The sequence below is a fragment of the Pseudanabaena sp. CCNP1317 genome (assembly GCF_034931345.1).
Classification (GTDB): Bacteria; Cyanobacteriota; Cyanobacteriia; order Pseudanabaenales; family Pseudanabaenaceae; genus Pseudanabaena; species Pseudanabaena galeata.
The window spans coordinates 1-42,495 of sequence record NZ_JAYGIF010000154.1 but is presented as its reverse complement, the minus strand read 5'-3'; the positions used below and the strand labels follow the sequence as shown (position 1 = coordinate 42,495).

The 42,495-nt window shown below is 43.2% G+C and carries 39 protein-coding genes and 1 pseudogene; 14 read left to right on the top strand and 26 right to left on the bottom strand.

The annotated features are described in order from the left end of the window. Positions 1-121: 121 nt before the first annotated feature. Together VB775_RS24095 and hisD are read right to left on the bottom strand one after the other, a co-directional pair. Positions 122-613, bottom strand: a pseudogene (locus VB775_RS24095) (Uma2 family endonuclease); the annotation flags it as partial. A gap of 5 nt (positions 614-618) precedes the next feature. After that, positions 619-1,917 carry a histidinol dehydrogenase gene (gene hisD / locus VB775_RS24090; RefSeq protein ID WP_281009303.1) on the bottom strand — a complete coding sequence of 433 codons (1,299 nt, stop codon included), beginning with the start codon at positions 1,915-1,917 and terminating at the stop codon, positions 619-621. A gap of 209 nt (positions 1,918-2,126) precedes the next feature. Between hisD and cobD the strand changes: the two genes are divergently transcribed. Continuing rightward, a complete protein-coding gene (gene cobD / locus VB775_RS24085) occupies positions 2,127-3,221 on the top strand; it encodes a threonine-phosphate decarboxylase CobD (RefSeq protein ID WP_281009302.1) in 1,095 nt (364 codons plus the stop codon). A gap of 191 nt (positions 3,222-3,412) precedes the next feature. Here cobD and VB775_RS24080 read toward each other — a convergent pair whose 3' ends face one another. The 4 genes from VB775_RS24080 to VB775_RS24065 all read right to left on the bottom strand — a co-directional run bounded on the left by VB775_RS24080 (position 3,413) and on the right by VB775_RS24065 (position 7,068). Continuing rightward, positions 3,413-4,105 carry a cysteine hydrolase family protein gene (locus VB775_RS24080; protein ID WP_281009301.1) on the bottom strand — a complete coding sequence of 231 codons (693 nt, stop codon included), beginning with the start codon at positions 4,103-4,105 and terminating at the stop codon, positions 3,413-3,415. Positions 4,106-4,355: 250 nt separating this feature from the next. Beyond that, the gene (locus VB775_RS24075) at positions 4,356-4,709 is read right to left on the bottom strand and encodes a cupin domain-containing protein (RefSeq protein WP_281009300.1); all 354 of its coding nucleotides are present in this window, start codon (positions 4,707-4,709) and stop codon (positions 4,356-4,358) included. Positions 4,710-4,711: 2 nt separating this feature from the next. Next, complete coding sequence (locus tag VB775_RS24070; protein ID WP_323216989.1) at positions 4,712-6,337, bottom strand: ABC transporter ATP-binding protein; 1,626 nt, start codon at positions 6,335-6,337, stop codon at positions 4,712-4,714. A 47-nt stretch (positions 6,338-6,384) separates the two neighbouring features. After that, positions 6,385-7,068, bottom strand: coding sequence for a cysteine hydrolase family protein (locus VB775_RS24065; protein ID WP_281009298.1), 684 nt, complete (start codon positions 7,066-7,068; stop codon positions 6,385-6,387). A 124-nt stretch (positions 7,069-7,192) separates the two neighbouring features. On the opposite strand from VB775_RS24065, the gene VB775_RS24060 reads away from it, so the two are divergent. The 6 genes from VB775_RS24060 to VB775_RS24040 all read left to right on the top strand — a co-directional run bounded on the left by VB775_RS24060 (position 7,193) and on the right by VB775_RS24040 (position 13,847). Next, entirely contained in the window at positions 7,193-7,318 is a 126-nt protein-coding gene (locus tag VB775_RS24060) for a hypothetical protein (protein ID WP_281009297.1), read from the top strand. Positions 7,319-7,341: 23 nt separating this feature from the next. Continuing rightward, complete coding sequence (locus VB775_RS26640; RefSeq protein WP_407072951.1) at positions 7,342-7,650, top strand: YdeI/OmpD-associated family protein; 309 nt, start codon at positions 7,342-7,344, stop codon at positions 7,648-7,650. Between the two features lie 269 nt (positions 7,651-7,919). Beyond that, entirely contained in the window at positions 7,920-8,639 is a 720-nt protein-coding gene (locus VB775_RS24055; RefSeq protein ID WP_281009296.1) for a PhnD/SsuA/transferrin family substrate-binding protein, read from the top strand. 18 nt (positions 8,640-8,657) lie between these two features. Then, complete coding sequence (locus VB775_RS24050) at positions 8,658-8,828, top strand: hypothetical protein (RefSeq protein WP_281009295.1); 171 nt, start codon at positions 8,658-8,660, stop codon at positions 8,826-8,828. A 116-nt stretch (positions 8,829-8,944) separates the two neighbouring features. After that, positions 8,945-12,709: a tetratricopeptide repeat protein gene (locus VB775_RS24045; protein ID WP_281009294.1), complete on the top strand. Its 3,765-nt coding sequence runs from the start codon at positions 8,945-8,947 to the stop codon at positions 12,707-12,709. Between the two features lie 775 nt (positions 12,710-13,484). Continuing rightward, positions 13,485-13,847, top strand: coding sequence for an endonuclease domain-containing protein (locus VB775_RS24040; protein ID WP_281009293.1), 363 nt, complete (start codon positions 13,485-13,487; stop codon positions 13,845-13,847). Between the two features lie 211 nt (positions 13,848-14,058). Here the strand turns inward: VB775_RS24040 and VB775_RS24035 are convergent, their stop codons facing one another. Then, positions 14,059-14,685, bottom strand: coding sequence for a lysozyme inhibitor LprI family protein (locus VB775_RS24035; RefSeq protein WP_281009292.1), 627 nt, complete (start codon positions 14,683-14,685; stop codon positions 14,059-14,061). A 113-nt stretch (positions 14,686-14,798) separates the two neighbouring features. Between VB775_RS24035 and VB775_RS24030 the strand changes: the two genes are divergently transcribed. After that, positions 14,799-15,236, top strand: coding sequence for a hypothetical protein (locus VB775_RS24030; protein WP_281009291.1), 438 nt, complete (start codon positions 14,799-14,801; stop codon positions 15,234-15,236). A gap of 2 nt (positions 15,237-15,238) precedes the next feature. Here the strand turns inward: VB775_RS24030 and VB775_RS24025 are convergent, their stop codons facing one another. From VB775_RS24025 to VB775_RS23990, 8 genes are all read right to left on the bottom strand, one after another. Continuing rightward, entirely contained in the window at positions 15,239-15,985 is a 747-nt protein-coding gene (locus VB775_RS24025) for a cytochrome c biogenesis protein CcdA (protein WP_281009290.1), read from the bottom strand. 95 nt (positions 15,986-16,080) lie between these two features. Beyond that, the gene (locus VB775_RS24020) at positions 16,081-16,812 is read right to left on the bottom strand and encodes a methyltransferase domain-containing protein (RefSeq protein ID WP_281009289.1); all 732 of its coding nucleotides are present in this window, start codon (positions 16,810-16,812) and stop codon (positions 16,081-16,083) included. A gap of 200 nt (positions 16,813-17,012) precedes the next feature. Then, positions 17,013-18,125, bottom strand: coding sequence for a type III polyketide synthase (locus VB775_RS24015; protein ID WP_281009288.1), 1,113 nt, complete (start codon positions 18,123-18,125; stop codon positions 17,013-17,015). A 493-nt stretch (positions 18,126-18,618) separates the two neighbouring features. Further along, positions 18,619-20,430, bottom strand: coding sequence for an ATP-binding protein (locus tag VB775_RS24010; RefSeq protein ID WP_281009287.1), 1,812 nt, complete (start codon positions 20,428-20,430; stop codon positions 18,619-18,621). A gap of 251 nt (positions 20,431-20,681) precedes the next feature. Further along, positions 20,682-22,424 (bottom strand): R3H domain-containing nucleic acid-binding protein, encoded by a 1,743-nt coding sequence (locus VB775_RS24005; RefSeq protein ID WP_281009286.1) that lies wholly within the window; start codon positions 22,422-22,424, stop codon positions 20,682-20,684. Positions 22,425-22,733: 309 nt separating this feature from the next. Next, the gene (locus VB775_RS24000; RefSeq protein WP_323216988.1) at positions 22,734-23,594 is read right to left on the bottom strand and encodes a hypothetical protein; all 861 of its coding nucleotides are present in this window, start codon (positions 23,592-23,594) and stop codon (positions 22,734-22,736) included. Positions 23,595-23,629: 35 nt separating this feature from the next. After that, entirely contained in the window at positions 23,630-24,346 is a 717-nt protein-coding gene (locus VB775_RS23995) for a DUF3386 domain-containing protein (RefSeq protein ID WP_281009284.1), read from the bottom strand. A gap of 288 nt (positions 24,347-24,634) precedes the next feature. Continuing rightward, the gene (locus VB775_RS23990; protein ID WP_281009283.1) at positions 24,635-26,353 is read right to left on the bottom strand and encodes a DUF3352 domain-containing protein; all 1,719 of its coding nucleotides are present in this window, start codon (positions 26,351-26,353) and stop codon (positions 24,635-24,637) included. Positions 26,354-27,459: 1,106 nt separating this feature from the next. Here VB775_RS23990 and VB775_RS23985 point away from each other — a divergent pair. Continuing rightward, the gene (locus tag VB775_RS23985) at positions 27,460-28,701 is read left to right on the top strand and encodes a response regulator (protein WP_281009282.1); all 1,242 of its coding nucleotides are present in this window, start codon (positions 27,460-27,462) and stop codon (positions 28,699-28,701) included. A gap of 400 nt (positions 28,702-29,101) precedes the next feature. Further along, a complete protein-coding gene (locus VB775_RS23980) occupies positions 29,102-30,004 on the top strand; it encodes a bifunctional helix-turn-helix domain-containing protein/methylated-DNA--[protein]-cysteine S-methyltransferase (RefSeq protein WP_407072982.1) in 903 nt (300 codons plus the stop codon). Between the two features lie 253 nt (positions 30,005-30,257). On the opposite strand, the gene VB775_RS23975 is transcribed toward VB775_RS23980, so the two are convergent. Further along, entirely contained in the window at positions 30,258-31,553 is a 1,296-nt protein-coding gene (locus VB775_RS23975; RefSeq protein WP_281009280.1) for a hypothetical protein, read from the bottom strand. Between the two features lie 83 nt (positions 31,554-31,636). Between VB775_RS23975 and VB775_RS23970 the strand changes: the two genes are divergently transcribed. Both VB775_RS23970 and VB775_RS23965 read left to right on the top strand, forming a co-directional pair. After that, positions 31,637-32,443: a DUF1997 domain-containing protein gene (locus VB775_RS23970; RefSeq protein WP_281009279.1), complete on the top strand. Its 807-nt coding sequence runs from the start codon at positions 31,637-31,639 to the stop codon at positions 32,441-32,443. 46 nt (positions 32,444-32,489) lie between these two features. After that, on the top strand, positions 32,490-33,185 hold the full coding sequence (locus VB775_RS23965; RefSeq protein WP_281009278.1) for a GvpL/GvpF family gas vesicle protein: 696 nt from the start codon (positions 32,490-32,492) through the stop codon (positions 33,183-33,185). A 522-nt stretch (positions 33,186-33,707) separates the two neighbouring features. Here VB775_RS23965 and VB775_RS23960 read toward each other — a convergent pair. From VB775_RS23960 to VB775_RS23940, 5 genes are all read right to left on the bottom strand, one after another. After that, complete coding sequence (locus VB775_RS23960) at positions 33,708-35,030, bottom strand: PrsW family glutamic-type intramembrane protease (protein WP_281009277.1); 1,323 nt, start codon at positions 35,028-35,030, stop codon at positions 33,708-33,710. Between the two features lie 49 nt (positions 35,031-35,079). Then, a complete protein-coding gene (gene bioD, locus VB775_RS23955; protein WP_281009276.1) occupies positions 35,080-35,784 on the bottom strand; it encodes a dethiobiotin synthase in 705 nt (234 codons plus the stop codon). Between the two features lie 104 nt (positions 35,785-35,888). Further along, positions 35,889-36,113, bottom strand: a complete 225-nt coding sequence (locus VB775_RS23950) for a type II toxin-antitoxin system HicB family antitoxin (protein ID WP_103667913.1) — start codon at positions 36,111-36,113, stop codon at positions 35,889-35,891. Positions 36,114-36,119: 6 nt separating this feature from the next. Continuing rightward, on the bottom strand, positions 36,120-36,530 hold the full coding sequence (locus VB775_RS23945; RefSeq protein ID WP_281009275.1) for a type II toxin-antitoxin system VapC family toxin: 411 nt from the start codon (positions 36,528-36,530) through the stop codon (positions 36,120-36,122). Continuing rightward, positions 36,524-36,784, bottom strand: a complete 261-nt coding sequence (locus tag VB775_RS23940) for a hypothetical protein (protein ID WP_281009274.1) — start codon at positions 36,782-36,784, stop codon at positions 36,524-36,526. The genes VB775_RS23945 and VB775_RS23940 overlap by 7 nt, the downstream gene beginning before the upstream one ends. A 186-nt stretch (positions 36,785-36,970) precedes the next feature. Between VB775_RS23940 and VB775_RS23935 the strand changes: the two genes are divergently transcribed. Then, positions 36,971-38,251 (top strand): hypothetical protein, encoded by a 1,281-nt coding sequence (locus tag VB775_RS23935; RefSeq protein WP_281009273.1) that lies wholly within the window; start codon positions 36,971-36,973, stop codon positions 38,249-38,251. Positions 38,252-38,534: 283 nt separating this feature from the next. Here the strand turns inward: VB775_RS23935 and trpE are convergent, their stop codons facing one another. Further along, the gene (gene trpE / locus VB775_RS23930; protein WP_281009272.1) at positions 38,535-40,034 is read right to left on the bottom strand and encodes an anthranilate synthase component I; all 1,500 of its coding nucleotides are present in this window, start codon (positions 40,032-40,034) and stop codon (positions 38,535-38,537) included. Between the two features lie 398 nt (positions 40,035-40,432). Here trpE and VB775_RS23925 point away from each other — a divergent pair, with 398 nt between their 5' ends. Then, positions 40,433-40,753 (top strand): hypothetical protein, encoded by a 321-nt coding sequence (locus tag VB775_RS23925; RefSeq protein ID WP_281009271.1) that lies wholly within the window; start codon positions 40,433-40,435, stop codon positions 40,751-40,753. On the opposite strand, the gene VB775_RS23920 is transcribed toward VB775_RS23925, so the two are convergent. From VB775_RS23920 to VB775_RS23905, 4 genes are all read right to left on the bottom strand, one after another. Continuing rightward, the gene (locus tag VB775_RS23920) at positions 40,750-41,283 is read right to left on the bottom strand and encodes a TIR domain-containing protein (RefSeq protein WP_281009270.1); all 534 of its coding nucleotides are present in this window, start codon (positions 41,281-41,283) and stop codon (positions 40,750-40,752) included. The genes VB775_RS23925 and VB775_RS23920 overlap by 4 nt on opposite strands. Then, on the bottom strand, positions 41,283-41,696 hold the full coding sequence (locus VB775_RS23915) for a hypothetical protein (RefSeq protein WP_281009269.1): 414 nt from the start codon (positions 41,694-41,696) through the stop codon (positions 41,283-41,285). The genes VB775_RS23920 and VB775_RS23915 overlap by 1 nt, the downstream gene beginning before the upstream one ends. Positions 41,697-41,780: 84 nt before the next feature. Continuing rightward, complete coding sequence (locus tag VB775_RS23910) at positions 41,781-42,197, bottom strand: hypothetical protein (RefSeq protein ID WP_281009268.1); 417 nt, start codon at positions 42,195-42,197, stop codon at positions 41,781-41,783. A 19-nt stretch (positions 42,198-42,216) separates the two neighbouring features. Continuing rightward, on the bottom strand, positions 42,217-42,384 hold the full coding sequence (locus tag VB775_RS23905; protein ID WP_281009267.1) for a hypothetical protein: 168 nt from the start codon (positions 42,382-42,384) through the stop codon (positions 42,217-42,219). Positions 42,385-42,495: the final 111 nt, after the last annotated feature.

The window sequence follows — 42,495 nt, the reverse complement described above, 5'->3', positions numbered from 1 at the left end:
TTGTAAGTTCGATTTTTACTTTTGTGCCTTCTACACTTATTAACTTTGCCGACATTTTCTTTCTTGATCTCCTTCGTTATTCTTTCATTGTTCTACAATCTTCGTATTATGTCAAGGTCGCACCCTTCTCTAAAACAAACCAATCAATTTGTTGATCCAATGTCCGCCAAACAATGTATTCCTTTACCCCATTACGTTCATAGGCGCGTTTTTTAGCGTGCAAATCATAGGAAACAGTACTCGCGGCAATTTCGACAATTAATTCAGGTGAGCCTGTAATATAGCCATCCTCATCAACTTGAGCATTACCACCTAGCCGAAATAAGACTGCATCTGGTTGCGGTTCGTTATCAGCATCCAGTCGGACTGTTGGCTCAATGCCAACTTTTAAACCACTTGCCATAGCTTGATATGCAATTAGCCATCCAATGATGCGACCGTGAGGTTCGGCATGGGGTGTAAAACGCAAGGGAGATGCCGCGTATACAAGTCCTTCGATGAGTTCCGCTTTTTTGATATTTGAGGCTGTATAACGCCGCTCAAATTCAAAGCGATTCAGGCGATCGCCGTTTTCCAGAATTGTTAATGTTGGCAGGGAATTGGCTATAACCATAGCGATTACAGATCTTGTAGGCGTAATCTTACTGAATCACCGTGTGAGGGTAAGCCTTCGGCTTCGGTTAATAAAGCGATCGCTCCTGACACTTCTTTTAGGGCTTCGGGGCTGTACTGAATCAAACTGGAATGTTTGAGGAAAGTTTCGACACCTAGCGCCGAGGAATAACGCGCTCCGCCACAGGTAGGTAAAGTATGATTTGGTCCCGCTAAATAATCCCCAACGGCTTCAGGCGTAGAATGTCCGATAAAAATAGCCCCCGCATGACGGATTTGATCGACTAACTGCCAAGGTTCTTCGACTTCAAGTTCTAGATGTTCGGGTGCAAATTGATTTGAGAGTTCGGCGGCAGTTTTCAGAGTATCGACAACGACGATTAAGCCATAATGGGCGATCGCTTTCTCGGTCATTAAGCGGCGTGGATGAGTTTCCAGCATCCGATTGACTTCTTCACAGACACGATTAGCAAGGCGCGAATCATTGGTGAGCAGGATCGATGCGGCCATCTGGTCATGCTCGGCTTGGGCAAGCATATCAGCAGCAACATAGGTGGGATTTGCACTCGCATCGGCAATGATTAAAACTTCTGATGGTCCCGCGATCGAGTCAATACCAACTCGCCCAAACACTTGTTTCTTCGCAAGGGTGACATAGATGTTGCCTGGCCCTGTGATTACATCAACCTTGGGAATAGTTTCTGTTCCATAGGCTAAGGCAGCGATCGCCTGCGCTCCACCCACACGATAAATTTCTTCTACACCTGCTACTTGAGCAGCTACTAAAATTGCAGGATTGATCGTGCGTTCTTGCCCAGGAGGCGTAACCATCACAATCTTCTTTACCCCTGCGACTCTTGCGGGGACAGCATTCATCAAAACAGTACTTGGATAGGCGGCTTTCCCCCCAGGGATATAAATACCAGCCGAGTCAACAGGCGTGTAGCGTTTGCCCAACACGACATCTTTATCGCCAAAATGTACCCAGCTTTTCGGCACACGCATTTTATGAAATTCTTCGATACGCTGATGCGCTAATTCGATCGCTTTGAGCAGCCCACCTTTGACTTGCTGATAAGCAGCATCAAGTTCCGATCCACTGACGCGCAGTTCCGCCGATGTAAAGTCCTGACCATCAAACTCAGAGGTATAGTGCAAGAGGGCTGTATCACCTTTGCGTTTGACAGTTTGAATGATCTCGGTGACAGTGGCTTCCTTGTGGATCATCTGATCATCATAGATGCGATCGCAAATCCGCTTGATTTCGGATTCTGCTTCAGTTCTCTGGGTGACAATTCGTAGCATAGATTGTGACGTAAGAAGCGATGATTAATCCTAGCTTAACCTGTATTCCCATAAGTTGTGTGACCGAACATTGAAAAACCAGAAAGTGAGTAGCGGCGCTTCGCGCCGCTACTCACTTTCTGGTTCGGCGACAGCTATAAATGAAAATCTTGCAATAGCAAGCATTTAAAGTAAGTAATGTACCTGAACTAAAATCTAAACAAAAAACTATGCAATCGTCTGATTACTTACGCCCAATACTACGCCCAATTCATGGGGGAAATCGTCAATGGGCGGCGAGTATGGCTGGTATATCACCAGAGCAAATCTTAGATTTTTCGGCGAGTATTAATCCTCTTGGTGTACCTAAATCAGCGATCGCCGCGATTCAGTCCCATTTAACTGATTTGAGTCATTATCCTGACCCTGAATATACATTGCTCAGAGAAGCTTTAGGCAAGTTTCATCAACTGTCATCAGAGTGGATTTTAGCTGGTAACGGTGTGGCTGAGCTATTAACTTGGGTAGGACGTGATCTTTCACAGTTATCCTCAACTGTTCTGTTTACACCTGCTTTTACAGATTACTTTCGCGCTCTAAAAACCTTTGATTGTGAAGTGGAAAGATATCCATTTCTATTTGGAAATCAAGAAGTAAATTTTAATGCGGAACTGCCAGAAATCACTGATTCTCATGCTAAAGGAATCTTAATCAATAATCCCCATAATCCGACAGGCTACTTATTTACGAGAGAAAGTATTCTGCCTTATCTAGAGAGGTTTGCTTTGGTGGTGATTGATGAGGCTTTTATGGATTTTCTCACACTAGAGCAGCAACAAAGTCTAATCGATTTAGTTCCCTCTCATCCTAATTTAGTGATTTTGCGATCGCTGACTAAGTTCTACAGTTTGCCAGCATTGAGACTTGGCTACGCGATCGCCCATCCCGACCGCTTGCAACGTTGGCAAGCATGGCGCGATCCTTGGTGTGTCAATAGTCTAGCCGTAGCAGCAGGTATTGCCGTATTAGAAGATGTGGAATTTCAGCAACAAACATGGGATTGGTTAAAAGGTGCTAAATCGCAACTATTTACAGGTTTGTCACAAATATCAGGTTTAAATCCCTTACCAAATGCTGCAAATTATCTATTAGTTCAAACAGAAATTGCAGGTTCTCTTTTACAAAAGGAATTACTAGAAAAAGATAAGATTCTCATTCGTGATTGTCTGAGTTTCCCTGAATTAGGCGATCGCTATTTCCGAGTGGCTGTACGTCTAGAACGCGAAAATCAGCGATTGATAAAAGCTTTATCAGAATTGATGTAGGACTTTACAAGATTATACCAATTCACGAAAGTGTTGCCACACTTTTGTGAATTAAAAACCAAACACAGCAAGGATTTTACTGTGCTCTGCGCTCAAACCCAAACCCAGAAAAAAAGCGTTGCGAAGCAACGCTTTTTTTCTGGGTTTGGGTTTGAGCGACAATTGCTGTATGCCTAGTACTTAGAAGATGTTTATACTAACGCAGCCATTGCTTTAGGTGCTAAGGCAGAAATTACCGCTTCAGAGCTAGCCGTCCAGCCAATAATGCCACCTTGAGCGCGAAGCATTTCAATGGTTGATTGCTTAAATTCAGGAAAATAACTAGCAGTTCCGTCCTCGATCAGTAGGCATTCATAACCGCGATCGTTGGCTTCGCGCATGGTTGTCTGTACGCAAACTTCCGTAGTTACACCTGTAAATAGAAGATGGGTAATATTTTCCTTTTGTAAAATCTCTTCTAAATTTGTCCGACAAAAAGCACCTTTTCCAGGCTTAATGATTACAATTTCATTCTCTAAAGGTGTAAGTTCAGGGATAGGGTTATTCCCATCTTCACCAGCAATTAAGATTCTGCCCATTGAGCCTTGATCACCAATTTTGAGATGATCGCCTTGACCACGATTGAGCTTAGAGGGAGGACAATCGGATAGATCAGGTGAGTGCGCCTCAATTGTGTGAATGACTGGAAAATTTAGCGATCGGAATGTTTCTAAAAGTTGTTTGACAGTTGGCACAATGCTTTGCAGTTGGGTAACATCATTCCCAAGCGCTTCACCAAATCCACCATGTTCTAAAAAATCTCGTTGCATATCGATAATCACAAGAGCAACCTTGCTATCAGTTGGTAGCTCGTATTCATAGGGCTGAGCAGCGATCGCAGGCATAGGTTTCTCCTCAATAATTTGAGTACAGGGCTTGCAGCGCGTTGCCTGTACTAATGGATAAATACAAAAACACAAATAAGTTGTTTTGTGAATTACCGATGTTACGTGGAACCCTCACCCCCCAGCCCCCTCTCCCCTTTTGGGAGAGGGGGAGTAAGACTAATTTCTTGTTCCCCTCTCCCCTTTTGGGAGAGGAGCTAGGGGTGAGGGGCTTGGAATCTTCCACGTAATATCAGTGAGTTGGTATAAATTACTCGTGAATAATTACAGGCTTTTCCCAGACAATGAGAACTACACATCCTTCTTCACTAGAGACTTGATGGCTAGTATCAGGAGGATTGATGATTACGGAACCCTTGGTATATTTGCCATTGGCATCGGCTTGCGAACCCGACAATACAAATATATGTTCGTAACCAGAATGGGAATGATGGGGAACCTTGGCTCCAGCTTCATAGCGCAGTAGAGCCGCACTTGCTCCCGTATCACTCTTATATAGAGGATAGATTTCGACTCCTTGGCGAAATGGCTCCCACAATAGATCATCATAGCTAGGACGAGTAAGCAATTCGGGAAAGACCCGAACTTGTTGATTAATGATCATCGTTAATGTCCTGCCATTTTCTGTCCAATCTCAGCGAGATTAGCTTCAGCACTGGTGCTTTCATAAACGAATTGACCATCACTCATCACCAAAATGCGATCGCTTAGTGTCAAAATCTCATCGAGATCTTCACTGACTAGGAGGACAGCAACACCACGATTTCGCGCTTCGACAATTTGATTGTGAATATATTCAACCGCCGCAAAGTCCAAGCCGAAGACAGGATTTGCCACAATCAATAATTTGATCTGCTCAGCAGATAGCTCTCTAGCAAGAACGGTACGCTGCACATTACCACCTGAGAGGTTACCCACAGGCGTTTCAGGCGATGGCGTTTTAATGGAGAAGACCTTGATCAAATTCTTAGCAGTTTCGCGAATTGCTTTGAACAGTAGCAAAACTCCTTTAGCTTGCGGAGGACGATCAAAGGTGCGTAAAGCCAAATTTTCGGCGACGCTCATATGTGGCACACAGGCGTTTCGCAGAGGTTCTTCAGGTAGTGAAAACACTTGATGGCTATACATTTCCTTGCGGGTAGCCGTATAGCGATCGCCATTAACAAAAATCTCACCAGATGTGAGGATGCGCTGACCAGATAGAACTTCTACTAACTCCTTCTGACCGTTGCCTGAGACACCAGCGACACCAACAATTTCGCCACTCTTGATTTTTAAATTGACACCAGAGACAGCTTCTAAACCATTGTCGCGATCGGCATGGAGATTACGCGCATCGAGCACCAGATTATCTGTAGCAACTTCTGTTTTGACAACTTGACGAGCTTCTTTCGCTTCACCTAACATCATCGCAGCCATATCAGAGACTGATAGTTCCTTTGTAGAACCTGTTCCTGCGAATTTGCCTTTACGTAGCACTGTGACATTATCGGCAAAGGCTGTAATCTCGCGAAACTTGTGACTGATCATCAGTACGCTCAATCTACCTGCGGTCACTTCTTCCCGCAATAGCCCTAATACTTCATCAGCTTCTTGGGGCGTTAACACCGATGTGGGTTCATCAAGAATGAGAATGCGACTTTTAAGATAAAGCTGTTTGAGAATTTCTAACTTTTGCTTTTGTCCAGCCGCCAGTTGTGAGATGGGGGTATTGAGATCAATTTTGAAAGGAGCCGAAGCCATAAATGCTTCCAGCTTTTCTAATTCATCTTTCCAATTGATAATCGTTGGTGTGTCAGGTCGCACCAGCAAAAGGTTTTCTGCAACTGTCATTGCAGGCACAACAGTAAAATGCTGATAAACCATGCCAATACCATAGTTATAGGCATCACGAGGACTATGGATATCGCGGGACTGTTTGTTAATTAAAATATCGCCATGACTCGCACTATGGAAGCCCATAATGCACTTGACCAAAGTACTTTTGCCTGCGCCATTTTCACCAAGTAAGGCGTGAAAAGTTCCGGGGGCAAGCTTAAGTGACACGTTGTCAACTGCCACGAAAGAACCAAATCTCTTAGAGATATTTACTAGTTCTAGTTCGGGCGGTAGGTGCGATCGCAAAGCATCAGCAGAGACACTAGATGGAATAGTCAAGGATGGTATCGACTCTTTCATAGATTCTTCTTCGACCAGATTAGCAGCAAGATCGCTTTCAAGATCGTCAGGCATCGGTTTTTCCATAGCGACGTATACTTTTATGCATTTTTATGATTTAACTAGAAATTTTTGGCGATCGCTGTAGTCAATGTTTCAGAATCACTGACTGCACCAAATACGCCGCCTTGCATTTCGATCATTTTTAGCGCTGCAAGGTGGTTGCCATAGTCCGTAGCACCTGTGCAATCTGACAACATCAGGCATTCATAGCCGCGATCGTTGGCATCACGCATGGTCGTATGCACGCAAACATCGGTGGTGATCCCTGACAAAATAATATTTTTAATACCATTACGATTCAAAATCAGATCGAGATCGGTGGCATAAAATGAGCCTTTCCCCGGTTTGTCGATAATCGGTTCACCTGCGATCGGGTAAAGCTCTGGAATGATGTCCCAACCCTTTTCACCGCGTACTAAGATTTTGCCGCAGGGACCTTCATCACCAATTCCTGCGCCAATTCTTTGCGATCGCCAGCGCTTGTTTTCAGGTAAATCTGATAAGTCGGGGCGATGCCCTTCGCGAGTATGGATGATCAAAAAACCTTTTTCACGAAACAGGGTCAGGACTTTTTTGATTGGCTCGATGGGGGCGCGGGTGAGTGAGAGGTCATAGCCCATTTTGTCCACATAGCCGCCGACACCGCAAAAGTCTGTCTGCATATCGATGATGATCAGAGCCGTATTCTCTGGTCTGAGGTCGCCGTTGTAGGGGTAAGGATAGGGCGTAGAGTTAATATGCATAAGCGATTTTTTTAAGATTAATACAAATTGCATTGTAGATTTATATTAATTGTTGAGGATCTGGTTAGCCCAGACTGTTACTCAGAAACTTATAGCGATCGCAGCTTTCATCTGCCAAACAAAAATGAACACTTTTTATCCCGAAAATCGACAACAGTGGCGAGAGTGGTTAGATAAAAATCATGATATTGAAAGTTCTGTTTGGGTAATCTATTACAAAAAAGGTAGTGGCAAACCTTCCATAACTTAGAAACCATTTAAGAATTACTTTCTATGGCTAAAAGCCCAAAGAGATCCCCCTCTATCCCCCTTAAAAAGGGGAAAAAATTTAATTCTCCCCCCTTTTTAAGGGGGGCTGGGGGGGATCTAAAGCAATTCTTAAATAGGTTCTTAATCATTCCCGATGACTTGATGACAGCATTATCTTCCAATCTAGCGGCAAAGGAATTTTTTTTGAATTTAAGTCGAACTGACAAGTGCAATCTTTTGCAATGGATAACTTTAGCGAAAAGGGAAGAGACGAGGCAAAAACGCATTAGAGAAATTGTATTTTCCGCAGAAAATCAAAGAAAACCTATCTGACCTTCAACTCAATTCTCAAGACTTTTTAACGCCCTTAAACTTTTGTCCTGTATTTAGAATAAAATCAATAAACTTATGTTGCATTTGTAATGATTTATATTCTATAGCGTTTACAGTTTAGCTACTCCTTTCCCAGTCAAGAAATAGCGGTGCGTGGCTTTGCCACGCACCGCTATTTCTTGGTTTTATATGTCTATTTATTTGGTGGGAAGGGAGTATGGGTTAAATAGTATTAAAATTAAATAGTATTGAAATCTAGGTGAGTAGCTATGAGTAAACTGAATCTGATGATTTGCCCTCACGACACAGCAAAAAAACCCGAAAAATGGTTTCGATTTGTGCAGTATCTCAACCTTAATCTTGATTTCACCGTTCACTTTACAATTTCTCTGGATTTCAAAGAATTCCACGATCAACTATCCACAGCGGATATAGTCTATGCAAACCCTGCGGATGGTGTAAATCTCGTAACCAAAGAGCAGTTTATCCCCATCGTTCGTTCCACAAACCTATTTGACGAAGTAGTATTTATTGCTAATCCTAATCTCAATAATCCTTCATTGCAGTCCTATCAAGGCTCTAAAGTAGTCACCGTTAACAGTATGGTTACTAAGCTTGCGACTTCAATTCTCCAACGTCAAGATATCATGCCAACAGAAGTAGTCAATAAAGAGTCTTGGCTGGGCGTGGTTAATGCTGTTGCTAAGGATGAAGCAAGCCTAGGATTTGTCTACAAAGACACCTACGATGAACTTTCTCTCAAAACTAAGGAGATGGTTATAGCGATCGCTACTTCTACAGAACACAAAGCATTTCACGCGTTGTACCTCAACCCCAAAGCTAGGGATCACGCTCAAGCTATATCATCGGTTCTCCAACAGATGCACCTTAATCCATCGGGTCTGGATGTCTTGCAAGAGCTAAAAGTTGAAGCTTGGGAATTAGTACCCGCAGACGCACTGCAATCTCTTTTCGCAATGGCTGAATAAAAATGCAAGCTATGCAGAATGAAGTTTCCTGTAAAAATTAAATTGCAAGAGCAAATCAGAGATGATAGGGAACTTGCGAAAAAAATGATGCCAGAGACCATAGAAATGGGGATACAAGCTTCTTGTTTTCAATTTGTACAGGAACAGGAATTGACAACCGATTTTATTCCCTTCTCACCACAAGAATAGTTATTTGTAGGGTGCTGTTAGGCGAAGCCGTAACGCACCCATGAGCAAGGTTTAGATGCGTTACGCTGGCGCTAACGCATCCTACGAAAAATTTGTAATCAACTTAGGAATAGTTTGTGCAGATCCTGTATATCGAGTTACATCCGCGCAATGAAGCATCGGTTGAGTTGCGGTATCAAAAGCTGAATGGTCAGGGCTATGAAAAGCAGATCTTGCAGATTAGCGAGATCGCAGATTTGATCGCTTTAGCAGAACGGGATATTTATGTGTCTATGTCCGATCCTGTGGCGATGGGGAAGCAATTATTTGGCTGGTTGGATGGGGAGGGGCGCTGGTTGAGTCGCGCCTTGGCGGATTGTCAGGGGGAGTTGTTGGTATTAGCGATCGCTAATCTTGCTAAACTGCCACATTTGCCTTGGGAGGTGCTGCACGATCGCGAGGGATTTTTGATCGATCGCACTTATCCTAAAGTTGTACCTGTGCGCTGGACTAAGGGAGAGGTGGTAGCAAGTGAGCCAGCCGATCGCCCTTTGCGGGTGATGTTTATGGCGACTGATCCTGAAGGGGTGGAGCCGCGCTTGAATTTTGAGGGGGAAGAGGGGCGGATTTTGGATGCGACTCGTGGGGCGGCGCTGACCTTGCGGGTGGAGGAGAGTGGCTGCGTGAGTGAGTTAAAAAAGACTTGGCGGCGCTATGGGGACAATCATTTTGATGTGTTTCATTTGACGGGTCATGCTTCGATCGCTGATGATGGTCAGCCGTTTTTTATTACGGAAACAGAGACGGGCGATCGCTATGATGCGAAGGCGGGTGAAATTGTTGATGCGTTGCGGTTTCGGTTGCCGCGTTTAGTATTTTTGTCGGGCTGTCGCACGGGTCAGGCGGGAGAGCAGGGAGCTACGCCTTCGATGGCGGAGGCTTTGTTAAATTTGGGATTGACGGCGGTGTTGGGTTGGGGTCGTCCGATTGGGGATGATGTGGCGACTCTGGCGGCGGCTTGTTTGTATGAGTCTTTGGCTTCGGCTAATAGTTTGGTAGAGGCGATCGCGGCGACCTATCAGAAATTGCGAGAGGAGAATATTCCTAATTGGTATTTGTTGCGGTTGTATGGGCGCGGCAAGTTGGATGTGAGTTTGGCGGCGTTGGTGTTGCCGTTGGGCGATCGCCTGTTGCCTTTGAGTTCGGAGATCGAGCAGTTATTTCTCGATCCTGATGATGCGACTACGCCGAGGGTGGTGCGGCGTGAGGATTTTGTGGGACGGCGGCGGATCTTGCAATCAAGTTTGCGGCGATTGCAGGGGAGTGATCTGGGTGTGTTGTTGCATGGGATGGGTGGTTTGGGTAAGACGACGGTGGCGAAGCGGTTGTTGGAACGAATTGCCGATCCGCAAAACTCGAACTATGACACGATTTTTAATTTCAAGCAGTTTGATGAAGGGAAGCTGTTGCAGGATTTGGCGAGAAATTGCACTTCTGAGGCGGGGCATGAGATTCTCAATGGCAGGTTGCCGCTAATGCAGAAGCTGACGAAGTTTCTCAAGGAGGGCATGAACGATAAGGATCGCTGTTTGATGTTTGTGTTGGATGATTTTGAGGAGAATCTGGAAGAGAATGTGAATGGGGTATGGGTGCTGAAGTTTGAGGTGGTGGAGCCTTTGATGGCTTTGGTGAGTGCGATCGCCCGTTCTGGTTTGCGTCATCGGTTGATTGTGACCTGTCGCTATGATTTTAATTTGCCAGACGTAGCGCTAAATGCAAGGCTGTTTCGCGTGCCGTTGTTTTCGTTGCGGGGTGTGGATCTCAAGAAGAAGTGCGATCGCCTTGCGGGGTTTCAGTTGCCGATGTTGTCGCGTGAGGAGGCGGAGCCTTTGGTGGCGTTGCAAAAACAGGCGATCGCGGTGGCGGATGGGAATCCGAGGTTGTTGGAGTGGTTGGCGGCGATTTTGCCGAACGATCTGTTGACGGAGGCACAAAAGCAGGAAGTTTTGGATCGGATGATGGCGAAGCAAATTGAGTTTCGCGAAAATATTCTCGCGGAGACGTTAATGGCTCAGCAAAGTCCAGATTTGCGGGAAATGTTAAAGCTGGGTTTGGTGTTCGATTTGCCTGTGCCTGAGTTGGTGTTTGCGAAGGTATGTGAGGGGGTTGAGAATCTCAAGTCGCATCAAGTTCGGGCAAAGGCGATCAGTTTGTTAGAAGTGAATGGCGATCTTTATCGTGTGCCGAAGATTTTGGTGGAGTTGTTAAGTCCTGAGTTTACGCAGGAGATTTATGCAACAGCATCAAGGGAACTCTATCGAGTTTGGTTTCAAGAATCTGAGTCTTCTACTGAGGAGCAGAAGCTAGAAATTCATCGGTTGGCTTTGTTGGGTGATGAGAAAGAGATTGCGGTTAAGATTGGAGTAATCTTAACAAGCCAATGGAAAAATAAAAGTCGATTTCGAGAAGCAATTCATTTATGCGAATCCACATTAAAAATCACAGACGACTATCGAATTTTGCATCAACTCGCTAGATCGCAAAAAGTTTTAGGTGAAGTCGAACTTGCAAAAAATAACTATCAAAAAGCCTTAGATGCTTCTCCTTCTGAAACCACAGATGAGCAATCAGAAAAAGCCGCAATTATTCACAACTTGGCAGTAATCTATGCCCAACAGGGACAGGTAGACCAAGCGATCGACCTCTATCAGCAGTCCTTAGAAATCAAAGAACGTATCGGTGACGTGCAGGGCAGAGCCGCGACATTGAGTCAAATGGGTATACTCTTGCAAAATCAAGGAAAGGTTGAAGAGGCTCTTGCATTACATCAACAATCTTTGGAGCTAAAAGAATCCATTGGTAACTTACAGGGAAAAGCGACTTCTTTGAGTCAAATAGCAATGATCTATAACCAACAGGGACAGGTAGAGCAAGCGATCGCCCTCTATCAGCAGTCCTTGGAAATCTGGGATCGCATCGGTGACGTGCAGGGCAAAGCCGCCACATTGCATCAAATGGCAGGTATCTATAACCGACAGGGACAGGTAGACCAAGCGATCGCCCTCTATCAGCAGTCTATAGATATAGAAGAACGCATCGGTAACGTGCAGGGCAAAGCCGCCACATTGCATCAAATGGCTGGTATCTATGCCGATCAGGGACAGGTAGACCAAGCGATCGCCCTCTATCAGCAGTCCGTAGATATCGAAGAAAGCATCGGTGACGTGCAGGGCAAAGCCGCCACATTGCATCAAATGGCAATGATCTATGCCCAACAGGGACAGGTAGAGCAAGCGATCGACCTCTATCAGCAGTCCTTGGAAATCACAGATCGCATCGGTGACGTGCAGGGCAAAGCCGCCACATTAGCGCAAATGGCAAATATTTATCAATCTCAAGGCTTAGTCGATAAAGCATTTGAACAATATCATCAAGTTTTAGAAATTGCGCGTCAAATTGGTGCTGTTGAATTAGAAGCAACAATGTCACACCAAATAGCATTAATTTATGCAAATCAAGGTCAGGTTGATGAAGCGCTTAAACGTTATCAAAAGGCTACAGAAATTTACGAAAGCATTGGAAATATTGGGTATAAAGCCGCCACTTTGCATCAAATGGCAGGTATCTATGCCCAACAGGGACAGGTAGACCAAGCGATCGCCCTCTATCAGCAGTCCTTGGAAATCAAAGAACGCATCGGTGACGTGCAGGGCAAAGCCGCCACACTCGCGATGATGGGAGTTTTATCAGCGAACAATGGTGATTTTCAAACGGCGATTTCCTATCTCCAAGAATCTCTCACTATCCTGCAACACCTCAAATCCCCCGACGCAGCCACAGTTCAGAGTTGGTTAGAACAAGTCCAACAAATACAAAAAAGCCCCCCTTTACAAGGGGGGTAGGGGGGATCAAACCCTCAAATGCAGCAAGAAAGTCCTTCCCCAATTGAACATATGGCAGAATTCCATAAGATAAACAACTGATGAAAGCGAAAAGTTTAGATCCCCCCTACCCCCCTTAGAAAGGGGGGCTTTTAAGAATCCATGATCCAAACCGACAACCACCTATTCAACAAAGAATAACAAAAAGCCCCCCTTTGCAAGGGGGGTAGGGGGGATCAAACCTCCAAACGCAGCAAGAAAGTCATTCTCCCAATTTGAACATATGGCAGAATTCCATAAGATAAACAACTGACGAAAGCGAAAAGTTTAGATCCCCCCTACCCCCCTTAGAAAGGGGGGCTTTTAAGAATCTATGCTCCAAACCGACAACCACCTATTCAACAAAGATTAACAAAAAGCCCCCTTTGCAAGGGGGGCAGGGGGGATCAAACCCTCAAACGTAGCAAGAAAGTCATTCTCGAACATATGGCAGAATTCCATAAGATAAACAACTGATGAAAGCAAAAAGTTTAGATCCCCCCTACCCCCCTTAGAAAGGGGGGCTTTTAAGAATCCGTGATCCAAACCGACAACCACCTATTCAACAAAGAATAACAAAAAGCCCCCCTTTGCAAGGGGGGTAGGGGGGATCAAACCCTCAAATGTAGCAAGAAAGTCATTCTCGAACATATGGCAGAATTCCATAAGATAAACAACTGATGAAAGCAAAAAGTTTAGATCCCCCCTACCCCCCTTAGAAAGGGGGGCTTTAGACAACTTCACAAAATGAGAATCTATGCTCCAAACCGACAACCATCTGCCTTACAACCCAAAACTAGGCGATCGCGCTAAAGAACTTCGCAAAAATATGACCAAAGCAGAGCGAAAACTTTGGTATGACTATCTTCGCCACCTTTCCACCAGATTTTATCGACAAAGACCCATCGATAACTTCATCGTAGACTTCTATTGCCCAGCCTTAAAGCTAGTGATTGAAATTGATGGCGACACGCACAACAGTCAAGATGCGAGAGATTATGACTTGGAGCGATCGCAGAGATTAGAAGGTTATGGATTGCAAGTAGTAAGGTTTACAAATGAAGAAGTTTTAGCTGACTTTGAAGGGGTTTGTTTGAGAATTGAAAATTTCACTCTATAGAATGTCTAATATTCTCGCCGATCGCGTAGAGTGCGTTAATGCAATGTGCGATAAATTAATCGATAATTGGTTAATCTATTACAAAAAACGTAGTGGCAAACTTTCCATAACATATAGCGATGCGGTAGACGAAACGCTTTGTTTTGGATGGATAGATAGTAAGATAAAATCTATTGATACATTAGCACAAGCTTCAGTCCATCTCTATCCGTTATCGAGTACCAAGCATTGCTTCTAACTGCCGAAGCCGACCTTCGGCTAGGCGATCGCGACATTGCTTGACCGATCGCGAGTTATCCAGAGAAATTAATGATTCAATCTGACAGTGCTGTGCTTGGTAGAGCAACCATTGACGCTGCCCCGCAGAATTTTGTATATTGTCCCGCTTCAGAATTTTAGCTAGCCTTTGGGTGGTGACATCTGACGTAAGCTGAGAATTACCCGTCCCTTGTAAATCAGCAATGCGATCATTAGTCAGTCTCGCTCGACAACTGAAATACAAGAGAGGATAAATGGAGCCTTTACGGAATGGTTCACTCAACTCCTTACAATGAATATCTCGATAGGAATTCCAAGTTTTTTCGACTGCTTTGAGTTGGGACTGTCTAGCTTTAGGGATCTGACTATAAACTTCGTCATAAATTAGCGATCGCAAGAAATCAGCAGTTTTTGCCCAACGAGAAGCGCAAATGTTTAGGTAAAGCTGGGCTTCTTTCTCGCAGGCTGGCGGAGCAACTCCAAACTGTTGAGATTTCGAGATCGTTTGTGATGCTACAGGAGCGATCGCGATACAGGATAGTCCTAGGGCGATCGTTAAAGAATATAAAAAAATTTTCATATTATGTGGATTATTGGGAATTGCTATATGTAGGATTAGTATATTTGCTTAAAAGATGACATCTCATAATCCTATAATCTTTATATCTTTTTAACTAATTGCCTAATACGACCATGTCCGATTCGCTATCACCTCGCGCCGCAATGCTCTCGTCCATGCTTTTAGAATTAATCGAGATTTTGCGCGATCGCCAAGGTGACACATGGGCAGCGATTGTGCGCGTTGCTTCTGGGAAATCGGCAACGATCGCGATCGATGAAACTCGCATCCATGTGCAGGTCGAAGGAGGACAGGAATTGCAAATCACAATTTCCGAGGCTGAGCCTGACGCAGTCAATGACTTTGAAAGCACTGGGCTAGCTTTACGCAACATCATGTTTGGTAAATCTACACTCGAAAAGTCTGTCGCTTCTGGCAAAATTTTCATTCGGGCTAGTTTTGGCGATCTGTTAAAAATACGTTCAATCGTTACCGCTGTTCTACTTGACACAGAGATCGATCCGAGATTGCTCAGTCTTTGGGGAAAATTTGATCAGGAGTGGCGGCAATAGATTTAGGCAATCTTGCTCAAAATGGAAAGTGTGCCGAACCCAATCAAAATAAGCCCACTTCCCCAATTGAGCCAACTTGACCAACGGCGCAATTCTAAAAACTGTTTAATTAGCCCTGTAAATGTCCCTGCGATCGCTAATGGCAATACAGAGCCGATCGCATAGGCAAGTAGAAATTCTGTACCCACCAGCAAATTTCCTGAGCCTGACACCCAAGCTAAAAGGGTGACTAATACGGGGGTGCTGCAAGGCGAAGCCACAAACCCAAAAGATAATCCGATTAATAGCGATCGTAATCCCTGTGGCAAATTTTGAGATACTTCCCAATTCCCAAAGCTGGGTAAACGGAAAGAAATCACTTCCAATAGTTGCAATCCCATCGCGATCGCGATTATTCCCATCACCACCGACCACCCCCAAGCCGTTTGTCCATAAATTTTACCGAGAAGCGCGGCGGTCAGTCCAAAACCCGTGAGGGCGATCGCAAAGCCGAGACAAAACCATGCTGATTGCAGCGCCGATGTCCATGTACTTTTAGATTCATAGCCGCCAATATAGCCAATCGTGAGTGGCAACATTGACAAGGTGCAAGGGGTCAGACTGGTGACCAGTCCTGCTAAAAACACTACGCCAATGCTTGTCCATGAGGCTTGATTGAGTTGGCTATTCACCAAAGCATCAGTCCATTGTTCAAGTTGATAAAACCAGTTTGGTAGACCACCCAAGAAAGTATCAATAAATTGCAGCATCGTGATTATTATTAAACTATTTTTATTCTATAGCTGTCGTCAGTCTTGAAGTGAGGGGCGGCGCTTCGCGCCGCCCCTCACTTCTTGGGTTTGAGCTAAATTGTATGCAGCACCCAACGAAAGGCATAGCGCCATTTGAGAGAGAAATCAACTAATCCTGCGGACTCGGCAATATTTTTTAACTCAGGGGATTTAAATCCACGCAAAACCGACAGAGGGGCATCATTGCGAACCATTTGCACCGCAGGTAATAGCCTTGTGAGGGCATAGATTCCATAATAGGCAAGGGGATGTCGATGCAAATCATTAATCAGAATACCTTGCTTCGAGATACGCTGCATCGATCGCACAATTTGTACAGCATTCTCATGGGCAAAGTGATGCAAAAACATCGCTGCGATCGCCACATCAAACTCGTCATCTGCATAGGGTAGCGCTAAAGCATCAGCAACTTCTACTTTGATTTTTGCTTGTAGATCTGGTGGTAATCGCTTTTTGAGAGCTTCGCGGGCATAATCAACGGTTACAGGATTAGCATCGATCGCCACAATTTCGACATTGATTGCAGGGGACTGAGCCGCAGCCCAACGCACGATATATTCAGGGAAATCGCCAATACCAGTGCCGATATCAAGAATGCGCGTAGTTTGATTTGATCGCGCTCTCTTTTTGAGAAAAGGCGCGAGAACTTCCATTGTGGTGGCATATCCGCCTAGAAGTTGGTTAATGGGGCGCAGTTGTTCTAAGGCATCGGTGAGACGTTCATCCTGAATGGAGAAATCATCCATCAATTCATCTTGATTGGTGCGGATTTGAAATGAAGGCATATATGCTCCTAATTTTTATAAATCACTGATGTTACGTGGAACCCTCACCCCCCAGCCCTCTCTTCCAAAAGGGGAGAGAGGGAGCATTTCTTGTTCCCCTCTCCCCTTTTGGGAGAGGGGCTAGGGGGGAGGGTCTTAGAACTTCCACATAACATCAGTTAATCAATATTTGTAGCGCCAAGCGCTACAAATATTGGCAGTTAAACTTTTTGAAATAAACAACCTTCAATCGATAGTCCAGGACCAAAGGCTAAGGCAATCCCATTTTGAAATGGACTTGCGCCTACTTGATGCTTGGTTAAAATCTCTTTAAGAATAAATAGAATCGTTGGCGAACTCATATTCCCATAACGTCGCAAAATCTCATAGGAATCGGCAACCATGCGATCGCTAAGCTCACAAGCAGATTGAATCTTTTCAATAATTCGTCTCCCCCCTGGATGAATCGCCCAAAAATCTAGATCCTCTGAGGTGAGATGATGTTGACTTAAAAAAGTTTGTAGATAATTAGGTAAATGTCCTACCACTACATCAGGAACTTTCGGAGATAGACCCATCAAAAAGCCCGTATCACCAATTGTCCAATTCATTAGTTCTTCAGTGTTTTCTATGAGTAGACTCGATCCATCGGTATAGGCAAGCTTTCCTTCAGCTTCAGAGAATGGGCGAGAAGTTAAAATAGCGGCGGCGGCTCCATCGGAAAAGATAGCATTAATAATCGTATTCTCTAGAGTGTCAGCCACTTGAAAATGCAATGAACATAACTCCACACAAACTAAAAGAACTTTGGCATGGCGATCGCTTTGACAAATCGCATGGGCAGTTCTAAGTCCATTAAAGGCGGCATGACAGCCCATAAATCCAATCATCGTCCGAGAAATTGTATAGGAAAGCCCTAGTTGCTTGATCAGGTGAATATCAATACCAGGAGCCGAAAAGCCCGTACAACTGACGACTATTAAATGGGTAATGTCTTGAGCGCGAAGATTTTCTGTTTCAGCGATCGCTTGTTGTGCTGCTTGCAGCGCAAGTTTAGGTGCATGGATTTCATATTTTTGATTGCGACTAAAGGTGGTTGGTGTGGGTGTGAGTTCCCAATTATCAGGATAGAGTTCAAATTTTTGGAGATCGCCGCCATAGTCTGGAATGCAACTAAAGCGATAATCAATTCCTGAATTTGCATAAATTGATGGAATTCTTTTTCTAATAGAAGCCGATAAACTTTCTGTCTTTAACATAAAGTCGGCGGCTTCGGATTGCGTGAGCTTATAAGCAGGATTGCTAGTAGCGATCGCTTCTAAAACTGTATACATTTGGTTAATCCCAATAAACGAATATCACATCAAACTTCTTTATCTTAATCACAGGCAAAGCGACTTATAGCACTTTGCCATCAATTCTGAACCCATAGATTTTTTAAATGTATTACTTCGCAAGGGATAAATATACAAATCAAACGTTAGTCACAATAAGATGAACCTAAAGATGAACCTACATTGTATAGTAATGTAAGTTTTGATTAGGATGTACAGCGCTTTGCGCTCAAACCCAAACCAAGAAAATTTTTAAAAGCGTTGCAAAGCAACGCTTTTAAAAATTTTCTTGTGGTTCGTTAGATCGGTAATTGCTGTAAGACCCAAAAGATGAGTGGCGGCGCGAAGCTGAGTTCGACGAAAGCGAAAAATGGTAAGAATCGCTAAGCGATTCTTACCATTTTTCGCCATTTGCGGCGTGCTTTGCACGCCGCGAATGGCTATATCGAAATCACGTTAGATTATCTCTTTCTAGAATGGTGCAAGATCTCAGCTATTCTTGGGAAGGGGGTAATAAAGGTAAAGTAAACGAAAATGTACTGCCTTTACCGAGAATACTTTCAGCCCAAATTTTACCTTCATGTTGTTCAATGATCTTGCGACAGATGGTTAGTCCTAGTCCCGTTCCCCCCTTACGCCTTGAATCCGATGAGTCTACTTGCTGAAATCTTTCAAAAATACTTTCTAATTTGTCCGACGGAATTCCTTGTCCTTCATCTTGAACTGAAAATAATACTTCGTTATCAGATTTGCGATCAGCAGTTAACCAAACAGTACCATCAGTTGACGAGAATTTGATCGCATTACTGAGTAGATTGGTAAGGGCTTGAACAATATAATCAGAATCAACTAAAATCTCGATGTCGATAGGCTTCGCCGCCAAAATTACACCCTGCTGTTGAGCCATTGGTTGCATAGATTCCGTAGCTTGAATCATTAAAGCAGAAACATTACAGATCTGCTTTTCCATTTGCACTTCCCCTGACTCAATTCGCTGCAAATCAAGGACATTATTAACTAAGCGCACCAATCGTTCTGTATTGTCATCAGCGATTTCTAGCATTTGCTTGCCATCTCTAGACAAGTTGCCTAAGCGTCCAGTTGCCAAAATTTTTAAAGCACTATGTAGAGATGTTAAGGGTGTGCGTAATTCATGACTGACTACGGCAATAAATTCATCTTTCATGCGTTCGATCGCTTTGCGATCGCTAATATCACTAGTTAGCGCAAAGAACCCAATAACTTTGTTTTGTTCATCAAGGTGAGGGATATAGGTAACATTCACCGAGCAGGGTAGTCCATCCTTTAAGGTGATTTCATTTTCGTAGGTAACTGCTTGTCCTAATAATGCTAACTTCACATGGATTTGCATTCGTTCATAACATTCAGAACCCCAAACAGTTTGGATGTTGCTACCATAAATATCAGATGGTGACTGTCCTAGCCAATCTTCATAAGCTTTGTTGTTAAAGCGATAGCGCTGATGTTCATCGACATAGGCAATCAGAACTGGCAACGCATTGGTGATTAGTCGCAACTGTTCTTCACTACGCCTCAAAGCCGCCTCAGCTAACATCCGATCGTTGATTTCTTGCTGAAGACTACGGTTGACTTCTTGTAACTCCGCAGTGCGTACTTCCACAATTTCTTCGAGATGTTCCAATAATTGAGCTTGTGCTAGGGCAATGCTGATCTGATCGGCAAGTTGTTGCATTAGTTCCAGTTCAAAATCAACCCAATGATGAGGGAGATCGCAGTGGTGGGCAATCACCAGCCCCCATAGCTGATTGGGAGCAATAGCTTCATTTTGTTGATGGGAATTGAGATTTTGCAGAATCGGGACGATTAACTTAGCTTTGATATTGAACTGATTGGTAAATTCAATTAAGCATTGAGATAAGCCAGCTTTAGGATCATGGACATCGGCGATCGCCCTCACTCGTCCCTTAGCATATAGGTTTTGGTATTCCGTAGGAAAAACTTCTTCAGGAAATGCCAAATCGAGAAGGGCTGGATAATCGGGGAGAACGGCTTCACTAATAGCTCTTCCAGTGCCATCGGGTAAAACTTGGTAAATTAGGACGCGATCAGCCTGTAAGATTCGCTGGACTTCCGTTACGGTTGCTCGTAAGATCTCCTTAAACTGCAAGGATTGGCGAATTTTCAGCGTAACTTCCGCAAACAACTTCACCCATTGCCTTTGTCGCCATAACGCATCTTGCTCGTGATTTGCAGAGATCGGATGCTCTTTAGTAATAGGTTGCTGTTTTGCTGGGCTAGATTTGGAATGTTTGCGTTTAGCCATATTTAAAAGTCAAATTGATGGTTAGAAAGCCCAGTTAGAAAGCCCATCACTCAAGTGCTGGATAAGAGCTAAGACCTGTTGAAACAGGTTGACTTGATTTAGATCTTTTATATAGCGCTCCTAAATGAGTTGTAAGATTTTGAGTTTTGTGAGAGTGCGCCCCTTCGGGGCGCACTCTCACAACCTATTTAGGATTGCTATAGATGGATTGAGCTTTTAGCCAAGAACATGATCTTAGCTATTTATGAGGACTAATTAGGGAAAATGCGTAAACGCCGATTTGGTTCGGAGCCGTAGCTCTCCGAGCGCAGTTGATAATGCTCCACTAATTCATGCTGCATCCGCCGAATAATCGATGAACGCGGTAGTAACTCCACTGGTTGACCTTTAGGAATCACAATCTGCTCGACAGCGAGACGAGTTTCTTCAAGGGCTTCAATTTCATCCTCAGAGTCACCATAGGCGAACATATTCAAGTCACTAATCGTATCCGCAGGACTTTCATCAATGTGTAAAATCCTTCGCAGAGCGCGAGTGATTTGGGGGAGGGTGCTAGTTTTGATCGCGTGAATGGGAATCTGACGTGCTTCAGCAACTTGGCGCACTTTGGAACTGGTGCGAATCTGCGATCGCAATGCCAACACAATGTCCGCCTCATCAAGATCCTTAGTGATTTCGATTGGTAAATTAATCGATTGCACCACCTGTTCAGTTTGATGACGGCTGACTCCATAGAGATAAACATTCAACGTACCAAAACGCTCTCGCATCGCCCCATAGGAAGAAAGATCGCCAAATTCCTCTTCCTCTTCTTCGCTAGCATCGTTTAATTCTGTTACAGCAGTATTACTAATCTTGCTCGTCAAATCAGCAATTTCAGAACGCATTTGCACCTGTGGATCGAGGGGGATCGGCTTGAGTTTACCTGTAGCTCGCCAACCCTTGACCGCAGGATTTCGCATCACTTCAGGATTTTTGGGCTTTTCTTCGGTAGTCGTAACTTCACCAGCATCACTGACCGCCCGAATCTGACGGCCGGGGTCGCGATCGCGCAGGAGCATATCAATGGTTCCCGCGACATCTGCATGGACAGCCCAACGGTAACGCTCCCACATTTCCACCGCAATATCAAAGGTCGGTTGCGCCTTGCGTTCAAGGATGCTCTTTTGGGGTAAGCCGCGCCGCCGCATTTCTTCATCTCCAAGGGTGACGGATTGAATGCCGCCAATTAAGTCTGAGAGCGTAGGATTTTTGATTAAATTGGCGAGTTGATTACCATGCGCCGTACCGACAAGTTGCACCCCACGCTCAGCGATCGTTCTTGCCGCTAATGCTTCGAGTTCTGTACCAATTTCATCAATGACGATTACTTCAGGCATGTGGTTTTCCACTGCCTCGATCATTACTTGGTGCTGCAATTCTGGTTGAGAGACTTGCATCCGTCGCGCCCGACCGATCGCAGGGTGAGGAATATCGCCATCACCAGCGATTTCATTGGAGGAGTCTATAATTACCACCCGCTTATTCAGGTCATCGGCAAGCACACGGGCAATCTCGCGTAGGGCTGTGGTTTTGCCCATTCCGGGTTTGCCTAGCAACAAAATCGATTTGCCTGTTTCCACTAAGTCGCGAATCATAGCGATCGTGCCATAGACAGCGCGACCAACGCGACAGGTTAGCCCAATGATTTCACCTTTGCGGTTGCGGATGGCACTGATGCGGTGCAGGGTGCGCTCAATGCCTGCACGATTGTCGCCACCAAATTCGCCTACTTGATGCACACAGAGGGCTAAATCTTCTTTGGTAATCGGGTCATCGGTTAAATATTTAGTACTGTCAAAATAACGCGCTTCTGGCAACCTGCCTAGATCCATCACAATTTCGACAAGTTGTTCTAACCCGCCGCAGAGTTCGAGGCTACTTTTGATGCGTGGTGGCAGAATATCGAGGAGTTGATCGAGGTTGTCTGTAACTTGTTTGCGGATGGAGTCCATTAGGCTTTTTTAGGTTTTACAGTTAGTTTTTTACTTGTAAATATCTGGACAGCTCCAGATATTTACAGATCTTTGATTTGGGTTGCTAATTTTGGGGCGATCGCTACCACTTGCCAGAGTAGACAAGTTGGCATAGACCTATTGTAATCATTACCAAACTCGATCACCTAAATATACGAGAAGAGGCTCCGAGAAACTGCAAAATTAGATTTTGTCTTAAATAACCTGCTGAATGTAGGTTCCACATAATATCAGTATTACCCCAAAAGCATGAGGCAGCGCAGAGCACTACCTCATGCTTTTGGGGTTTTATGGAAAATCGGAAGTGAATTCTTGTAATTCTGTCATCGCTTTCTGAACATCGATCGCAATTTGTAAAGTCGTATCAAAAATACGTCCATATTCCTTTGCTCGATTATTGATCTGGATCGCTTCAAAAGCATTTAAATCAATATCAAAGCGATCGGGATGAAAGTCAGGATGCTCCCGTAAAATCCGTTCAGTTTTGAGGGCGCGGACAATATCATTGCGGGTCATTCTTAAGGCCGCGATCGCCGATTCCCTAGACTCTAATTTGATTGGATTGCCTGCATCTTGTAACTGATCGAATACATCGATATCACGGATCGTCTTATTGCATTTGTCAACTTCCGTAAATAGGCGCAAAATAACTTTGGGAATACCTTTTTGTCGATGTAAATTTTTTGACATTCGCCATTGCTGCATAATTAATCTTGTGAGCAATAAAGCAATAATTCCGCTAGCGATCGCCAATCCAAGGCATAGAAAAACTATACCTAATGGCGCTCCTGTCAAAATATAAAGTGAATAAATAGTTGCACCTAAAGCCACACAAAAGAAAAGTACAGTTACTTCCACAAATTCGATCGCTAAACTCAACGCCCCCAATATCAAACTAATCAAAAAGATTACCCCCGCAATCCGTAGTGGCGGCAAAAAGATACTGGCAAATGAAATAAAGTTAATTGCAGTAACCCCTAAGGCGATCGCGCGTTGGATTTTGATCTGTCGTGAAGTCAACTTTAGTGATGGTAAAATCTGTTGGCGATCGAAACCTGTCAATTCCAATAGCTCTGCTTCCGAGATCAATAACCGTTCCAGATCGGTTCTCATAATTGTCGTCACCGTCATTTTTGTGAGGACTGGCAAGGGGCTTAAGCCCCTTGTTCTTGCTGGTGAATAACCTAGCCTAGTAGCTGGATATCATCGAAGGTAATTTCATGGTTTTTGGTTTGACCTTGTTCGTTAGATTGCACGATTTGTTTGGTCATCACATAGTAATTACCAAGCTTTTCGTAGATATCTTCAAAACGAGCTTGGCGCACGATTTCATCATTCATCGGATTACGAAACACCGCCGTATAAAGAGATGAAATATAGCCTTCGCCAGTATCCAAGTGACCAAGGTGATTAATTACAAAGCCAATCCGTCCCATTACGCGGCTAACCATCGAGATCTCTTTGCCACGGACTTTGTAGTTTGACCCCATTGAGTCACCAGTAACCAAAATTTCTACGGCTCCCGATTCGTCAGTTGCGCCAAGGTTAAAGGATGATTTGCCATGGGCTTCGTCAAAGGTTTTGCGCTTGCGATGCGTCACCACATCGCGTAGTTGGTTGTATAGCCATTCTTGACCTTCATCCACAGAAACAGTCTTTTCTTCACCGCTAGGGGTGCGGGTAGTGCGCTCAACCAATTGAGGTTTGTCCATGCTCACTTCGACGGTCAGATCTGGCGCAATCTTTGCCTTGCCAGTACGGGCTACGCCATCGATCGCTACGGATACATTGGCAGTTAAGCCTGGGAAATTATGATCCCATGTATAGCGATTTTCGTAAGCAGCCTGAAATAGGTCACGGGCGCTAGTATCAGATTGAGTATTAGGTGCTGCTGTAACCATTTTTTGTTAAAGGTATTAAGGATTTTTATATTTTGATTGCATAGCTAATATAGCAATCTCAGCTATACAATCATCAAAAAACTGTAGTGGCAATTCATGAATTGCCACTACAGTTTTTTGAGATCTATCTGATGTTACGTGGAAGTTTCTAAGACCCTCACCCCTAGCCCCTCTCCCAAAGGGCGAGGGGAACAAGAATTTTCTGGATTCTTCTCCCCCTCTCCTCTCTGGGAGAGGGGGCTGGGGGGTGAGGGCAATCTTCATTCCGCGTAACATTCAGATCTATATCTAATTCCCAGGGGTGGGCTTCAGCGTAAATAAGAAATCTAGGCGGGTTGTTTTAGCATCAACATTGGTAGAAGTCACGGCAATGCCGTTAATGGCATCAAGTACAGACCGAATTTCAGTAAAACTAGGATTAGACTTGACTTCAGGTGGCAAGAGGCGATCGGCAAGGGATAGCGCCGTAGTCATATTCAGATAGAAATAGCCGCCATTGGATTTAGGAATGTCGGTAGTGAGAATTTTGAAAGAACTACTTTCAGGTAGGCTGTTAGCAGGTTTTGGCACAAAGGTATTGACAAGATCGCCCATAGACCAGAACACAAAGTTATTATCTAACGTGCCGCGTGTTGCCACATTGGTATTACCGATCGCCCAAGTAATCACCGATTTGTCACCAATTTGCTTGGGTTTAAGATCAACTCCTTTGGGCAGTAACCCGCCAGAATTTGTTTGGGCAACCTTATCGATTTTATCAAGGGCTGTCTTAGCAGCATTCTGATCGCTGGCTTGAGCGATCGCCACAAATCCAAACCCCGGATTCGCTAAGATTCCTTGATTATTAGGAATGGCGGCGATCGCAAATTCACCATTCATCCATTTGAGAATATCCTGATCGAGATCGAGTTTAGTACTATCTTTTACGGCTTTGCGAATCTGCTCAATCAGTTGCGCGGAACTGGAGTTCCCCTTGGCTTGGGCGACTAGCGATTGCCAAGACTGATAGAGATTTACGCCCGAAACTAATAAAAATGTTTCCTGTGGTAAGAGATTGAGAACCTTGGCTTCGTTATTGGCAAGGGGATTAGAATTATCATTCTTGAGATAAGTATTAATCTCAAACCGCAAGCCTTCTTTCTGAGTACCACCCGTCAAAGTCATGGCATCGAGTTCTCGCTTTGACTGCGCGATCGCTGCTTCGTTGAGATTGAGATTAGCTTGAGAGCCGATAAACTCAAGGGCAACTTCCCCATCAAGATAAACTTGCACTAATGGCTCAACCAGTTTAGTTTGATTGTTTGCCCCATAAATCTTGGCAAAGATCGGTTTCTTGGCAAGGGATGGACTGCTGCCTTTGTAGGTATCGATCGCTTGTTGGATCAATTTTGGGCTGGTGGCGATCGCTACATATTGTCCACCAATGTCTGCTGTGACCACGCTGTTATTAGGGTCGCGTGTGGGGGACTCGTAATAGGTAACGTCCTTATATTGCTTAGCGGTAAATTTTGCCCCTTGTTGGGCTAAGGCTTCACGGTATTTTGACAAAAAAGCATCAGACTTGCTGCGATCGCGGGTTGGGGCGATTACTAAAGTTGCCGCAGGTGCTTGTGGCTGTGCCGCATTTGGGACAAGCGCCGTAATGATATAACCCTCTAACCAAGGCTGCACATCGCGACTATATTCAGTTTTGCTCTGGACTAGCAACGAATTTAACGGTGACTTAGTAATACTTTCACTGATTAGCTTTTGCGAGGCAGGCGTGCCAAATTGGGCAAGTTTATTCCAAGGCTCAGTTTGGGTATTAAAAGCCATCACTACTTGTGCTTCTTGAGGGATCGCCGCCGCCGCACCTAAAATCCCTTTAATCGCCTGTGCTTTCTGCGTAAAATAGAAATACGCACCCCCTGCTCCTGCGGCGATCACGGCTGCCCCAATACCGATATATATCAGCATTGCTGATTGCTTTTGTTTAGCAGATTTGTTGGTTCTAGATGACTTTGACATGGGTATGGAATAAACCTAAAAGTTGCAAGATGTTAAGCACCAAGTCTCAATCAAGATACTACAGAATCGGTCAAAAGTCGTCAGAGTAACAGTCGCCCTACGTATCTAGGTCTAATTGAAATCTAGAACTAAAACCTGTGACGCAGTGTGCGTCACAGGTTTTAGGGTTTTAGAGCCTGTTTGAGTCCAACTACCGATTCACAAAATTGTGACCACAATTTTGTGAATCGATAGTTAGAGGGAGTAAAAGCAGAAATTTATACTAGATAACGTGAGTTCGGGATAAGCTACAAAACTTTAAAAACCAAAACAGTAAAAGCCTCGCGAAGCGAGGCTTTTACTGTTTTGGCTAGAGAGGGTTCGTGCTGTGAACCCTTTCTAGGAGATAGTTTGAAATTAACCCGAACTGAGGTTAGATAGGATAATTCTCAAACAGGCTCTTAATAAAACGTGAGTTCGATATCGCCATTTGCGTCGTGCGAAGCACGACGCAAATGGCGAAAAATGGGAAGAATCGCTTAGCGATTCTTCCCATTTTTCGCTTTCGTCGAACTGACATTAATAAAAATAATTTTTGATAAAAATCCATCTTTGGTATATTTTCATTAAAAATCACTGTGTTTTTCAATTGCTGTAAGTAGCTAGGCATAAGTAAACTAAAAATCTAGAAAGCTGTCCCGCTCGCTAAGCGGGCGGGACAGCTTCTGGTTTTAGGTTTTAATTATGGCTAGCAATTACAAACCCAAACCCGTAAAGTTGCGCCCCGCAGGGGCGCAACTTTACGGGTTTGGGTAATTTATTCTGCATAGGTACTTACTATAGCAATCCTAAATAGGTTGTGAGAGTGCGCCCCAAAGGGGCGCACTCTCACAACACTCAAAATCTTACAACTCATTTAGGAGTGCTATATGAAGTGATTTGGATAATGAGAATTACTAACTGTAAACTCAAAAATCAATTGGATAATGAGAATTACTGTATTCTTTTGAGTATAGTTTTATCAAAAACAAACTTTTAAAAGAAAGCTCATCTTGATGACTAAAAGTTTGTTTCTTTCCATCCTTAGAAACTAGAAAGCTCAATTTCATAGGAAGTATAGATGACACATGGATACAGATAATCTAGCCGTTTATAGTCTTGTTGAACAGTTACTTGGCTATGGTCGCAAGCAGTTTACTGGCAAGCTGGAACTTCATAGTGTCAAAGATTACAAATGGAGTATCTACTATTGTCATGGCAGGCTGGTGTGGGCTTCAGGGGGAGTGCATAATCATCGCCGTTGGCAGAGACTGATGGGGCAGTATAAGCTTCAAATAGACTTTAATAAAATTTCTTTCCGTACTGCCGATGAGATTAGGCTTTGGGACTATCAAGTGTTAGTAATCTTGATGAAACGCTTGGTCTTATCCCGTGAGCAAATCACGCCGATTATTGAAGGTTTTGTACAGGAGGTACTGTTTGATATTATCCAATGTGCGGCAAATGAGAAGATTACCTATTACTGTGATTTTGAAGATGAGATTACCCCAGTGATTGCTCTGATCCATGCGGAACATGCAATTAATCAAGCTCACCAAAAATGGTTAACATGGCGCAAAGCAGGAATCGCCGATTTTTCGCCAAATCTTGCTCCTTGGATCAAGCGACCATCACAACTTAAAGAGGAAGCTTCAGAACTCACTTACAAAACTTTGATTACGATTCTTGATGGTAGGCGATCGCTGCGGGAGTTATCAACATGGATGAAGAAGGATTTGCTTAACCTTGTACAGTCATTGATGGCATATTATCATCGCGGTATGGTTGGGCTAGTGGAAGTTCAGGATATCGAATCTCCTGTCGCCTCTTTTTCGCTAAATGCGGCAAGAAATGAGCAAACCAAATTGTCTGAAAGTAGCTCACCGCAGAAAAAATTAAACCTGATGGCTCGTCCTCTGATTGCCTGCGTTGATGATAGCAATCAAGTATGTGCAACCATCGAACAGATAGTTACGGGATTTGGGTTTGGCTTTTTAGGCATTCGAGATTCAATTAATGTATTACCACTACTGGTTGAACTGAAGCCAGAGATGATTATTTTAGATTTGGTGATGCCGATTGTTGGTGGTTATGAACTCTGCACTCAAATTCGCCGCATACCAGAGTTTAAAGATACCCCTATTCTGATTTTGACTAGTAATGATACGTTATTCGATCGCCTAAGATCTAAATTTGTCGGTGCAACAGCTTTTATATCCAAAACTGCGGGTAATGAAAAGATTGGTGAACAAATCCAGAGATACCTTCTTCCATTTGACAATGAGCCAGAGGAGATCTCATCCATTGATTCTTCAGATACATCTCAGTAGCTATAGCAAACCTATTTAGGATTGCTATCCCGCCCGCGTAGCGGGCGGGATAGCTTCTAGATTTTTAGTTTACTTATGCCTAGCTACTTAGTTTAACGTGAGTTCGATATCGCCATTTGCGGCGTGCGAAGCACGCCGCAAATGGCGAAAAATAGTAAAAAATGCTTAGAGATTCTTACCATTTTTCGCTTTCGTCGAAATGAAGTTAGTTTACTAGAATTCTAGGAGATCGCAAGGAATGGTTAGTTTACAGCGCTTTGCGCTCAAATCCAAACCAAGAAAAAAAATGAAAGCGTTGCTTTGCAAGGCTTTCATTTTTTTCTTGTGGCTCGTTTGATCGGCAATTGCTGTAAATATCAAATCATTGCTAAATTGAGAGTAAACCCTCATGTTGCAGACTATGAACTCCCCGATGGACAAATTTCTAGATGAGAATATGAGCGATCGCGCTACCTATGAACTGATGGCAAAAGCGATCGCCTTTATCCGTCAAAACCATCGGGAACAGCCAGACCTCGCTGCGATCGCTCAACAGGTACATCTGAGCGAATATCACTTTCAGCGCTTGTTTACCAAATGGGCGGGGATTAGTCCTAAGCGATTTTTGCAATATCTGACGGTGGAATATGCTAAGTCCAAAATTGCAGAAACTAGGAACCTATTGGAATTGATGGGAGATATGGGGTTATCTAGTGCGGGGCGATTGCATGACTTATTTGTGAACCTCGACGCGATGTCACCGCACGAGTTTAAAACTGGTGGTGCGGATTTACAGATTTGCTTTGGTATCCATGAAACCATGTTTGGTGATTGCTTGATTGCCATCACAGAGCGAGGTATCTGTAATTTACATTTTCTCGATGGAATGGATAATCAATCTGCCGCATTAATGCTGCGAGAGGAATGGTCTAAGGCGGAAATTATTTACGATTGCAAAATTACCCAACCAATTAGCGATCGTTTATTTAGCAATCTTCCTAATCTGAATACTGTTAGTCAACCACCCCTCACTCTCTACGTCAAAGGCACTAACTTCCAAATCCAAGTCTGGCGAGCTTTGCTACGAATTCCCTTTGGAGGGATTACCACTTATCAGGGCTTAGGGCGATCGCTTGGTCGTTCTAATGCTGCCAGAGCGATCGGTAATGCTGTTGGCAGCAATCCCATTAGTTTCATCATTCCCTGTCATCGCGTCATTCGAGAATCGGGTGAGTTAGGTGGCTATCGCTGGGGATTGGAGCGCAAGACCGCAATATTGGGTTGGGAAGCTAGTTGTCAGAATTTAAGGATCTGTGCAAAATAAATTACCAAAACCCGTAAAGTTGCGCCTCTGTGGGGCGCAACTTTACGGGTTTTGGTTTGTAATTAACGCCAGTTTTTGCCATTTGCGGTGTGCGAAGCACGCCGCAAATGGCGAAAACTGGCGTTAGTTAATATTTTAAAAGCCAAAACAGTAAAAGCCTCGCAAAGCGAGACTTTTACTGTTTTGGCTCCTAGATAGGGTCTGCTGCGCGAACCCTATCTAGGAGATGGTTTGAAATTAATCCTAACTGAGGTTATTTATCTTTATTTTCTTTGAGCATCTTGGCATATTCTTGATCCGCCAAATCTTGCTCAGTGGTGTAGGCAAGATTATTTTGATCAATCGCCTCTTGCTTCATGGCAAAAGTACGCGCAAAATTTAGCTTTTCGCGCAGAGTTGATGATGCATTTTTTAATTGCTCAGCACGGGATGCCCGTTTTTGGTTGCGATCGCTTATTCCGCCATTCAAATACTGCAACACAAAATAGCGCACCAAAGGCGTAGACAGGAACAAGATGGCATAACCTAGCAAGAAACCATAGGCGGCTTTGATAAAACCTAAAAATCCCACCAGAGATGTGGCTAATCTAGGATTACTGAGCAGACTACCTAGATATAGCGAGGCGACTAGATAAAAAATGCCTAAACCGATCGCTAAAGCAATTTTGCCGTGAGGGGCTTGGCTAAATTTCCAGAGTTTTTCTTGCAAATAAGAACTGGTAGTCTTGGCTTTGCGCTCGGAGGCAACTTTTTGTAATTCAGGAAACTTATAGGCAAGGGTTCCTGCATCGCTGACTTCGGGGAACCCGTTAAATTTTGATAGGACGGGAATCACAAAATATTCATCACCCTCTAGACGGCTAGTTTCATCAAGGTAGGGCGCAATTTGCTCAGCGACAACCACACCGTTATTGCTGCGAATCATGGTCGCAATCTCGCGCCAACGGCGTTCTTCGAGATCAGAGTTAGGGTTACCATCACCAAATAAAAATGAAAATACGCTTTCTAAAAAGCCCATTTCATTGGGATCACGTTGACGAACCTGTTCTGGCTCGTAGTAGTAAGGATCAAACATGATGAATGGGTTGCCGAAAGGATTGCCCCACCCGCCGAGCCAAATAAATCCACCGCCACCGCCGCGATTATCGCTACGGCGATCATCGCGATCATTGTCGCTGCGTCCTTGACTTTGGATGGCGATCGTCGCGGCAATAATGCCCAGTACCACGATCAAAATCGAGACAATCAGCAAAATGCCAAAGGAAATCCGAATTGCGTAAAACACCCATTTCCAAGCACCCTTGAGCCATTCTTTGACCTGTAGCCAAAATGAACGACTGACAAGGACTTGACGGAAATTTGGCGCAAATTTGTAGGCTACCTCGCCCGACTCGGCAACTTGGAGATTGCCACCAGTTTCCGAGGCAAGTGCCAGCACTTCGCGCTGTGCTGTATTGAGATCAAGTCCAGACTGTGCCGCCACATCACCTATCGTGACCCGATAGTTGAGCTTTTCGACGGCTTCCATCACTGCTGTACGCGGAGCCATATGCTTTCCCTAATCGAACTTCTAAGACTATTATGATGGAAATAGTTAACAACTAGCGCATCAGCAATTTTAGGATATCCGTCATGCAGCAAGAACCAATGCGATCGCCTGCAAATCAAGATTTCATTTCAGAGTCAACAGGGGATGATGATTCTGAGTTTGTGTTAACGGCTGAACAGGAAGCCGCCATGCTAGCCGAGTATGGCAATATTGACGATTCTCAGTTTGATCTTCAAGATCCTGACGATCAGACTGATCCCAAGGATGGCAAAAATTTAACCCCCAAAGATGCCCCAAGCTCTGATTTCCAACATTTTCATAATCATTACATTGGCAACATGGATCTGTTGGCTGACAAAACAACTGTGATGAAATATCTTGATGCCCATCAGGGTTGGTTTCGTCGATGCGCTCATCCTTTTAAGGCTGAGCCAATTGGTAACACTGGCTATGCGATGGGGATTGGCAAAGTCGGAGCTTTGGGGTTTCAGGTGGATGCCAGAGTGGGGCTAAATTTGCTACCCCCCGATGATAATTGCGTTTATCGGATTGTGACGATTCCAATTCCTGAGCAGAAACCACAGGGCTATGAAGTGGATTTCCAAGCGGAGATGCGCTTAGAGGAGAAGAAACTGGAACTAAGAGCAGGAGAAAAGCTAGGCAATAACCCAATCATCACCTCGATTGAATGGGATTTACATCTTACGGTTTCCCTACATTTTCCTGCTTTTATTCAGCAATTGGCTAAGGATATGATTCAGAAAACAGGTGATAGTGTGTTGGGATTCATTGTGCAGCGTGTTTCCAAAAGCTTGACCGCAAAAGTGCAAGATGACTTCCATAAGACCCATGAGATCAAAGTTCCCAAACAGATTAAGCTCCGAAGATAACCTTTGTCCAAGGAAAAAGGAAAAAGGAAAAAGGAAAAAGGAAAAAATGCTTTATACTTTTGCGATTTTGCTTGCGCCAGCACTAGATGAGCGACCGTTGGGAATTACAGGTAAACCTATTCAATATTTGCAATGCGATCGCCTGATTGCGGCGATCGAGCCAGACATTGATATTGATGCGCTGAAACTATTGCCAGAGCCATCTCTGATGCAAGTAATTATTCAACACGATCGCCTAGTTTGTGAGTTGTTTAATGAGCGCACGCTTTTACCTTTGCGTTTTGGAACGGCGTTTGTTTCCATTGCGGCTTTGGAAACTTATTTGCAAACAGAATCAGAAAGACTATTAGCAAGTTTGGATAGACTAGATGGCTATGCCGAATTTCTAATTACTGGTTCAGCGATCGCCCCCAAAGTGGAAGCTGCTACGAACCTCAAAGGTAAGGATTATCTCCTAGCTAAGCGATCGCAATATTTGCAACAGGAACAATGGCGATCGCAGTTACAAGAGGAGGTTCTCGACTATCGCCAGACGATTACGGATAACTTAAACCCTGATCTCTATAAGCCTGAATTTCAGCATGTGGAAACTCAAGGCTCAGAGGATGTGCGCGTTTATGCATTGTTGCCGCGATCGCAGGTTGAGGATTTACAAGTAGCCTTGCGATCGTGGGAAGAGCAACATTCCCATTGGCAGATCTCATGGAGTAATGCTCTGCCACCCTATCATTTTTTGAATTAATGAATCTATAGGAGATCGCTTGGCTGACTTGCCCAACAATTAATCTAGCGATCTATAATGCTGTCAAAACTTCCCGCAATCTAACCCCATGTCTCAAGATCTGCTGACTCAGATTTATAACGCTTGAGTAGTTACGCTTAGAGACACACAGTAACTATCGATTAATCGAGCCATAAGATAACCTCAGTTCGGGTTAATTTCAAATCACTTCCTAAATAGGGTTCGCTGCACGAACCCTATTTAGGAGCCAAAACAGTAAAACCCTCGCGAAGCGAGGGTTTTACTGTTTTGGCTCCTAAAATTTTGTAGCTTATCCCGAACACACGTTAAGATAACGTCATTTCGACGAAAGCGAAAAATGGAAAGAATCGCTAAGCGATTCTTTCCATTTTTCGCCATTTGCGGCGTGCGAAGCACGCCGCAAATGGCTATATCGAACTCACGTTAAGATAAATTTTGAAAGCGATGTCTATCGTCAATAGGAGCAGTTTATTAAATCGCAGAATCCTTACCACCAGATCTCTATACCTTAGAAGAAAAACTATGGGCTTTGAGAATTGCTGCCACAAGAAATGCATAGGAAAGACCGCCCACTATTGCCAATAGCCAAAAACTGACTAAGGCACTCGTATTCCAAAGGGCATGAAGGAAAGCCGAACTGAGATATCCAATAGTGAGAATTTGCCAACGGAGGGAAGGTTTCATAATACTCAATCCAATGAAATAGCCGAAATAACCGCTATATGCCATATGACCAGCTACTGAACCAAGTACACGGGGAATCAATAATTGCAAACCAGTCAGTTCCGCAATCTCAGCACCACCCGCTTGATTTGCTACACTCTGAATAATACTCGGTACATATAAGCCCAAGGTTTCCGTCAGCGTAAAACCCACTGCTGAAGCTGCACCAATTAAGATTCCATCTAAAGGTTCGCTAATACCCACACGCGATCGCCATTTTTTCCCCAGACGTAACCCTAAAAACCAGAGCGCAAACACTGGCAAAGCTTTGAGCAACTCCTCCATCATGCCCGCCCCAAAAAACATCGCAATCAAAACACTGATAAAGCTAACTTGCCCCGTTGGTGCAGTCCCTGGTAAAACCTTGTAAAAGAACCAGAAAAAAATATTTAAAATGGGACTTCTGAGAATCAATGCTGTAAATATCGCTGCGCCTAAAATGATCCACCAAGGTTTATTTTTGCCACAAAGTTGATAGACAAAATAATAGGCGGCAAGGCTGATATATACGGAAATTGTGAGGTTAAATAATTGCGGTTGCCCCAAAAAAGCAAACATCAATACCACAAATCCCACTGTCGCAATCCCTGGTAAGAGATAGGCTTTTTTCCACAAATCATTTCCCGTGGAGAAAATTGGTAAGAGTTTCGTGAGGGTAATGCTGGTAATCTGCGATCGCGGACGTTCCCTAACATCTGTTTCTAAAGTTGTGTCGGGACTAGCCTCTAATTCAAATACAAATTGGGGACCATCTTTAGTTAGTTGGATGCGATCGCCATGTTTGAGTAGATAGCAGCTATACAAACGGTGATCGTTGATAAATGTGCCGTTAGCACTATCAAGATCGCAAATTTCCCACCCCACAAACTTTCGCATAGCATCTTGACGTTTGTTCTGATCCGCAAAAAGAGGACGAATTTCAGCATGGCGGCGCGACACTGAGCCATAGATATTGATATCGATCGCCACTTCACAACTAGGATCGCGCCCCAAGGTAATCGAGCGATCGCCCAAAGTCGCCACAATTTCACCGCGATCAACATCTTGGTGATCGGCAGAAATTTGCTTGAGAAAAGCTATAGGAGTAAGGCGATCATACATAGCTTCATTTATATCACTAGTAATGTGCCTTACTATGCGATCGCCTTTACTAAATCAGAATTCTTTCTATGTCTAACTCTGAAGCCGCAAGCGCCAATTGTGCAATATCGCTCAAATCCTTAATATAAGGCAGAATGCCTAAAATGGGAACCGAAGCAAGTCGCGAAATCATCTGTGGCGGAGCAAGTTCTTCAATCTCTTCCGTAGAATAAACTTGAGAACAACTCAGCACAATCCCTCTGAGCTTCACCTTTTGCATATTCGCCAAAGCTACATTGGCGATCGCCTGAGAGATCGCACCTAAACGCACAGGCACAACCAAAATAGTATCTAAAGCCCAATCTCGCGCCAAATCTGCCACGATATACTCATCGGTAATTGGTGAGCCTAAACCACCCATAGCCTCAACTAATAGGCATTCCTTCTGTTGTTGCAATTTTTGGAACTGTTGCCAAATTATCCCTAAATCGATGGGTTTTCCTTCTTTATAAGCCGCGATCGCAGGAGCGATCGGCGTTTCAAAATACAAAGGTGTAATTTCGGCAAGGGTTTGCGAAAGATTAAAAGTCTGATTATAAAACTCGCGATCGCCTTCTCCTGATTGCAAAGGCTTGTAAATACCGAGAGATTTACTAGGTTCGGTTGGAGATACATTGCGATCGCGATAGGTCAACCAATAAGCCGCTAAAGCTGCTGTTAAAACAGTCTTCCCTACACCCGTATCACTGCCAACAATCAATAGAGGTTTTATCATTTAGTTAATATTCAGTAAAGTCTGGCTAAGTTCTATTTGTAATATTTATCAAGCTTAAATCTTAGTTTAGGCGATCGCCTTCACATGAGTAATTTCCCACTTAATCATTCTGAGATTTTGCCATAGTAATATGGTTTATACTTCGGTAATGGTTCATTCTTTTCGATCGCAAGCTCTATTAGAATTTCGATCAGTTCCTTAGCATTTTGTAGTGCTTCAGAATAGGTTTTGCCATGAGTGCAAGGTTGGTTGATGTTGGTAAAGTCTGGCAAGAAAACAACAAAGCATTTATCTTCATCAGACCATTGCAGTGTAATTGTGTATTTCATAGGTTCTCAAATTAACGGTACACAATTAACTCCTAGCCCACTCATTTGACGAATATGCTCATCAAAAGAAACAATGGTAGGTATCTCTAATCGTTGAGACATAACTAATAGTGAACAGTCTGTATAACTCCATGTTTTGTCATTGTACCGTTGAAATGATTCCCATACACATGTATCATCCATCTCAGATAGAGCAATATAACGATGTTCGTTTCGTAATAGATGACCAATAGTGATTGAGTCTTTAATAGAAACTTTGACACGAAGCCAAGTGACGGTTTCATCAAAGACCGTTGAGATGATTACCCATTTTGTTTTAGGATTGGCGAAAAAGTAATCGCGTATTGCTTTATGGTGTTTTTCTGAGCCGACAAAAAAGGCTATAAGTGCTGATGTATCAAGAATAACTTCTAACATGAGAGATTCCCATACAAAATATCGTCAATCTGTTCAGCATAGTTTGTTTCAATAGTGGAAACATCGACGATATTCGTTTCTTTTAGCTGTGAAATTTGCAGTTTACCGCATAGTTGCCAAGTTTGTGTTTGTAGTAGAGTTGGTTCACTATTAAGATATTGCTGAACTGCCTTCGCAACAATTTCTTGCAGGGAGAAGCCTGTTTGTTTGATTTTTGGTAGAAATTCATCGGGAATATCAACTGTAATTTGCATTGCTTAATTACCTGTATTTATTGATTACATTCTAGTTTATGCGATCGCCCTCACATGAGCAATTTCGCGATCTCAAATTCCTAAGGAATACCCCTCTGCACAAAAAATTTGCTGCTCTTACTTGAATTTTCATAAAACAAAGATTATTGTCATAGTTAAATACAAAAAAATCAAAAATGTAATCAAATGAGTATTGATCCTCAATCACTAACTCCAGTATATGTAACAGAGGAGATAAACCAACCATTGACTCTCTACGAAGGAGACATGAAATTTATTGGAAAACAAGGAGATCGGGATATCGTAGCTCATGGAACTGGAGTCGTAAAACTTAATTGGTTTCCCACAACAAGAATCAAATATTCTTTTGAATCTAACGATAGTGTTGCGTTTAATTATGAAAAACCACATGTTTTAGAATTGGTCAATTTAAAGGTTTCCTGTAAGGCTAATGCCACTAAATATCAATTATCGGTAGGAATAAAAACAGAGGTTTCAGGCTTTTTACATGAGCCTGCTGTTATCACTTCTAATTCAAATCTTTCCTATGTAATATTTCACCTCACAAATTTTCATAGCTGTCAGCTTTTATTAGAATCAAATGGATGGAAAATAACGATTGCTCCAGTAGAAAAAATCAAAGAACTGACTAACTCTCTAGAAGATGATGGCGGATATGCAATTACCCATGTAGCTAAACTTGAAAAGAGCAACAAACATACATTTACCTCTGAAGAAGCACTAGATATTTTAAGTGGTTTATCATCTTTTCTATCATTTGCTAGAGGATTATGGGTAGGACTTTTACTGCCTATTGGTTTTAATGCTGAAAATATTCCTACATGGGAAATTTGGTATTCTTCTACAGCATCCGCATACCAACGAAATATAACTTCGTGGTTCCCAGTTCAAAGACCTGAAAATTTAACAGAAGCTTTTGTAGGATTTATGAATCTTTGGGAAGATTCAGATTGGCAGCAGCCACTACAACTTGCTATTCACTGGTATGTAGAAAGTAACCTTCAGGCAGGAGCTATTGAAGGTTCAATCATCTTGACTCATTCAGCCCTTGAACTTTTATATGAACATCGAATCGGTAAATATATTAATGATTCTGCTGATAAGAAACTAGTGAAGCTTTTTGAAATGTCAAAACTTCCTACAAGTCACACTGATACTAAATTGGAGTATATTACTGACCTGCTAAAATTTGCTGAGGGAAAGAAAATTAGTATACCTAAGGCAATTACGGAAGTTCGTAATAGGCTTACGCATCTTAACCAAAAGAAAAAAGTACATCCCACAAATATAAGAAAACAGTCTTGGCGCTTAAGTTTGTGGTATTTAGAGCTTGTTCTTTTAGATCTTTTTAACTATCAAGGTGTCTACAAAAATCGTTTGAGATTCTCTTGGGACGGGGATTATGACGAACTACCTAAAGGCTCGATTCATAATCATTTAGTTTAATAAAATCGCTCTTTTACTCTCAACCGATGTTGGATTTTGGAGGTCGCTTATTAAAATAATAGTTATAACCGATAGAGTTGATCAAGTCACTTCACAAACTGCGATCTCTAATCATCAAAGAGATAAATAGTGATCGCTAAATTTATCTCTTTCTGCTCTTTTGCGTTCTAGTTTCGTTAGTCTCTGCTCTAAATCTATCTTGTCAGACTCAATTGCATCGGATAAATGCGATCACCATTAATCTCAACTAATAGATTTGAGCGATCGCATTCTCATTTATTCACTATCCCAAACAGCGCAGAGACTCCAACATTCCCTTTGCTTTATTCAAGGTTTCTTGATATTCCTTCTCAGGATCAGAATCAGCTACCACACCAGCACCCGCCTGAACACTAGCCGTTCCATCCTTCGTTACCATTGTCCGAATCGTGATGGCTGTGTTTAGCTGACCTTCAAAGTCATAGTAGCCATAGGCTCCAGCATAAGTACCTCGGCGATCGCCTTCTAAGTTATGGATAATATCCATGGCTCGAATCTTTGGCGCACCGCTTACCGTACCCGCAGGGAAGCAAGCCTGAAGCAAATCCCAAGCTGTCTTTTCGGGACGAATTTCGCCAATGACGTTGCTGACGATATGCATCACATGGGAATAAAGCTCAATCGACATCAATTCATCGACTTTCACCGTGCCACTTTTGCAAACACGACCGAGATCGTTCCTGCCCAAATCTACGAGCATCACATGTTCGGCAACTTCCTTCGGATCGGCAAGTAAATCCTTGGCTAGTTCGGCATCTTCCGTCGGTGTTGCCCCTCTAGGGCGCGTTCCAGCGATCGGGCGGAGGACTGTACGCGAGACACCATCGATTACTTCCGCTTTGACCATAATTTCAGGGCTAGAGCCAATTAGCTGCCAATCTTTGAAGTTAAAGAATGCCATGTAAGGCGAAGGATTTACTACTCGCAGAGAACGATACAAGCTAAATGGCTCACCCTTAAATTCTGTTGTCAATCTTTGTGAAAGCACCACTTGGAAGACATCACCAGCCTTAATATGCTCCTTGCCTTTTTCCACAGCTTGACAGAATTTTTCGCGAGTAACGTTACTGGTGTAACTCACAGGAGGTTGCAAGCGGGGGTTTGTCCAAGTAATCGCTGTTTTGTGACGATCCAGCGGCGATCGCAGTTTATCCACCAGCACCGTCAAGCGATCGCAAGCTGATTTATAGGCAGTTTCCAGATCATTGCCAGTACTTAAATCTGCATAGGCGATCGCCCAAATTTTACGTTTGACCTGATCGAACACTAGCAAACTATCCACTTGCATCCACACCCCATCAGGCGTGTCTCCCTCTTGGCAAGAAAATACAGGTACTTTCGGCTCGATCCAATTAATTAACTCATAGCCCCAATATCCAAATAGTCCCCCTAAACTGGGCGGCAACTGTGGCAAATGCACAGGATGGATCGGTGCAAGGCAATTATTCAAATGCTGAAAGGGATTGCCTATAAATTCCTTTATTGTGCCATCACGAAATGTCTGCGTGGTGCGATCGCCTCTTGCTTCTAGTACCCATAGAGGATCGCAACCCAATAAGCTATAACGACCAAGCCTCTCGCCGCCTTCCACTGACTCTAATAAAAAACTGTAGGGTTGACCTTGACAGACACGATACCAAGCCGAAACAGGCGTATCAAGATCGGCAACCAGTTCCATATATACAGGTACAAAGTTACCTTTGCTAGCAAGCTCAATAAAGTCAGAATACTCAGGGAAAATCATGCGATCGGGATTTCTAAGAAATTTGTTACAACTGATCTAAGATTTTATCGTGGTTTTCAGAAATACTATAAAATTCGTGAAAGCTAGAAATTTGGGATTTCAAATCATATTGCAAAGAAAGTTTTGCTATAGCAATCCTAAATAGGTTGTGAGAGTGCGCCCCAAAGGGGCGCACTCTCACAACTTTCAAAATCTTACAACTCATTTAGGAGCGCTATATGTCATTGTGTGTCTTGGTATTACCCTTATTGGGTTTGGTTTTTAATACACAAAAGTGTGACCAAACTTTTGTGAACTGGTATTTAGAGCATAAGTACCTGTGCAGAATAAATTACCCAAACCTGTAAAGTTGCGCCCCGCAGGGGCGCAACTTTACAGGTTTGGGTTTGTAATTAATTATGCCCATCTACTTAGTGGAATTATTCTGGTTCCATAGCAGATCTATTCAAGCACTATTCATAAATTTGATTAACAAAAAATCTGCTGAAGACATGAAGAATCAGTTGATTTTTGTAAGTGCTTACGTGAAATATGCTGTGGTTAATCAGCATCATTGCGCCGACCTAATTTTTGACCATAGCAAAGCGATCTCCTCTCCACTCAATCTCAACAACCTGCGATCGCCTCAATCGCAACCCATCAAAAAGCGATCACCCCTCAACTCAATCTTAAAAACCCGCGATCGCCTAAAACCCAAAAACTTTGACAAACAAGGTTAATCATTTCGCCTGTACATAGCTCTAGCTGTAAGAGGAAGCTTTTGGCTTAATAAGCCCAAACTACGCAAATTCTTCTTAATCTTCCTAGCTTGTGCAATCTCCGCAGCTTCTTCAATTCTATCAGCCAACATTTTATAGTTAAAGTACTTATAGACCTTAAAGCCATGCTCTAGAATCAGTTTTGGGGTAGCACCTGGTTGATCGCTTTGTCCATAATGATTTGATAAATGGTGAATTTGTATTCCAACCACTCCATTACCACGCGCAATAGACTGTTCAATCTCATAGTTGACATATTTTCTATTCGCAGTTTGATTTCCAATGAAAACAACAGTGACGCTAGTGTTGTAGAGTGCATTGTCAATCATTCTTTTAATGTTGGCATCACCCTTTTTTTTAGCATCTTCCCAAAGTGAGGCATCTTGAAATCCAGCTGCTGCACAGCCTGTAATGTTAGGAATACTTCTAATCTGATTTATGCGCCAAACGTCGCGTTGATAGTGAAAGCTGAAGAATACTCGTCTAGCCATTATTTCCCTCCTGTTGCTGCAATAATTACTATGATAATGATAATTGTACTGAAGATAGTTCCATGAAAAATCTTAAGCGTTATTGAGAAGCAAGTTGAAAACCAAGAATCAACCTTGTCCTCATAAACATCGGCGTTCATAGAAAAGTCTATATCGTCAATTTTCTTTTTTGCAACTACTTGGTAGAGCTTCCGATAAAGTCTTTCTTGACGAAGAAAATAACCATCTAGAGACCAAAAAGTTACACATGGGAAATAGGCTAAATATACAAAGAATGAATTTGAATCCTTGGCGGCAAGTGCAAAAAGTGCCGATGTCAAAGTAACGCTCCAACCCTTAATCAAAAAAGAATTTCCTGCCATTCGGTTTATAACGCTTTGAACCATCTCAAGGTGTTTCAACTTAGCTTCCAAAGATATACCTCGTTCTTAGTTCTAACAACTTTTTGACTTTAAATTTATTTCTCGGTTAAATAACATCATAGTACCAGTCAAAAGTCATACAGTGACGCGACTTACTGATGATTTAAGAATTTTATTCTCCAAACCTCTAAACAAATTCACCTCTTTATCATTTGCCCTATTTAAAAACTTTGGCAACCAATACATAGCCTTTTTCACCTGCTGCGATCGCTCAATCAACTTACCTTCAAGCACATTGATCACATATCGCATTCCCAACCTAGGAACTAGATACCTCAGCCAAACCTCAATCTCACTAGCATCAGCAACCTCTAACCCTCTTTCCAGCAAATCCTGAAAATATTTCTTACTTTTAAGTGTAGAATTAGCAACCCTTAGCGCCTCAACAATATCTTTTTCAAGCAACAGACAAACATGCTCAAACTGTTGATCTTCTGATAGGCTCATCAAAGCTTGAGAATTATGATTTTGCAAATCTATAGAACTTGTCATAATGATTTTCCTAGCCTATCTAAAATTCGACACTGAACAAACTTCTAAACTGCCCTAATTGAAACTTCTCCTCAGGAAGACAAGCATTACTTCTAGCATCCGCAGGAGGACGATAGTGACCCGACTCATTCGTCCATTTTCGCAAAATTCCGCGAGTTGTTCGCCCTGAGAAAGGGTGCGACCTCAATACAATACAATTATTAGACAGCAGCAGGAAACCCATACTGATTGAGATTGTCCCAGAATTGCTCCCAACGAGTAGAAGTTAAAACTAAAGCTCTTAAACTCAAAATTATGC

What these genes read in the sequence shown, in the direction of transcription:
- VB775_RS24075 (WP_281009300.1), bottom strand. Translation starts at nt 4,709, where the DNA reads ATGATCATTAATCAACAAGTTCGGGTCTTTCCCGAATTGCTTACTCGT.
- VB775_RS23995 (WP_281009284.1), bottom strand. Translation starts at nt 24,346, where the DNA reads ATGGTTACAGCAGCACCTAATACTCAATCTGATACTAGCGCCCGTGAC.
- VB775_RS23975 (WP_281009280.1), bottom strand. Translation starts at nt 31,553, where the DNA reads ATGGCTCCGCGTACAGCAGTGATGGAAGCCGTCGAAAAGCTCAACTAT.
- VB775_RS24070 (WP_323216989.1), bottom strand. Translation starts at nt 6,337, where the DNA reads ATGCCTGACGATCTTGAAAGCGATCTTGCTGCTAATCTGGTCGAAGAA.
- VB775_RS24080 (WP_281009301.1), bottom strand. Translation starts at nt 4,105, where the DNA reads ATGCCTGCGATCGCTGCTCAGCCCTATGAATACGAGCTACCAACTGAT.
- trpE (WP_281009272.1), bottom strand. Translation starts at nt 40,034, where the DNA reads ATGATTTTCCCTGAGTATTCTGACTTTATTGAGCTTGCTAGCAAAGGT.
- VB775_RS26640 (WP_407072951.1), top strand. Translation starts at nt 7,342, where the DNA reads ATGGCTAAAAGCCCAAAGAGATCCCCCTCTATCCCCCTTAAAAAGGGG.
- VB775_RS23940 (WP_281009274.1), bottom strand. Translation starts at nt 36,784, where the DNA reads ATGCAAATTACAGTTGATATTCCCGATGAATTTCTACCAAAAATCAAA.
- VB775_RS24030 (WP_281009291.1), top strand. Translation starts at nt 14,799, where the DNA reads ATGTCCGATTCGCTATCACCTCGCGCCGCAATGCTCTCGTCCATGCTT.
- VB775_RS23965 (WP_281009278.1), top strand. Translation starts at nt 32,490, where the DNA reads ATGCTTTATACTTTTGCGATTTTGCTTGCGCCAGCACTAGATGAGCGA.
- VB775_RS23960 (WP_281009277.1), bottom strand. Translation starts at nt 35,030, where the DNA reads ATGTATGATCGCCTTACTCCTATAGCTTTTCTCAAGCAAATTTCTGCC.
- VB775_RS24005 (WP_281009286.1), bottom strand. Translation starts at nt 22,424, where the DNA reads ATGGACTCCATCCGCAAACAAGTTACAGACAACCTCGATCAACTCCTC.
- VB775_RS23990 (WP_281009283.1), bottom strand. Translation starts at nt 26,353, where the DNA reads ATGTCAAAGTCATCTAGAACCAACAAATCTGCTAAACAAAAGCAATCA.
- VB775_RS23945 (WP_281009275.1), bottom strand. Translation starts at nt 36,530, where the DNA reads ATGTTAGAAGTTATTCTTGATACATCAGCACTTATAGCCTTTTTTGTC.
- VB775_RS23925 (WP_281009271.1), top strand. Translation starts at nt 40,433, where the DNA reads ATGCCCATCTACTTAGTGGAATTATTCTGGTTCCATAGCAGATCTATT.
- VB775_RS24040 (WP_281009293.1), top strand. Translation starts at nt 13,485, where the DNA reads ATGCTCCAAACCGACAACCATCTGCCTTACAACCCAAAACTAGGCGAT.
- hisD (WP_281009303.1), bottom strand. Translation starts at nt 1,917, where the DNA reads ATGCTACGAATTGTCACCCAGAGAACTGAAGCAGAATCCGAAATCAAG.
- VB775_RS24060 (WP_281009297.1), top strand. Translation starts at nt 7,193, where the DNA reads ATGAACACTTTTTATCCCGAAAATCGACAACAGTGGCGAGAGTGGTTA.
- VB775_RS23970 (WP_281009279.1), top strand. Translation starts at nt 31,637, where the DNA reads ATGCAGCAAGAACCAATGCGATCGCCTGCAAATCAAGATTTCATTTCA.
- VB775_RS24010 (WP_281009287.1), bottom strand. Translation starts at nt 20,430, where the DNA reads ATGGCTAAACGCAAACATTCCAAATCTAGCCCAGCAAAACAGCAACCT.
- VB775_RS24025 (WP_281009290.1), bottom strand. Translation starts at nt 15,985, where the DNA reads ATGCTGCAATTTATTGATACTTTCTTGGGTGGTCTACCAAACTGGTTT.
- VB775_RS24055 (WP_281009296.1), top strand. Translation starts at nt 7,920, where the DNA reads ATGAGTAAACTGAATCTGATGATTTGCCCTCACGACACAGCAAAAAAA.
- bioD (WP_281009276.1), bottom strand. Translation starts at nt 35,784, where the DNA reads ATGATAAAACCTCTATTGATTGTTGGCAGTGATACGGGTGTAGGGAAG.
- VB775_RS23980 (WP_407072982.1), top strand. Translation starts at nt 29,102, where the DNA reads ATGAACTCCCCGATGGACAAATTTCTAGATGAGAATATGAGCGATCGC.
- VB775_RS24035 (WP_281009292.1), bottom strand. Translation starts at nt 14,685, where the DNA reads ATGAAAATTTTTTTATATTCTTTAACGATCGCCCTAGGACTATCCTGT.
- VB775_RS23910 (WP_281009268.1), bottom strand. Translation starts at nt 42,197, where the DNA reads ATGACAAGTTCTATAGATTTGCAAAATCATAATTCTCAAGCTTTGATG.
- VB775_RS23920 (WP_281009270.1), bottom strand. Translation starts at nt 41,283, where the DNA reads ATGGCTAGACGAGTATTCTTCAGCTTTCACTATCAACGCGACGTTTGG.
- VB775_RS24015 (WP_281009288.1), bottom strand. Translation starts at nt 18,125, where the DNA reads ATGTATACAGTTTTAGAAGCGATCGCTACTAGCAATCCTGCTTATAAG.
- VB775_RS23935 (WP_281009273.1), top strand. Translation starts at nt 36,971, where the DNA reads ATGAGTATTGATCCTCAATCACTAACTCCAGTATATGTAACAGAGGAG.
- VB775_RS23985 (WP_281009282.1), top strand. Translation starts at nt 27,460, where the DNA reads ATGGATACAGATAATCTAGCCGTTTATAGTCTTGTTGAACAGTTACTT.
- cobD (WP_281009302.1), top strand. Translation starts at nt 2,127, where the DNA reads ATGCAATCGTCTGATTACTTACGCCCAATACTACGCCCAATTCATGGG.
- VB775_RS23950 (WP_103667913.1), bottom strand. Translation starts at nt 36,113, where the DNA reads ATGAAATACACAATTACACTGCAATGGTCTGATGAAGATAAATGCTTT.
- VB775_RS24020 (WP_281009289.1), bottom strand. Translation starts at nt 16,812, where the DNA reads ATGCCTTCATTTCAAATCCGCACCAATCAAGATGAATTGATGGATGAT.
- VB775_RS24050 (WP_281009295.1), top strand. Translation starts at nt 8,658, where the DNA reads ATGAAGTTTCCTGTAAAAATTAAATTGCAAGAGCAAATCAGAGATGAT.
- VB775_RS24065 (WP_281009298.1), bottom strand. Translation starts at nt 7,068, where the DNA reads ATGCATATTAACTCTACGCCCTATCCTTACCCCTACAACGGCGACCTC.